This window comes from Sphingoaurantiacus capsulatus, from assembly GCF_042648405.1.
Classification (GTDB): Bacteria; Pseudomonadota; Alphaproteobacteria; order Sphingomonadales; family Sphingomonadaceae; genus Sphingoaurantiacus; species Sphingoaurantiacus capsulatus.
The window spans coordinates 111,419-165,326 of the sequence record NZ_JBHRXV010000004.1 but is presented as its reverse complement, the minus strand read 5'-3'; the positions used below and the strand labels follow the sequence as shown (position 1 = coordinate 165,326).

General features: G+C 67.5%; 58 protein-coding genes (2 of these 58 cut by a window edge). 25 read left to right on the top strand and 33 right to left on the bottom strand.

Going from position 1 to position 53,908, the window contains the following annotated elements; all coding sequences use genetic code 11:
* On the top strand, positions 1 to 950 hold the 3' portion of the coding sequence (locus ACFOMD_RS06005) for a metal-dependent hydrolase family protein (protein ID WP_380858362.1). 355 nt of this gene lie to the left of the window's left edge; the window shows 950 of its 1,305 coding nt (coding positions 356-1,305); its start codon lies beyond the left edge, outside the window; it ends in the stop codon at positions 948 to 950.
* Positions 951 to 1,321: 371 nt separating this feature from the next.
* On the opposite strand, the gene ACFOMD_RS06000 is transcribed toward ACFOMD_RS06005, so the two are convergent.
* From ACFOMD_RS06000 to ACFOMD_RS05970, 7 genes are all read right to left on the bottom strand, one after another.
* Positions 1,322 to 2,266 (bottom strand): hypothetical protein, encoded by a 945-nt coding sequence (locus tag ACFOMD_RS06000; protein WP_380858359.1) that lies wholly within the window; start codon positions 2,264 to 2,266, stop codon positions 1,322 to 1,324.
* Between the two features lie 103 nt (positions 2,267 to 2,369).
* A complete protein-coding gene (locus ACFOMD_RS05995; protein ID WP_380858356.1) occupies positions 2,370 to 2,798 on the bottom strand; it encodes a GFA family protein in 429 nt (142 codons plus the stop codon).
* Complete coding sequence (locus ACFOMD_RS05990) at positions 2,780 to 3,253, bottom strand: nuclear transport factor 2 family protein (RefSeq protein WP_380858353.1); 474 nt, start codon at positions 3,251 to 3,253, stop codon at positions 2,780 to 2,782. The genes ACFOMD_RS05995 and ACFOMD_RS05990 overlap by 19 nt, the downstream gene beginning before the upstream one ends.
* Positions 3,250 to 3,699, bottom strand: a complete 450-nt coding sequence (locus tag ACFOMD_RS05985) for a MaoC family dehydratase (protein WP_380858351.1) — start codon at positions 3,697 to 3,699, stop codon at positions 3,250 to 3,252. Before ACFOMD_RS05985 ends, ACFOMD_RS05990 begins: the two co-directional genes overlap by 4 nt.
* 55 nt (positions 3,700 to 3,754) lie before the next feature.
* Complete coding sequence (gene ychF, locus ACFOMD_RS05980) at positions 3,755 to 4,855, bottom strand: redox-regulated ATPase YchF (protein ID WP_380858349.1); 1,101 nt, start codon at positions 4,853 to 4,855, stop codon at positions 3,755 to 3,757.
* 145 nt (positions 4,856 to 5,000) lie between these two features.
* Complete coding sequence (gene pth, locus ACFOMD_RS05975) at positions 5,001 to 5,576, bottom strand: aminoacyl-tRNA hydrolase (protein ID WP_380858347.1); 576 nt, start codon at positions 5,574 to 5,576, stop codon at positions 5,001 to 5,003.
* A 54-nt stretch (positions 5,577 to 5,630) separates the two neighbouring features.
* Positions 5,631 to 6,260, bottom strand: a complete 630-nt coding sequence (locus ACFOMD_RS05970) for a 50S ribosomal protein L25/general stress protein Ctc (RefSeq protein WP_380858344.1) — start codon at positions 6,258 to 6,260, stop codon at positions 5,631 to 5,633.
* 133 nt (positions 6,261 to 6,393) lie between these two features.
* On the opposite strand from ACFOMD_RS05970, the gene ACFOMD_RS05965 reads away from it, so the two are divergent.
* Complete coding sequence (locus ACFOMD_RS05965; RefSeq protein WP_380858341.1) at positions 6,394 to 7,422, top strand: hypothetical protein; 1,029 nt, start codon at positions 6,394 to 6,396, stop codon at positions 7,420 to 7,422.
* Here ACFOMD_RS05965 and ACFOMD_RS05960 read toward each other — a convergent pair.
* From ACFOMD_RS05960 to ACFOMD_RS05950, 3 genes are all read right to left on the bottom strand, one after another.
* Positions 7,419 to 8,084, bottom strand: coding sequence for a Fe2+-dependent dioxygenase (locus tag ACFOMD_RS05960; protein ID WP_380858338.1), 666 nt, complete (start codon positions 8,082 to 8,084; stop codon positions 7,419 to 7,421). The two genes, ACFOMD_RS05965 and ACFOMD_RS05960, sit on opposite strands and share 4 nt — an antisense overlap.
* Positions 8,085 to 8,092: 8 nt before the next feature.
* Positions 8,093 to 8,956: a TraB/GumN family protein gene (locus ACFOMD_RS05955; protein WP_380858335.1), complete on the bottom strand. Its 864-nt coding sequence runs from the start codon at positions 8,954 to 8,956 to the stop codon at positions 8,093 to 8,095.
* A 62-nt stretch (positions 8,957 to 9,018) separates the two neighbouring features.
* Positions 9,019 to 9,900 carry a LysR substrate-binding domain-containing protein gene (locus ACFOMD_RS05950; protein WP_380858332.1) on the bottom strand — a complete coding sequence of 294 codons (882 nt, stop codon included), beginning with the start codon at positions 9,898 to 9,900 and terminating at the stop codon, positions 9,019 to 9,021.
* A 124-nt stretch (positions 9,901 to 10,024) separates the two neighbouring features.
* Between ACFOMD_RS05950 and ACFOMD_RS05945 the strand changes: the two genes are divergently transcribed.
* Both ACFOMD_RS05945 and ACFOMD_RS05940 read left to right on the top strand, forming a co-directional pair.
* Complete coding sequence (locus ACFOMD_RS05945; protein WP_380858329.1) at positions 10,025 to 10,171, top strand: hypothetical protein; 147 nt, start codon at positions 10,025 to 10,027, stop codon at positions 10,169 to 10,171.
* 67 nt (positions 10,172 to 10,238) lie between these two features.
* Positions 10,239 to 11,912, top strand: a complete 1,674-nt coding sequence (locus ACFOMD_RS05940; RefSeq protein ID WP_380858326.1) for a dipeptidyl-peptidase 3 family protein — start codon at positions 10,239 to 10,241, stop codon at positions 11,910 to 11,912.
* A gap of 137 nt (positions 11,913 to 12,049) precedes the next feature.
* Here the strand turns inward: ACFOMD_RS05940 and ACFOMD_RS05935 are convergent, their stop codons facing one another.
* The 5 genes from ACFOMD_RS05935 to ACFOMD_RS05915 form a co-directional block, all read right to left on the bottom strand.
* Positions 12,050 to 12,415: a lysozyme inhibitor LprI family protein gene (locus tag ACFOMD_RS05935; protein ID WP_380858324.1), complete on the bottom strand. Its 366-nt coding sequence runs from the start codon at positions 12,413 to 12,415 to the stop codon at positions 12,050 to 12,052.
* A gap of 98 nt (positions 12,416 to 12,513) precedes the next feature.
* Entirely contained in the window at positions 12,514 to 13,329 is an 816-nt protein-coding gene (locus ACFOMD_RS05930) for a cytochrome c1 (RefSeq protein ID WP_380858321.1), read from the bottom strand.
* A 9-nt stretch (positions 13,330 to 13,338) separates the two neighbouring features.
* Positions 13,339 to 14,655 (bottom strand): cytochrome b, encoded by a 1,317-nt coding sequence (locus ACFOMD_RS05925; RefSeq protein WP_380858318.1) that lies wholly within the window; start codon positions 14,653 to 14,655, stop codon positions 13,339 to 13,341.
* Positions 14,656 to 14,659: 4 nt separating this feature from the next.
* Positions 14,660 to 15,208, bottom strand: coding sequence for a ubiquinol-cytochrome c reductase iron-sulfur subunit (gene petA, locus ACFOMD_RS05920; RefSeq protein WP_380858316.1), 549 nt, complete (start codon positions 15,206 to 15,208; stop codon positions 14,660 to 14,662).
* A 121-nt stretch (positions 15,209 to 15,329) separates the two neighbouring features.
* Positions 15,330 to 16,814: a flavin-containing monooxygenase gene (locus ACFOMD_RS05915; protein WP_380858313.1), complete on the bottom strand. Its 1,485-nt coding sequence runs from the start codon at positions 16,812 to 16,814 to the stop codon at positions 15,330 to 15,332.
* A 98-nt stretch (positions 16,815 to 16,912) separates the two neighbouring features.
* Between ACFOMD_RS05915 and ACFOMD_RS05910 the strand changes: the two genes are divergently transcribed.
* The 3 genes from ACFOMD_RS05910 (at position 16,913) to ACFOMD_RS05900 (ending at position 19,132) form a co-directional block, all read left to right on the top strand.
* Positions 16,913 to 17,848 (top strand): ABC transporter ATP-binding protein, encoded by a 936-nt coding sequence (locus tag ACFOMD_RS05910; protein ID WP_380858310.1) that lies wholly within the window; start codon positions 16,913 to 16,915, stop codon positions 17,846 to 17,848.
* Complete coding sequence (locus ACFOMD_RS05905) at positions 17,845 to 18,615, top strand: ABC transporter permease (protein WP_380858307.1); 771 nt, start codon at positions 17,845 to 17,847, stop codon at positions 18,613 to 18,615. Before ACFOMD_RS05910 ends, ACFOMD_RS05905 begins: the two co-directional genes overlap by 4 nt.
* A 193-nt stretch (positions 18,616 to 18,808) precedes the next feature.
* Positions 18,809 to 19,132, top strand: coding sequence for a UrcA family protein (locus ACFOMD_RS05900; RefSeq protein WP_380858304.1), 324 nt, complete (start codon positions 18,809 to 18,811; stop codon positions 19,130 to 19,132).
* A gap of 188 nt (positions 19,133 to 19,320) precedes the next feature.
* Here ACFOMD_RS05900 and ACFOMD_RS05895 read toward each other — a convergent pair whose 3' ends face one another.
* Positions 19,321 to 20,064, bottom strand: coding sequence for a LytR/AlgR family response regulator transcription factor (locus ACFOMD_RS05895; RefSeq protein WP_380858301.1), 744 nt, complete (start codon positions 20,062 to 20,064; stop codon positions 19,321 to 19,323).
* On the bottom strand, positions 20,051 to 21,169 hold the full coding sequence (locus ACFOMD_RS05890) for a sensor histidine kinase (protein ID WP_380858298.1): 1,119 nt from the start codon (positions 21,167 to 21,169) through the stop codon (positions 20,051 to 20,053). Before ACFOMD_RS05890 ends, ACFOMD_RS05895 begins: the two co-directional genes overlap by 14 nt.
* Positions 21,170 to 21,319: 150 nt before the next feature.
* On the opposite strand from ACFOMD_RS05890, the gene ACFOMD_RS05885 reads away from it, so the two are divergent.
* Both ACFOMD_RS05885 and purT read left to right on the top strand, forming a co-directional pair.
* Positions 21,320 to 22,528 (top strand): hypothetical protein, encoded by a 1,209-nt coding sequence (locus ACFOMD_RS05885; RefSeq protein ID WP_380858296.1) that lies wholly within the window; start codon positions 21,320 to 21,322, stop codon positions 22,526 to 22,528.
* A gap of 176 nt (positions 22,529 to 22,704) precedes the next feature.
* Entirely contained in the window at positions 22,705 to 23,874 is a 1,170-nt protein-coding gene (purT, locus tag ACFOMD_RS05880) for a formate-dependent phosphoribosylglycinamide formyltransferase (RefSeq protein WP_380858293.1), read from the top strand.
* Here purT and ACFOMD_RS05875 read toward each other — a convergent pair.
* Entirely contained in the window at positions 23,871 to 24,377 is a 507-nt protein-coding gene (locus ACFOMD_RS05875) for a hypothetical protein (RefSeq protein ID WP_380858290.1), read from the bottom strand. The genes purT and ACFOMD_RS05875 overlap by 4 nt on opposite strands.
* Before the next feature lie 107 nt (positions 24,378 to 24,484).
* Between ACFOMD_RS05875 and ACFOMD_RS05870 the strand changes: the two genes are divergently transcribed.
* The 3 genes from ACFOMD_RS05870 to ACFOMD_RS05860 all read left to right on the top strand — a co-directional run bounded on the left by ACFOMD_RS05870 (position 24,485) and on the right by ACFOMD_RS05860 (position 26,537).
* Positions 24,485 to 24,934 carry a tRNA (cytidine(34)-2'-O)-methyltransferase gene (locus ACFOMD_RS05870; RefSeq protein ID WP_380858287.1) on the top strand — a complete coding sequence of 150 codons (450 nt, stop codon included), beginning with the start codon at positions 24,485 to 24,487 and terminating at the stop codon, positions 24,932 to 24,934.
* A complete protein-coding gene (gene hemF, locus ACFOMD_RS05865) occupies positions 24,931 to 25,779 on the top strand; it encodes an oxygen-dependent coproporphyrinogen oxidase (protein WP_380858284.1) in 849 nt (282 codons plus the stop codon). Before ACFOMD_RS05870 ends, hemF begins: the two co-directional genes overlap by 4 nt.
* Before the next feature lie 68 nt (positions 25,780 to 25,847).
* Positions 25,848 to 26,537, top strand: a complete 690-nt coding sequence (locus tag ACFOMD_RS05860; RefSeq protein WP_380858281.1) for a hypothetical protein — start codon at positions 25,848 to 25,850, stop codon at positions 26,535 to 26,537.
* On the opposite strand, the gene purL is transcribed toward ACFOMD_RS05860, so the two are convergent.
* Positions 26,534 to 28,705 carry a phosphoribosylformylglycinamidine synthase subunit PurL gene (gene purL, locus ACFOMD_RS05855; protein WP_380858278.1) on the bottom strand — a complete coding sequence of 724 codons (2,172 nt, stop codon included), beginning with the start codon at positions 28,703 to 28,705 and terminating at the stop codon, positions 26,534 to 26,536. The two genes, ACFOMD_RS05860 and purL, sit on opposite strands and share 4 nt — an antisense overlap.
* A gap of 46 nt (positions 28,706 to 28,751) precedes the next feature.
* Positions 28,752 to 29,525, bottom strand: coding sequence for a helix-turn-helix transcriptional regulator (locus tag ACFOMD_RS05850; RefSeq protein WP_380858275.1), 774 nt, complete (start codon positions 29,523 to 29,525; stop codon positions 28,752 to 28,754).
* Positions 29,526 to 29,659: 134 nt separating this feature from the next.
* On the opposite strand from ACFOMD_RS05850, the gene ACFOMD_RS05845 reads away from it, so the two are divergent.
* A complete protein-coding gene (locus ACFOMD_RS05845; RefSeq protein ID WP_380858272.1) occupies positions 29,660 to 30,397 on the top strand; it encodes a queuosine precursor transporter in 738 nt (245 codons plus the stop codon).
* Here ACFOMD_RS05845 and ACFOMD_RS05840 read toward each other — a convergent pair.
* From ACFOMD_RS05840 to ald, 5 genes are all read right to left on the bottom strand, one after another.
* Positions 30,381 to 30,833, bottom strand: coding sequence for a PIN domain-containing protein (locus ACFOMD_RS05840; protein ID WP_380858269.1), 453 nt, complete (start codon positions 30,831 to 30,833; stop codon positions 30,381 to 30,383). The genes ACFOMD_RS05845 and ACFOMD_RS05840 overlap by 17 nt on opposite strands.
* Complete coding sequence (locus ACFOMD_RS05835; protein ID WP_380858266.1) at positions 30,830 to 31,069, bottom strand: type II toxin-antitoxin system Phd/YefM family antitoxin; 240 nt, start codon at positions 31,067 to 31,069, stop codon at positions 30,830 to 30,832. The genes ACFOMD_RS05840 and ACFOMD_RS05835 overlap by 4 nt, the downstream gene beginning before the upstream one ends.
* Positions 31,070 to 31,147: 78 nt before the next feature.
* Positions 31,148 to 31,810: a phosphoribosylformylglycinamidine synthase subunit PurQ gene (gene purQ / locus ACFOMD_RS05830; RefSeq protein ID WP_380858263.1), complete on the bottom strand. Its 663-nt coding sequence runs from the start codon at positions 31,808 to 31,810 to the stop codon at positions 31,148 to 31,150.
* Positions 31,810 to 32,040, bottom strand: coding sequence for a phosphoribosylformylglycinamidine synthase subunit PurS (gene purS / locus ACFOMD_RS05825; RefSeq protein ID WP_380858260.1), 231 nt, complete (start codon positions 32,038 to 32,040; stop codon positions 31,810 to 31,812). Before purS ends, purQ begins: the two co-directional genes overlap by 1 nt.
* Before the next feature lie 88 nt (positions 32,041 to 32,128).
* Positions 32,129 to 33,226: an alanine dehydrogenase gene (ald, locus tag ACFOMD_RS05820; protein ID WP_380858257.1), complete on the bottom strand. Its 1,098-nt coding sequence runs from the start codon at positions 33,224 to 33,226 to the stop codon at positions 32,129 to 32,131.
* Between the two features lie 135 nt (positions 33,227 to 33,361).
* Between ald and ACFOMD_RS05815 the strand changes: the two genes are divergently transcribed.
* From ACFOMD_RS05815 to ACFOMD_RS05805, 3 genes are all read left to right on the top strand, one after another.
* Positions 33,362 to 33,802 carry an Lrp/AsnC family transcriptional regulator gene (locus tag ACFOMD_RS05815; protein WP_380858254.1) on the top strand — a complete coding sequence of 147 codons (441 nt, stop codon included), beginning with the start codon at positions 33,362 to 33,364 and terminating at the stop codon, positions 33,800 to 33,802.
* Positions 33,803 to 33,936: 134 nt separating this feature from the next.
* Positions 33,937 to 35,865 carry a potassium transporter Kup gene (locus ACFOMD_RS05810; protein WP_380859580.1) on the top strand — a complete coding sequence of 643 codons (1,929 nt, stop codon included), beginning with the start codon at positions 33,937 to 33,939 and terminating at the stop codon, positions 35,863 to 35,865.
* Positions 35,866 to 35,934: 69 nt separating this feature from the next.
* Positions 35,935 to 36,792, top strand: a complete 858-nt coding sequence (locus ACFOMD_RS05805; RefSeq protein ID WP_380858251.1) for a phytanoyl-CoA dioxygenase family protein — start codon at positions 35,935 to 35,937, stop codon at positions 36,790 to 36,792.
* 4 nt (positions 36,793 to 36,796) lie between these two features.
* On the opposite strand, the gene ACFOMD_RS05800 is transcribed toward ACFOMD_RS05805, so the two are convergent.
* Positions 36,797 to 37,555 (bottom strand): TIGR02186 family protein, encoded by a 759-nt coding sequence (locus tag ACFOMD_RS05800; RefSeq protein WP_380858247.1) that lies wholly within the window; start codon positions 37,553 to 37,555, stop codon positions 36,797 to 36,799.
* Positions 37,552 to 38,466 (bottom strand): sulfite exporter TauE/SafE family protein, encoded by a 915-nt coding sequence (locus tag ACFOMD_RS05795; RefSeq protein WP_380858244.1) that lies wholly within the window; start codon positions 38,464 to 38,466, stop codon positions 37,552 to 37,554. The genes ACFOMD_RS05800 and ACFOMD_RS05795 overlap by 4 nt, the downstream gene beginning before the upstream one ends.
* Before the next feature lie 384 nt (positions 38,467 to 38,850).
* Between ACFOMD_RS05795 and ACFOMD_RS05790 the strand changes: the two genes are divergently transcribed.
* The 3 genes from ACFOMD_RS05790 (at position 38,851) to ACFOMD_RS05780 (ending at position 41,648) form a co-directional block, all read left to right on the top strand.
* Positions 38,851 to 39,549, top strand: a complete 699-nt coding sequence (locus ACFOMD_RS05790) for a MerR family transcriptional regulator (RefSeq protein ID WP_380858241.1) — start codon at positions 38,851 to 38,853, stop codon at positions 39,547 to 39,549.
* A 35-nt stretch (positions 39,550 to 39,584) separates the two neighbouring features.
* A complete protein-coding gene (locus ACFOMD_RS05785; protein WP_380858238.1) occupies positions 39,585 to 40,661 on the top strand; it encodes a ferritin-like domain-containing protein in 1,077 nt (358 codons plus the stop codon).
* Between the two features lie 192 nt (positions 40,662 to 40,853).
* Positions 40,854 to 41,648: a thymidylate synthase gene (locus tag ACFOMD_RS05780; protein WP_380858235.1), complete on the top strand. Its 795-nt coding sequence runs from the start codon at positions 40,854 to 40,856 to the stop codon at positions 41,646 to 41,648.
* Between the two features lie 122 nt (positions 41,649 to 41,770).
* Here ACFOMD_RS05780 and ACFOMD_RS05775 read toward each other — a convergent pair whose 3' ends face one another.
* On the bottom strand, positions 41,771 to 42,130 hold the full coding sequence (locus tag ACFOMD_RS05775; protein ID WP_380858232.1) for a DUF3088 family protein: 360 nt from the start codon (positions 42,128 to 42,130) through the stop codon (positions 41,771 to 41,773).
* Positions 42,131 to 42,174: 44 nt separating this feature from the next.
* Here ACFOMD_RS05775 and ACFOMD_RS05770 point away from each other — a divergent pair, with 44 nt between their 5' ends.
* The 6 genes from ACFOMD_RS05770 (at position 42,175) to ACFOMD_RS05745 (ending at position 48,571) form a co-directional block, all read left to right on the top strand.
* Positions 42,175 to 42,678 (top strand): dihydrofolate reductase, encoded by a 504-nt coding sequence (locus tag ACFOMD_RS05770; protein WP_380858229.1) that lies wholly within the window; start codon positions 42,175 to 42,177, stop codon positions 42,676 to 42,678.
* A 199-nt stretch (positions 42,679 to 42,877) separates the two neighbouring features.
* A complete protein-coding gene (locus ACFOMD_RS05765) occupies positions 42,878 to 43,804 on the top strand; it encodes a bifunctional riboflavin kinase/FAD synthetase (RefSeq protein ID WP_380858226.1) in 927 nt (308 codons plus the stop codon).
* Positions 43,801 to 44,367 carry a GNAT family N-acetyltransferase gene (locus ACFOMD_RS05760; RefSeq protein ID WP_380858222.1) on the top strand — a complete coding sequence of 189 codons (567 nt, stop codon included), beginning with the start codon at positions 43,801 to 43,803 and terminating at the stop codon, positions 44,365 to 44,367. The genes ACFOMD_RS05765 and ACFOMD_RS05760 overlap by 4 nt, the downstream gene beginning before the upstream one ends.
* 216 nt (positions 44,368 to 44,583) lie before the next feature.
* Entirely contained in the window at positions 44,584 to 47,481 is a 2,898-nt protein-coding gene (gene ileS / locus ACFOMD_RS05755) for an isoleucine--tRNA ligase (RefSeq protein ID WP_380858219.1), read from the top strand.
* 113 nt (positions 47,482 to 47,594) lie between these two features.
* A complete protein-coding gene (gene lspA / locus ACFOMD_RS05750; protein WP_380858216.1) occupies positions 47,595 to 48,152 on the top strand; it encodes a signal peptidase II in 558 nt (185 codons plus the stop codon).
* Positions 48,152 to 48,571 carry a DUF3035 domain-containing protein gene (locus ACFOMD_RS05745; protein ID WP_380858213.1) on the top strand — a complete coding sequence of 140 codons (420 nt, stop codon included), beginning with the start codon at positions 48,152 to 48,154 and terminating at the stop codon, positions 48,569 to 48,571. The genes lspA and ACFOMD_RS05745 overlap by 1 nt, the downstream gene beginning before the upstream one ends.
* A gap of 17 nt (positions 48,572 to 48,588) precedes the next feature.
* Here the strand turns inward: ACFOMD_RS05745 and ACFOMD_RS05740 are convergent, their stop codons facing one another.
* From ACFOMD_RS05740 to hflK, 5 genes are all read right to left on the bottom strand, one after another.
* Positions 48,589 to 50,091 (bottom strand): helicase HerA-like domain-containing protein, encoded by a 1,503-nt coding sequence (locus tag ACFOMD_RS05740; protein ID WP_380858210.1) that lies wholly within the window; start codon positions 50,089 to 50,091, stop codon positions 48,589 to 48,591.
* Positions 50,092 to 50,183: 92 nt separating this feature from the next.
* Positions 50,184 to 51,773 carry a Do family serine endopeptidase gene (locus ACFOMD_RS05735; RefSeq protein WP_380858207.1) on the bottom strand — a complete coding sequence of 530 codons (1,590 nt, stop codon included), beginning with the start codon at positions 51,771 to 51,773 and terminating at the stop codon, positions 50,184 to 50,186.
* Between the two features lie 70 nt (positions 51,774 to 51,843).
* Entirely contained in the window at positions 51,844 to 52,035 is a 192-nt protein-coding gene (locus tag ACFOMD_RS05730) for a DUF2065 domain-containing protein (RefSeq protein WP_380858204.1), read from the bottom strand.
* 12 nt (positions 52,036 to 52,047) lie between these two features.
* Positions 52,048 to 52,884 carry a protease modulator HflC gene (gene hflC, locus ACFOMD_RS05725; protein ID WP_380858201.1) on the bottom strand — a complete coding sequence of 279 codons (837 nt, stop codon included), beginning with the start codon at positions 52,882 to 52,884 and terminating at the stop codon, positions 52,048 to 52,050.
* 10 nt (positions 52,885 to 52,894) lie between these two features.
* Positions 52,895 to 53,908, bottom strand: the 3' portion of a protein-coding gene (gene hflK / locus ACFOMD_RS05720) for an FtsH protease activity modulator HflK (protein ID WP_380858198.1). It continues 51 nt past the right edge of the window; 1,014 of the gene's 1,065 nt are visible here — the last part of the coding sequence; the start codon falls outside the window, past its right edge; its stop codon occupies positions 52,895 to 52,897.

Here is a 53,908-nt window from a genome sequence, read left to right as displayed (position 1 = left end):
AGGCGGGGTTCACCACGGTGCGCAACCTCGGCGGGTCGCCGGCGATCAAGGCGCTGCGCGATGCGGGGGCGAAGGGCCGGGTGGCGGCGCCGACCATCGTCGATGCGGGCACGATGATCTCGGTCACCGGCGGACATGGCGACGTCCATGGCTACAGCGAGGCGGTGACGGCGGTGCTGCGGCGCGGGGCGACGACCTGCGACGGCGCCGCCGATTGCGCGAAGCTGACGCGCGAGGTGATCCGGCGCGGCGCCGACGTGGTGAAGATTGCGTCCACCGGCGGCGTGCTGAGCAGCGTCGCCGGCGGCCTCGGCCAGCAGATGAGCGATGCCGAGATCAAGGCGGTGGTCGACAGCGCGCATGCCTTCGGCCGCAAGGTCGCGGCACATTCGCACGCCAAGGACGGCATCGACGCGGCGTTGAAGGCCGGGGTCGATTCGATCGAGCATGGCAGCTTCACCGACAAGGACAGCATCGCGCTGTTCAAAAAGTCGGGCGCCTATCTGGTGCCGACCTTGCTGGCGCCGCACGATGTCATCGCCAACATCGACAAGCTCGGGATTTCGCCCGCGTCGGCGGCGAAGGCACGCGAGGCGGCGAGCAACTCGTTCGCGAACACCAAAGCCGCCATCGCCGCCGGCGTGAAGATCGCCTTCGGTACCGACACCGGCGTGTCGCCGCACGGCGGCAACGCGCGCGAATTCAAGTTGCTGGTCGATGCCGGGATGACGCCAGCGCAGGCGATCCGCTCGGCGACGGTCAGCACCGCCGACCTGCTCGGGCGGTCGGCGACGATCGGCACGATCGAGGCGGGGAAGCAGGCGGACATCATCGCCGTCGCCGCCGACCCGCTCGCCGACGTCACCGCGCTGGAGAAGGTCGACTTCGTGATGGCGCGCGGCGTCGTCCACAAGCAGGGCGGCGCGCGGCAGGCGTTCGCGGCGAAGTAAGCCTCAGCGGGGTGGTTGGCAGCCCTGTGGGCTTAGCTTCCCGCGGTTTTTGCGCCACTCGCGATACCGTGCGGCCGGGATTTCGACTGTGACGGTGTCGCCAACGCGACAGCCATGCGCGCTGGCAGATTGACGACGAGCTGCCGGCCAGATTCCGTGCGGATGACCGCGGCAACGTAGGTGCCCCAGAATCTGTCGGTCGTTCTGAACGACATCACCGTGCCTGGGATTCTGTCGGTGGGGACGGCGGGGCGGAGCAAAAAATGGGCGATGAGTATAGCGAGCGCGATTGCCGTTAGCAGCGCGGGTATGTTGCTGAGCCACGTGGTAAGTCGCTCCCGCCAGATCGCGCTCTTGATCCTGTTCACTCGCTACTCCGGCGCACAGGTCGCGAGCTGTGCCAAAGTTTCGTCAATTAGCGGCCTCACCTCCGCCTGCTTCAGCGCGGCGAGCTGATCGGGGCTGCGGGTCTTGCCCGCCTCGGCGGCGATCAGATAGCCGAGATAATAGCCGTAGCGCGCCGGCAGCGCGGTATCCGGCTTCCCGTTGCTGAACAGCACGCGGTAGTCCTTCGGCGCGGTCGATTCGAGGTGCTTGCACATATCGCAGACGGCCAGGGTCCGGTCGCCATCGACGGCTGCGCGCAAGGGGGTGGGCCAGTTGAGCAGCAGCTCGTCGTCGGTGGCCTTGGGGTTCAACTGGACGGCGGCGTAGACGGCGAGGCCTTCGGTCCAGAGGGCGCACCACACCGGCTGGCACTCGGGGAAGGTGCGGCCGTGCATCAGGTGGAACAGCTCGTGGTGGAAGAAGGGCTGCGCCGAGATGTTGGCGTAGTTCTTGGCCATCACGTCGGCGCCGAACAGCAGCCGCACGCCCTCGGGCAGGTCGCGGGTGCCCCCGTCGAACTCGCCGATGCTGTTGACGAGGTAGATCGGCGGATAGCCGGTCATCGGGCCGAAGCGCGCCTCGTAGCTGGCGAGCGCGGGCGCGAACAGCGCGGCGAAATCGCGGCTCATCGCGGCGATGGCGTCGCGCTTCTCGGGGTAGGTCTTCAGCGCCTTGAGGAGGTGTTCGTCGTAGCGCTCAGGACCGGGGAGGCCCATGCGCTGATGGTCGTAGAAGCCGGGGATGAGCTTGGCGAAGGCGGCCTTGAAGGCGGCGACACGCTCGGCGTCGGGCAGCGCGGCGGTGCGGTCCCACTCGCGGGCGAAATCGTCGGTGAGGTCGATGAGTTGGAGCTTGCCGGTGGCGGGCGCGGCGAGCGCCGAACTTCCGACCAGCAGCGCGGCCGCCAGCATCGCAGATCGCAGGATCATCAGGCCCTCCCCCGTTGACGGCGCATCTTAGGCGAAGCGCGCCGGCGCCCCAATGGGAGGGTTCATTTTTTACTGCACACTGGTGGCGAACCGGGCGTCGCCGTCAGCGGGTTTCAGCATCCCAGGGGGCGCCGGTCGTCGGCAACCAGTCATGGCGATGTGCGCCGTAGACCGCCTTGGCCGGCGGCGGGAACAACGGATCGGCGAAGGCGCCGACCGCGACCGCCACCACGCCCGGCTTGCGGTGGGGGTACCAGAAGGGCGTGCCGCCACAGGCCGGGCAGAAATGGAAGCTGAGGTCGTGGCCGCTGTCCGAGCCGCGGACATAGCGTTGCGAGTCGCCGGTGACCTCGATGTTGGCGGTGTCGAAGAAGGCGGCGATGCCGAAAGGCGATCCGGTGCGGCGCTGGCAGGCGGGGCAGTGGCAGAGCGAGACCGAAATCGGCTCGCCGCGGCAGCGGATGCCGAGCTGGCCGCAACCGCAGGTGGCGAGGCGTTCGACCTCGCCCGCCATCAGTCCATCGTCGCGCAAGCGGCGCTGCCTTCGCAGGCGAGCGAGACGAAGCTTTCGTTCTTGAGGCGCCAGCCGTCGGGGGTGGGCAGCCACATCGCCTGATAGACGCCGGAGAGGCGCATGGTGCCGTCGGGCTTGTTCCAGGTGCCGACCCAGGTGCCGGTCTCGGCGGCGCGCTTGCCCGAGGCACCGATGGTCACCTTGGTGGGAGTGCGGACGTAATGGACGAAGGTGGGGTCGGCGAAGGTGGTGCCGATGCGGGTGAGGAAGGCGTCGAGGTCGGACGGCGCACCCGAGGAGCCGGGCATGATGGTGAAATCGGGCAGATAGTGGGGGCGCATCGCGGCGGCGTCGTGCGCGGCGATGGCGGCGTTCGACTCGGCGCGGCGGGCGCGGATCTGGGCTTCGGGGTCGGCGGCGGTCGCGGGCATGGCGGCCATCATCGCCGCGGCGAGGGCGATGGCAAGCTTCACGCCGCCGGACGCCGGCGGACGAGGCCGATGCTGAGCATCGTCATTACCGGCTCGTCATGCTGGTTGAAGACGGTGAGACGGTTGTGCGTCGAGCCCATGTCGGGCTTGCTGCGCGAGGGGCGGACGTCGATGATCTCGGCTTCGACGCGCAGCGTGTCGCCGGGGTAGACGGGCTTCAGCCAGCGCAGCTCGTCGAGGCCGGGCGAGCCGAGGCCGGCGCTCTTTTCCTTCTCGATATTGTCGACGAGCATCCGCATCGTCATCGCGCAGGTGTGCCAGCCCGAGGCGGAGATCCGCCCGAAATAGGTCTGCGCGGCGGCCTCGTCGGAGAGATGGAAGGGCTGCGGGTCGTATTTGGAGGCGAACTCCAGCACTTCCTCGCGCGTCACTTCATAGCGGCCGAACGACGCGCGCGAGCCGATTTCATAATCTTCGAGATATTTCATGCCCGCACTCTAGCCGAAGCGGGGTCCCCTCAAAGTACCACTTTGAGGGGGGCGATCAGACGTTGAAGCGGAAGTGCATGACGTCGCCGTCCTGCACGACATATTCCTTGCCTTCGAGCCGCAGCTTGCCCGCGTCGCGCGCGCCGGCTTCGCCGTTCAGGCGGACGAAGTCCTCGTAGGCGATGGTCTCGGCGCGGATGAAGCCCTTCTCGAAGTCGGTGTGGATGACGCCGGCGCCCTGCGGCGCGGTCGAGCCCTTTTCGAGCGTCCAGGCGCGGGCTTCCTTGGGGCCGACGGTGAAGAAGGTGATGAGGTGGAGCAGGTCGTGGCCGGCGCGGATGACGCGGGCGAGGCCGGTTTCGCTGAGGCCCAGGTCGGAGAGGAACGCCGGGCGGTCGGCGGGGTCCATCTGCGAGATTTCCGCCTCGATCGCGGCCGAGATGACGACGGCGGCGGCGTTCTCGGCGGCGGCCTTGGCGGCAACGCGGGCGGAGAATTCATTGCCGTCGGCAGCCGAGCCTTCCTCGACGTTGCAGACGTAGAGCACGGGCTTGGCGGTGAGGAGCTGCGCCTGATCGAGCACGCGCTTTTCCTCGACGTCCTTCGGGTCAGTGAGGCGGGCGGGCTTGCCTTCGCGCAGCAGGTCGAGCGCCTGGCCGAGCACCGAGGCGGCGATCTTCGCTTCCTTGTCGCCCTGCTGCGCCTTCTTCTGGAAGGCGGGGACGCGCTTTTCGAGGCTTTCGAGGTCGGCGAGCATCAGCTCGGTCTCGACGGTCTCGGCATCGGCGAGCGGATCGACCTTGCCCTCGACATGGGTGATGTCGTCATCCTCGAAGCAGCGCAGCACATGGACGATGGCGTCGACCTCGCGGATGTTGGCGAGGAACTGGTTGCCGAGGCCTTCGCCCTTCGAGGCGCCGCGCACCAGGCCGGCGATGTCGACGAAGCCGAGCTGCGTCTCGATGATCTTGGCGCTGCTGGCGATGCGCGCCAGTTCGGTCAGGCGCGGATCGGGCACGGGCACCTGCCCGACGTTGGGCTCGATGGTGCAGAAGGGATAGTTCGCGGCCGCGGCCGCGGCCGTCTCGGTCAGCGCGTTGAAGAGCGTCGACTTGCCGACGTTGGGAAGCCCGACGATGCCGCAGCGAAAGCCCATGTTTCTCTACCTACCTTCTCAATTCGTCATGCCCGCGCAGGCGGGGATCCATTGGCGCCGACCGTTGGAAGGTCAGCCGTGACGATCGTCGTGCCCATCGCCGCGCGTCGGCGGTAATGGATCCCCGCCTTCGCGGGAATGACGATCAAAGTTCGCCCATGCGCAGGGCGATATCGTTCATGAAGCGGGCGTCGTCGCCCTTCAGCAGCCAGTCGACCTCGGCCGCCACCGCGCCCAAGAGGTCGGGCACCCAGCCGTCGAGCTCGGTGCGCGAGAAATTGCCGAGCACATGGCCGGTGACCCGATCCTTGTGCCCCGGATGGCCGATGCCCAGCCGCACCCGGCGGAAGTCCTCGCCGATATGCGCCGCCATCGAGCGGATGCCATTATGGCCTGCCGCCCCGCCGCCGGTCTTCATCCGCACCTTGCCCGGCGCGAGATCGAGCTCGTCGTAGAACACGGTCACGTCGGCGGGGGTGAGCTTGTAGAAGCGCATCGCCTCGCCGACCGCGCGGCCCGATTCGTTCATCCAGGTGGTGGGCTTGAGCAACAGCAGCTTCGAGTCGCCGACACGGCCTTCGGCCGCCAGACCCTGAAACTTGACCCGCCACGGGTCGAAGTGGTGCACCTCGGCAATGGCGTCAGCCGCCATGAAGCCGATGTTGTGCCGGTGCAGCGCATATTGCGCGCCCGGATTGCCCAGGCCGACGAGGAGCTGCATCGGGGTGGTGGCCGCCGGGCCGGCACGCGGAGGCGCGCCGGCCCGGACAGCGACTTACTCGGCTTCCGCCTGCTCGCCTTCGGCGGCATCGGCAGCAGCGTCTTCCTCCGAACGAAGCGCCGACGGGATCGCGATCGTGGCGACGGTGAAGTCGCGATCGGTGATCGTCGGCTTCACATTGCCCGGCAGCTTGAACGCCGAGATGTGGATCGACTCGCCGACATCGAAGCCGGCCAGCGACGCGACGAGATCGTCGGGGATCGCGTCGGCCGGGCAGGTAACCTCGACCTCGTGACGCGAAATGCTGAGCACGCCGCCCTTCTTCAGGCCCGGGCTCTTCTCCTCGTCGGTGAAGCGCACCGGAATCGACACGGTGACCGTGGCGTTCTTGGCGACGCGGAAGAAGTCGACGTGGATCGGACGGTCGGTGACCGGGTGGAACTGCACGTCGCGCGGCAGGGTGCGCTCGATGCCGTTGCCGGTGTCGATCTCGACGACCGTGTTCATGAAGTGACCGGTCTGCAGCATCTTCACGAGGAGCTTCTCCTCGACGTGGATGCTCACCGGATCCTTCTTGCTGCCGTAAATAACGGCGGGGACGCGGCCTTCACGACGCACGGCACGGGAGGCTCCCTTGCCAGCCCGTTCGCGCGCTTCGGCCGTCAGCTTAAGCGCTTCGCTCATGATAATCTCCAAACAGCATAAGCCCGGCACGCCTCCAGGGATGACCATGCCGGGGAGCGCGCGCAGTAACGGAAGAGGGGCGGAAAGGCAAGGTCGGCTTCCGTGACGCTGCGGCGGCGGCTATAGCCCGGTCATGTCGGACTTCGCCGCGCGGCTGCGCCACGATCCCAGCCTCTATCCGCACAGCCTCGAGCCGGTGAGCGATGCCTTGCTGATGGTCGAGATGTCGCCGGAAAGCTTCGCCGCGGCAAGCTTCCTCGATCAGCGCATTCTGGGGCCGCAGACGCCGGGGCGCTGGGCGGCGGCGCAGGCGATCGACGCGACGATGGCCGAGGTGGCCCACGGGCCGATCGGCTATATCTTCCATATTGGTCATGTCGGATCGACACTGCTGGCGCGGATCATGGGGGCGCATGCCGCCGTCCATTCGCTGCGCGAGCCGGCGACGCTCAGGACGATGGCGCGATTGCTGCCCGATCTTGAGACGGCGGAAAGCCAGATTTCCCCCGCCGCGTTCGAGCGGCGGCTGGCGACGCTCGCCAAGCTTTGGGGGCGAACCTACGCGCCGGGGCAGCGGACGATCGTCAAGGCGACGAGCTTTGCCAGCGAGCTGGCCGAGCGGCTGCTGGCGCTGCCCGCCGCGACGCCGTCGCTGGCGATGCATGTAAAACCCGAGGTCTATATCGCCAGCATCCTCGGCGGCGAGACTTCGCGGCAGGAGCTGCAGACGTTGGTGCAGCCGCGGCTGCGGCGGCTGCACAAGCGGCTCGGCGCCGCGGCGTGGCGGCTCTATGAGCTGGGCATCGGCGAACGCGCGGCGGCGAGCTGGGCGAGCGAGATGGTGACGTTGGAAAGCGTCGATGCCGGGCGCCTGAGCTGGATCGATTTCCAGGCGTTTCTCGCCGACCCGCAGGCCGGGCTGGCGACGGCATTCGCGGCGACCGGCTTTGCGGTCGATGCGGTGGAGGTGGCAGCGATCGCGACGGGTCCGTTGATGACGCGCTATTCGAAGGGGCCCGAGCACGCCTACACGCCCGAGTTGCGCGGGCAGGTGCTCGACCAGGCGCGCGAGGAGCATGGCGCCGACATCGCGCGCGGCATGGCGTGGCTGGAGGCGGCAGGGCGCGATCATCCGCTGATCGCGAAGGCGCTGGACCGTTAGTTCTCGGCCCAGTTCCTGAGCAGGCACATCTGCACCCGCTGCAGCCGGGTGTAATTCTCCCAGCTCATGTTGAGGCCTTCGAGCGCCGCGACCTCGTTCAGCTCGTAGAGCAGGTCGCGCTTCTCGCCGCTGGCGATGCGGCTTTCGATGAAGGTGAGGCCGACCAGCCGTTCGCCGCGGGTGACGGGCATCACCTCGTGGAGGGTGTTCGACGGATAGACGATCGCCGAGCCGGCGGCGCCCTTGATGGTGACTTGGCTGGTGCCGAGGTTCACCACCAGCTCGCCGCCGTCATAGCTCTCGGGCGCGGTCAGGTAGATCGTGCAGCTGAGGTCGGAGCGCAGCGGGCGGCCGCTCGGCTGCTGCATGAAGGCGACATCGGTGTGCGCGCCATAGCCGCCGCCGACGCCATATTTGGTCAGCCAGGGCTGCGCCATCGTCTTCGGGAAGGCCCAGTTGTTGAATTCCTCGCTGCGGCGGAGCGCGTCGAACATGATCTGCGACGAGCGCTTGTAGGCCTCCGGATCGGCGAGGATCAGGTTCTGCTTCACCTTCGAATGCGGGTTGGTGGCGCGGCCGTCGACGAACTTCGCCGTCGCGCCCATGTGCACGAGCTCGGCGATTTCGTCCGCGGTCAGCAGCTCGGGAATTTCGAGGAACATGGCCGTCGTTATTCCACGCGTTCGGCCTTCAGTCCACCACGGGCGAGCACCGCCTGCACGCTGTCCGGGCCGGCGAGGTGGCCGGCGCCGACCGCGACGAACACGGTGCCCGGCTGCGCCATGCGCCCCTTGATCCAGCTGGCCCAGCGCGTGTTGCGGTCGGTCATCAGCACCTTGGCGAGCCGCGGCGTCTCCTTCATCGCGGCGGTCATCTCGGTGCCGATCGCCGCGTCGTCGCCCTTCGCCCAGCTGTCGATCATGCCGCGCATCCGCGCCTTCATGTCGGGCCATTGCTTCAGGGTGGCGGTCAGGAAGGCGCGCTGGTCGGGCTCGGGCAGCTTGTCGAAATAGCCCATCTGCTCGGCGACGGTCTCGAGGCCGACAATGCGCTTGCGCGCGCTCTCCGCGCGGGTGGTCAGCTGCTTTTCGACGCCGTGGCGGCCGTCGAGGCCGAGGCTGCGGAACTGCTGCATCGACAGCATCAAGGTCGCCAGCCAGGTTTCCATCGCGTTCAGGGTCTGCGTGGCGATGCCGGCCTCGCGCGCGGCGGTGGTGAGGCGCGGCCGCTCCGGCGGCGCGACGCGCTGCGCCAGCGGCGGGTGGCCGTCGGAAAAGCCGAGCGCCATCATGACCGGCGCGAGGTCGGCTTCGTTCTTCGGCGCGATCATCTCCAGCACCAGTGTGTCCGACTTTTCGAAGGCGGTGCGAATCTCGCCGTCGTACCAGGGAATGCCCGGCGGCAGGGCATGGACGCTGCCGAACAGGTAGATGGTGGTGTCGGCATCGCTGACCTTCCACAGCGCGGGCGCGGCGTGCGCGGTCGGGACGACGACGGCGGACAGCAGCAACGCGACGAGCGTACGACGGATCATTCTTGTCCTTCGGGGAAAGCGGGGCGGGGCCGGCTTCTTCTATCGCCCTGCGCCGCCAGCGGCTAGCGGGCGATCTCGGCGAGAATCCAGTCGCGAAAGGCGCGGACTTTCGCCGAGCGGTGTTTGGCCTCGGGATAGACCAGCCAGACGCCGCCGGGCGCCTGCCGGCCAAGGATGTCGAAGGGGCCGATGAGCCGCCCGCGGGCGATCTCGTCGGTCCAGAGCCTGGCGTCGAGCAGCGCGACGCCCTGGCCGCTGAGCGCGGCGTTGCCGTCGAGCTGCTGCATGTTGAAGCGCAGCGCCGGGCGCATCGCGATGTCGCCGGCCTCGACCCCGGCGGCGGCGAACCACGCCGCCCACCAGGGGTCGTCAGGGCCGATCAGCGGGGCGTTCAGCAGGTCGGCGGGGGTCTTGAGGTCGAGCCTCGCGAGCAGATCAGGGCTGGCGTAGGGCTTGAAGGTCCAGTCCATCAGCTCATGGGTGGTCAGGCCCGGCCAGACGCCGAGGCCGCCGCGCAGCGCGACATCGACATCCTCGCGGGCGAAGTCGACGAGATGGGTGGATATCTCCAGCTTCACGGCGATTTCGGGGTGCGCCATCTGGAAGCCGCCGAGCCGCTTCGCCAGCCAGTTCGAGGCGAAAGTGTGCAGCGAGTTGATGACGAGCACACCCTCGCGGTCGTCCTTCGCCGCCTCGAACGCGCCGCCGAGCAGGTCGAGCGCCTGCGTGGCTGCGGGCGCAATACGCGCGCCGATCTCGGTCAGTTCGACATTGCGGGGCCCGCGGAGGAACAGCGGCGCGCCGACGCGCTCCTCCAACAATTTCACCTGATAGCTGACCGCCGCCTGCGTCATGCCGAGTTCGGCGGCGGCCCGGGTGAAATTGAGGTGCCGCGCGGCAGCCTCGAAGACGCGGACGGCGGAGAGAGGCGGCAATCTGCGCATCGCATGGCAATAAGCACAGCTTATGGTTTCATGTCGAGAACGAGTTGGTAAGAATAGCCGCCAACCGGCATCTTCTCCCTACCGACGACGGGCTTCCCCCTCGACGATCGACGGGAGACAGACAATGCGCGATAGCATCGACCTTATCGTTCTTGCCGAACATGGCCATCAGTGGGTCGAATGGCTCGGCAGGCTCGGCCATCGCATCCACCTGGCGTTTCGCTGGGCCGGCGCCGCGTTCGCCACCAAGGGAATGAACAGCTTTCTCTGACGCTTGCGCGGTGGGCGGCGGACGCTAGAGTCGCGGGATATCGTCCTAAACGAACGAGCATCCCGCCATGCGCAGCACCCCCTTCATCGCCCTGCTCCTCGCCACCGCCGCCTGCGGCGAGGCCGACAATAGCGGCCAGCAGGCGGCGAGTGGCGAGACGAGCGCGGCCAGTTCGCTGACCGCCTCGCGCGCCAAGATCGCGCGCATCGAGATGGCGCCCGATCTCAGCTTCCTGTCCGCCGAAGACAAACAGGTGGTAAACCTGCTGATCCAGGCCGGCAATTTGATGAGCGAGATTTACCTTCGCCAGGTGAGCGAGGAGAATCCGCAGGTCCGCGCCGCGATCGAGGCGGGCAACGCGCCCAACAAGGCGGCGCTGCTCGACATGTTCGACCTGCATTTCGGGCCGTGGGACAGTCTGGCGGAAGGCGAGCCCTTCTTTGGCGACAAGCCGCAGCCGGCGGGCGCGGGCTTTTACCCCGCCGACCTGACCAAGGCCGATTTCGACGCCTATCTTGCCGCCAACCCGGCGGAGAAAGCGGCGTTGACCTCGCCCTATACGGTGGTGCGGCGCGACGGCGCCAAGCTGGTCGCGGTGCCTTATTCGCAGGCTTACAAACAGTGGCTCGAGCCGGCGGCGAAGCTGCTCGACCAGGCGGCCGACATCACCAGCAACGCCAGCCTGAAGCGCTTCCTCAAGCTGCGCGCCACCGCCTTCCGCACCGATGACTATTTCGAGTCGGAGCTGGCGTGGATGGACCTGGAGGATACGCCGATCGAGGTCGCGATCGGGCCTTGCGAGGTCTACACCGACGGCCTCTACGGCGCGAAGACCGCGTTCGAAGCCTTCGTCACGGTGAAGGACCCCAAGGAGTCGGCGGCGCTCGACAAGTACAAGCGCTATCTGCGCGACATGGAGGCGAATTTGCCGGTCGCCGACGGGCTGAAGAATTTCCAGCGCGGGTTCGAGTCGCCGATCGTGGTGGTCGAGCAGGTGCACGGCGGCGGCGACAATGTGCCGGGCGTGCAGACCGTCGCCTTCAACCTGCCCAACGACGAACGGGTGCGCGAGGCGAAGGGCGCGAAGAAAGTGATCCTCGCCAACGTGCTGGGCGCCAAATATGAGCGCATCCTCAAACCGATGGCGAGCCTCGTGCTGGTCCCCGAGCAGGCCGGTTTCGTCAACGAGAAGTATATGACCCTCGAGACGGTGTTCCACGAACTGTCGCACAGCCTCGGGCCGGGCAGCATCGTGGTGAACGGCCGCAAGACCACGGTCGACAAGGAGCTGAAGGAACTGAACAGCGGCATCGAGGAGGCGAAGGCCGACGCGATGGGCGTGTGGAACATCGCCTTCATGATGTCGAAGGGCGAGATTCCGGCGGCAGAGAAGCCGCAGCTCTACGCCACCTATCTTGCCGGCCTGTTCCGCGCGATGCGCTTCGGCATCGATGAGGCCCACGGGCAGGGCGCGGCGGCGCAGTACAGCTACCTGAAGGCGAAGGGCGCGTTCGCGTGGGATGAAGGCGCCAAGCGCTTCCGCGTCGACGATGCGAAGATGGAGACGGCGGTGCGCGATCTCGTCGGCGAATTCGTCAAGCTGCAGCACGCCGGCGACTATGCCGGGGTGCAGGCCTTCTACGCGAAATACGCCAAGCTCGACGCGCATGCGGAAAGCGTGATCGCGTCGATGGCGGCGATCCCGGTCGATATCCAGCCGGTGTATCCGGAGAAGGTGTAGGCGGGGCAGAGCGGCCACAGCCTCGCTTTTTACTGTCATCCCCGCGAAGGCGGGGATCCACTATCGAGCCTACCCCAGATCAGGAGTGGGTCCACGCCTTCGCGGGGATGACAAATCGGGCGTGGCGAAGTTGCGGCCTATTCCAGCACGCCGAATGCCTCGTCGAAGTTTTCGACACGGGCCCGGTTGAGCGTGGCGGTGCAGGCGAGGACCGCCAGGGTGCCGCCGCTGACGCCGGGTTTGGCGGTGCCTTCGAAGCGGCAGTGCTCCTGCCGGTAGAGCAGCCACGCGCTCTGCGATTTGCGGAGCTGGGTGCGGTGCTCCATCGGCGTCTGCGCGACGAGGCGGCGATAGGCTTTGGCGAGATCGGCCTCGCTGTCGGCGAGGTCGGTCTTGCACGCCGCGACCTTCGCCGAACTGGCGGCGCCGGCGATGTCGCAGGCGGCCATGGCGGGGGCGGCGAAGCAGGTTGCGGCCAGCGCGGCGATGATCCGGACGTTCATGTCGCTGTCGTAGCAACCGCCACGATGGCCCCCAAACGAAAAGGGCCGCCTCCTTTTATCGGAAGCGGCCCTTTTCGTTCGGTTTGCCTGCCCGGCGCCTAGTGCGCGCCGCTCTTCAGGTCCGCCCACACCCGGCGGTAGGCCAGGTAGGAGAGGAAGGTGAGGATGAGCAGGAAGAACACCACCGCGACGCCGGTGCGCTTGCGCACCTCCGCCTTCGGCTCGGCGGCCCAGGCGAGGAACGCCGTGACGTCGCGCGACATCTGGTCGACGGTCGGCTTCGGCTGGCCCTCGGCGTAGGTCACCTGACCTTCGCTGGTCAGCGGCGCCGGCATCGCGATGTTGATGTTCGCGAAATAGGGGTTGTAGTGCAGCCCCTGCGGCACTTCGTGGCCCGCCGGCGGCTTGCCATAGCCCACCAGCAGCGAGTGCAGGTAGTTGGTGCCGTCGTTGCGCGCCTTGGTGATCAGCGAGAGATCGGGCGGCAGCGCGTTGTTGTTCGCGGCGCGCGCCATCACCTCGTTGGCGTAGGGGCTCGGGAAGTAGTCCGACGCCACGCCCTTGCGGGTCGAGGCTTCGCCGGTCTTCTCATCGATCGACGGCACGTCATAGGCCTTGGCGATCGCCTTCACCTCAGGCTCCGAGAAGCCGATGTCGGTGAGGTTGCGGAACGCGATGCGCTCGAGGCCGTGGCAGGCCGCGCAGACCTCCTTGTAGACTTGGAAGCCGCGCTGCAGCTGCGCCCGGTCGAAGGTGCCGAACACGCCGTCCTGCGCCCACGATACCTTCATCGGGTATTTGTGGAGCGCGTGCGTCGGGTCGGGCTGCGACGCTTCGCGCGGGGCGAAGGCGCCGAACATCAGGGCGACGACGAAGATGCCACCGATGGCGTAGGAAATGAGACGTCCAAGCATCGGTGCCCCCTATTCGGCCGGGTTCTGGCCGGCGACCGCGCCGGTCGGCTGGCTGACGGCTGCGCCGGCGCCACCCTTCTTCGCCAATACCGCCTCGGTGATCGAGTTCGGCAGTGGCAGCGGCCGCTCCGTCTTCGATACCCAGGGGATCAGCACCAGGAAGTGCAGGAAGTAGTAAGCCGACGCGAGCTGGCTGATCCGCACATAGGGCTCCTCGGCCGGCGCGCCGCCGACCCAGCCCAGGATCAGCACGTCGACGATGAGGATCCAGAACAGCATCTTCATGCGCGGACGGTAGGTCGCCGAGCGAACCGGCGAGCTGTCGAGCCACGGCAGGAAGAACAGCAGCAGGATGGCGGAGAACATCGCCATCACGCCCCAGAGCTTCGCTGGGATGAACAGGAAGTCCACCGTGAAGGCGCGCAGGATCGCGTAGAACGGCCAGAAATACCATTCAGGCACGATGTGCGACGGCGTCGAGAGCGGGTTCGCCGGGATGTAGTTGTCGGCGTGGCCCAGCGCGTTCGGCAGGAAGAACGCCACGATGGCGAACAGCAGCAGGTAGACGCAGAGCCCGAAGCCGTCCTTCGCGGTGAAGTAGGGGTGGAACGGGATGGTGTCTTCCGGCCCCTTCACCTCGATGCCCGTTGGGTTCGAAGAGCCCGGAATGTGCAGCGACCAGATCTTCAGGATCACCACGCCGGCGATGACGAACGGCAGCAAATAGTGGAGCGAGAAGAAGCGGTTCAAGGCAGCGTTGTCGACCGCGAAGCCGCCGAGCAGCCACGACACGATGGTGTCGCCGACGATCGGGATCGCCGAGAACAGGTTGGTGATGACGGTGGCGCCCCAGAAGCTCATCTGGCCCCACGGCAGCACGTAACCCATGAAGGCGGTGGCCATCATCAGCAGGAAGACGACGAGGCCGAGCATCCAGACGACCTCACGCGGCGGCTTGTACGATCCGTAGTAGAGGCCGCGGAAGATGTGGATGTAGACCACGATGAAGAAGAAGCTGGCGCCGTTGGCGTGGAGATAGCGCATCATCCAGCCGCCGTTGACGTCGCGCATGATGTGTTCGACCGAGTCGAAGGCCACCTGCGTGTTCGCGCCATAATGCATCGCCAGGACGATGCCGGTGATGATCTGCACGACGAGCGCGAAGCCCGACAGCACGCCGAAGTTCCACCAATAGTTGATGTTCTTCGGGACCGGATAACCCGCACCCAGCGAGTTGTAGACGAGCCGCGGCAGCGGAAGCCGCGAGTCGACCCATTTCATGAACGGGTGCGACGGCTCGTAATGCTTTGCCCAGGGAAAGCTCATGGCGTTATCCGATCTGCACGAGCGTGTCTGACTTGAAGGCGTATTCCGGCACCTCGAGGTTGGTCGGGGCCGGGCCTTTACGGATGCGCGCCGCGGTATCGTAGTGCGAACCGTGGCACGGGCAGAAATAGCCGTTGTAGTCGCCGCGAACCTCGCCCTCGGCGGCGCCGAGCGGCACACAGCCCAGGTGGGTGCAGACGCCCAGCGTCACCAGCCAGTTCTGCTTCCCTTCCTTGGTGCGCTCACCCAGCGTCTGCGGGTCGCGCAGTTCCGAGATCGGCGTCGCGTTGGCGGCCTGGATCTCGGCGGGGGTGAGGTTGCGGATGAACACCGGCTTGCCGCGCCAGCTCACCTTGATCGCCTGACCGGTCTGAACCGACGCCAGATCGACCTCGATCGAGGCCAGCGCCAGCACGTCGGCCGACGGGTTCATCTGGTTCACCAGCGACCAGGCGGCGGCGCCACCGCCGACGGCCGCGAAGGCACCCGTTGCTACGTAGATGAAGTCGCGGCGGCGGACGCCGTCCTCGCCGACCGATTCAACTGCTGCCATCTTTTCGTCCCTGACTGTACGCCGCGGCCGCTCGCGCAGCCGCAGTGCCCCCTTTGCGGAAGTCGAGCGCCTGATAGCCGCCCGCAAGCGCAAAGGGCAATGGGCATTTTAGACGCAAGACTTAGGCAAGGACGCGCTTTTCGGCACTCTGTGGCGGATTGGTGAAGCGCATGGTGCCGTCATCGACCTTTCCGTAGCGCAAGGTCATCAGGTCGAGCGCGTAATTCTGGTAGAGTTTCCAGGGCTTGGTCTTGCCCTGCTTGGGCAGCACGTCGAGCGCGCGCTGGACGTAGCCCGACGAGAAATCAAGGAAGGGCTCGACCTCGACGCCGGCGTCGCGGTGCGGGGTGGCGATCTTGGTGCCGCTCGCCTTCAGATGGTTGAGGATACGGCAGACATATTCGCAGGTGAGGTCCGCCTTCAGCGTCCAGGAGGCGTTGGTGTAGCCGAAGGACGAGGCGAGATTGGGCACGTCGCTGTACATCATGCCCTTGTAGCTCAAGGCATCGGACAGGTTGCGGACCTGCCCATCGACGCTGAACTCGACGCCGCTGAGCAGTTGCAGCTTCAGCCCCGTCGCGGTGACGACGATGTCGGCCGGAAGGGTGGCGCCCGAGGTGAGCTTCAGCCCTTCGGGGACGAAGCGGTCGATCTGGTCGGTGACCACGTCGGCGCGGCCGTCGCGGATCGAATCGAACAGGTCGGCGTCGGGGACGAGGCAGAGGCGCTGGTCCCACGGGTTGTAGCGCGGGGTGAAATGCGTCGCGACGTCATAGTCGGGGCCGAGCGCGTCCTTCACCATCGCGACGAGGCGCTGCTTGGTCTGCTCAGGGCGCTTGCGGGCGAGATTGAAGAACAGCATGCCGAGCAGGACATTCTTCCAGCGCACCAGCTGATAGGCGAGCATCGCCGGGAGCTTCGAGCGCAGCCAGTTGGCGAGCCGGTCCTCGGCGGGGCGCGACACCACATAGGTCGGCGAGCGCTGCAGCATCGTCACCTGCGCGGCGTCCTTCGCCATTTCGGGGACGAGCGTGACGGCGGTGGCGCCGCTGCCGATGACGACGACGCGCTTGCCCGCATAGTCCAGCCCCTCGGGCCAGAATTGCGGATGGACGATCCGCCCGGCGAAGTCGGCCTCGCCGTCCCAGGTCGGGCGATGGCCTTCGGCGTAATTATAATAGCCGCTGCACATGAACAGGAAGGCGCAGGTGAAGGTGACCGGCGTCGCGTCCGGCCCGACGGTCGCCTCGACCGTCCAGCGCGCCTCGGCGGTCGACCAGGCGGCGCGGGTGACGTGGTGGTTGAAGCGGATATGGCGATCGATGCCGTAGTGGGCGGCGGTGTCGCGGACATATTTCAGGATCGACGGACCATCGGCGATCGCCTTCGCCTCGCGCCACGGCCGGAAGGCGTAGCCGAGCGTGTACATGTCCGAGTCCGAGCGGATGCCGGGATAGCGGAACAGGTCCCAGGTGCCGCCGATGTCGGGGCGCCCCTCGAGGATCAGGTAGGACCGATCGGGGCAATTGGCCTGGAGATGATAGCCCGCGCCGATGCCGGAGATGCCGGCGCCGACGATCAGCACGTCGAAATGTTCAATCGTCATGACACTGACTGTCTCATACTCGTGGATGCCTCGCGACCTACCCAAAGGGAGGTTAAATGAACGGCGAATCGCCCGGAGCGGCGTGTTTGGGGAGTATTATGGCGTCGGTGATCTCGATTTCGGGGCTGACCAAGACCTATGCGGGCGGATTTCAGGCGCTGAAAGGCGTCGACCTCGACATCCGCCGCGGCGAGATTTTCGCGCTGCTCGGGCCGAACGGGGCGGGCAAGACGACGCTGATCTCGATCGTCTGCGGCATCGTCACGGCGTCGTCGGGGACGGTCACCGCCGATGGGCATGACGTGGTGCGCGACTATCGCGCGGCGCGCACCCGGATCGGGCTGGTTCCGCAGGAGCTGACCACCGACGCCTTCGAGAGCGTCTGGGCGACAGTGAGCTTCAGCCGCGGCCTGTTCGGCAAGCCGCGCGACGACGCCTTCCTCGAAAAGCTGCTGCGCGACCTGTCGCTGTGGGACAAGCGCAAGTCGCGGATCATGGAGCTGTCGGGCGGCATGAAGCGCCGGGTGATGATCGCCAAGGCGCTCAGCCACGAACCCGAGATCCTGTTCCTCGACGAGCCGACCGCCGGTGTCGACGTCGAGCTGCGGCGTGACATGTGGAACCTCGTGCTGGGGCTCAGGGACCGCGGCGTCACCATCATCCTGACCACGCATTATATCGAGGAGGCCGAAGAGATGGCCGACCGGGTCGGCGTCATCTCGAAGGGCGAGCTGATCGTCGTCGAGGAGAAATCCGAGCTGATGAAGAAGCTGGGGCGCAAGGAGCTGACGCTCAATCTTGCCGAGCCGCTGGCGGCGCTGCCGCCGGAGCTGGGCGAGTGGGCGCTGACCTTGGGCGCCGACGGCAACGAGCTGCACTATGAGTTCGACGCCAATGCCGAGCGGACGGGGGTGCCGTCGCTGCTGCGCCGAATGAGCGACCTCGGCATCGGCTTCAAGGACTTGCACACCAAACAAAGCTCGCTCGAGGACATCTTCGTCGGGCTGGTTCGCCAGAAGAAGGACGCGGCGTGATGGGCTTCAACGGACGCGGCGTCTGGGCGATCTACCGGTTCGAGCTGGCGCGCTTCGGGCGCACGGTGTGGACGAGCCTGATTACGCCGGCGATCACCACCTCGCTGTATTTCATCGTGTTCGGCGCGGCGATCGGCTCGCGGATGACCGAGATCGGCGGCGTGCCCTATGGCGCGTTCATCGTGCCGGGGCTGATGCTGCTGTCGATGCTGACCGAGAGCATCTCCAACGCCTCCTTCGGCATCTACATGCCGAAATGGTCGGGGACGATCTACGAGCTGCTGTCGGCGCCGCTGTCGCCGTTCGAGACGGTGATCGCCTATGTCGGGGCGGCGGCGACCAAGTCGGTGATCATCGCGCTGGTGATCCTCGCCACCGCGCATCTGTTCATCGACATCAACATCGTTCACCCGGTGTGGATGATCGCGCTGCTGCTGCTGTTCGCGGTCACCTTCTGCCTGTTCGGCTTCGTGATCGGCATCTGGGCGAAGAGCTTCGAGCAGCTGCAGGTGATCCCGCTGCTGATCGTGACGCCGCTCACCTTCCTCGGCGGCGTCTTCTATTCGATCGACATGCTGCCGGGCATCTGGCGGACGGTGACCCTGTTCAACCCGGTCGTCTATCTGATCAGCGGCTTCCGCTGGAGCTTCTACGGCACCGGCGACGTGGCGATCGAATACAGCCTCGCGATGGTCGGCGGCTTCTTCGCGCTGTGCCTGCTCGCGGTGTGGGTGATCTTCCGCACGGGGTACAAGCTCAAGGCCTGAGCTTACCGGGGCGTCATCGCAGGCGCTTGGTCGCTACATATGTAGCATCTGTCGCGACGAACGACATGCGCCGAGCGTGCGGTCGTTTCGGTCGAGGCATGAGCGTGGGCGGTCTGCGACGGGTGTAGCAGGGTGAGGCGCGGCGGGTCCGATGGTCGGATCAGGCGGCGCGAACCCCTGTCGGAGACCCCCGATGAAAGCCCCCCTCCTGTTCGCTTTCGCCAGCATGGTGCTCGCCACCTCGGCCAATTGCCAGACCCTCCAGCCGCGCACCGCGCGCGTCGCCTATGCCGACCTCGATCTCGCCAGCGCCGCCGGCCAGGCGACGCTCGACCGCCGTCTCGACGCGGCGGCGGACAGCGTCTGCGGCCAGAACGGCTTCGTCGATCTCGCCGGCCTGCGCGCCATCGATGCCTGCCGCGGCAAGGCGGTGGCCGGTGCCCGCGCGCAGATGATGACCGCCGGCGCCGGCACCATTCAGTTCGCTTCCGTCGAGGTCTCCTCCGAAGGGCGTTGATCCCCCTCTGACCCGGCACCCTTCGGTGCCTCGACGAAAGACGGGCGGCTCCCCTTGGCCGCCCGTCTTTTTGCTTCTGCCCGTCATCCCCGCGAAGGCGGGGACCCAGCACGGCAAATGGCGCCCGCTGCGCGGGCATGTTTGTTTGTGGACTGGGTCCCCGCCTTCGCGGGGATGACGATCTTGGCTTAACGCCCGACCATCGTTCTGGCGTTGGCCAGATACGTCCGCCCGATGCGCAGCGAGCGGCCGTCGCCCATTTCGGCGGTCCAGGCGCCGCAGCCGTCGTGCTTCAGCCCGACGATGCGGTCGCGTCGCGCAATGGTCGAGCGGTGGAGGCGGATGAAGGCGGCCGGATCGAGCCGGCGCTCGAGCTCGGTGATCGTCTGGTGGAGCAGGTAGGAACGCGGGCCGACGTGGAGGCGCATGTAATCGCGCTCGGCCTCGATCAGGTCGATATCGGCGGCGGGCACGCGGATGATCTCGGCGCGGTGCGGCACCCAGAATTCGGTCGACCATTTGGAGGCGGGCACCGGCGCGCTGCTGCCGCCGCTGCCGAGCTGGGCGCGGACGCGGGTGACCGCGCGCTCCAGCCGCTCGGGCGACACGGGTTTGAGCAGATAGTCGACCGCGGCCACGTCGAAGGCGGCGACGGCGAACTGGTCGAAGGCGGTGACGAAGATGATCGCCGGGCGCTGCGCCAGCGTTTCGAGCGCGCGGGCGACGCCGATGCCGTCAAGGCCGGGCATGGCGATGTCGAGCAGCAGCAGCTCGGGCTGCAGCGCCTCGACCATGCGCAGCGCGGCCTGCCCGTCGGTGGCGGTGCCGACGAGCTGCAGGCCGGGGACGCGGGCGCAGAGAATCTGCAGGCGCTCGACGGCCAGGGGCTCGTCGTCGACCAGCAAGGTGCGAAGCGGTTTAGTCTCGGTCATGGAATTCCAGCGGCATCGTCAGCACGACGCGCCACCCCCCCTCTTTCCGTGGACCCGATTCGCATTGTGCCGTGCGGCCGAACCGCGTGTCGAGCCGGTCGGAGACGTTGCGCAGGCCGACGCCATGGCCGGGCTCGGTCGGGCCGTCGCCCTTGCCGTCATCCTCGACGATCAGCTGCATGCGGCCGTCGAGCGCGCGGGCGCGGATGCTGAGGTGCACCTTCCCGGTGCTGCGCGACACGCCGTACTTGATGGCGTTTTCGACCAGCGGCTGGAGGATGAGGCCCGGCACGCGCGCCGTCTCCAGCGCGGGCGGCACGTCGATCTCGACGTTGAGGCGGCGCGGGAAGCGCACGCGCTCGATGTCGAGATAGAGCTTCTGCAGGCGGATCTCGTCGGCGAGGCTGACGTCCTGCGCCGGGTCCGAGGTGAGGCTGGTGCGGAAGAAGGTGGAGAGATTCATGATCATCCGCTCCGCCTCCTCCTCGCGCTTGGCCATGACCAGCGAGGACAGCGCATTCAATGTGTTGAACAGGAAGTGCGGATTGACCTGATAGCGGAGCGCGCGAAGCTCGGCGGTCTGCGCCTCGTTGCGATATTGCGCCGCCCGCCGTTCGACGACCTGAACGCGCGTCGCATAGGACAGGGCGACGTAGAGCACCGCCCAAGCGGCGATGAAGAAATACCAGCCACTCGCCGCCCACAGGATCATCGACAAGGTCGAGCCCTCGTCGGGCTTCTTCTCCGCCATCTCCACCAGCATCGTGTCGGGGAGCATGTAGTAGAAGGCGATGTGGTTGATGGTGGCGTAGGCGATGGTGATCGGGATCGAGGCGAGGAACGCCGTGCCGAGCAGGTAGCGCGTCGAGCGCCCGTCGGCGGCGCGCAGCACGAAATAGAGCAGCGCCGAGAGCCCCATGCCGGCGAGCGTCACGACGGCGCGCCGCTCCATCATCCACAGCTGGTCGGGCGCGTGGGCGAACCAGTTCTTCAGCGTGTTGAGGAAGAAATAGAACAGCCAGAAGCCGACGATCGACAGCGCGGTGGCGCGCCACGGCACGCGAACGGGATCGGCAAAAGACTGGTTCAGGGCGTTGTTGGCCATCTCCCGTTCATAACGCGAGGTTTACGCCAAGGCGTCAACGGCCGGCTGCACCGGTCGAAAGTGAACGGTCGTTGGTCGAAGCCGGCGGCCGATGAGGCCGTGCGGCCCGGATTTCCTCCGGTATTTGCCGCCGGGAAAGGGAGTTAACCCTTGGAAACGCCGCCGTCGATCGCGCCCGATCGCGACCCTTTCGCCGTCGATGCCAATGCGCCCGTTCTGGGCGAACGCGCCAACCCTACACAGGCGCGGGAATGGATTCTCGACTGCCTGGCCCGCGCGGGCGGCAGCGAGGCGCTGATCGCGCCGGGCGCGTTGAGCGCGCTGGCCTATGCGGCGGACGGATCGGGTAGTCGGCTGCGGCAGCTGGCGTCGGCGGCGTGGCGGCATGCGCGCGAGGCCGGTGCGAGCCGGATCGAGATGGGGCATGCGCGGCGAGCGATTGCCGCGGGCGAGGCGGAAGCCGCGCCGCTGGTGCTGGGTCCGGCGGTCGGGATGGGGCCGGCGGTTGCGCCGGTTGTGGTGATGCCGGAGGCGGATGAGCCGGTGGTCGCGGCGCCCGCGCCGGAGCCTGAACCTGTCGCGGAGATCGCGGCACCGCCGGTGATCGCCGTGGCCGAGCCGGTCGACGATATCCCTCCGCCGCCCGTCGTGATCAGCGAGCCGGTGCGTGTCGCGCCGGCCGAGCCGCTGTCGCCGCCGCGGCGCTCGCGCTGGGGGGTGCTGATGCTGGCCGGCGCCTCGGCGGCGGCGGGCGCCGTCGCGGTGTTCATGCTGCGGCCAGCCCCGACGAACGAGACGGTGTTCGTCGAGCCCGAGCCCGTGGTCGCGCTGAGCGAGGCGCCGATGCGGGCGCCGACGCCGGCGGCGGAAGCGCTGCCCGAGGACGTGGTGGCGGACGCGCCGGTCGCGGTGGTGTCCGAGCCGATGGTGGAGCCTCTTGCACCGCCGCTGGTCGTTGTTGCCGAGCGGCCGAAGCCGGTAGCGCGCGAGGTGGCGGTGACCCCGAAGCCCAAGCCCGCGGCGCCGCAGATCGTGTTGCGCTACGCCAGCGATCAGCCGGGTGCGGCGGAGGCGGCGTCGCGGGTGGCGGCGCTGCTGCGGGCGCGCGGGCATGATGTGAGCGCGGTGCGTGGCGCGTCCAATCGGGTGCGGCAGGCGAGTGTTCGCTATGCCGACGGCGATCAGGCGGCGGCCGAATCGGTGAACGACGCCTTCGAGACGCTGCTGCGTGCCTATCAGCCGAATGTCGCGAGCCTCGCGATTGCGGGCGACGCGGCGCCGGGGACGATCGAGCTGTGGCTGCCCGATTCGGCGGCCACGGCCGCGCGACCGCTTCGTACGGATGGGCCGCCGGTTTAGGGCGAAGCTCCAGTACCTCATGATCGTCATACGGGCGAAAGCCGGTATCCAGACCGGCCGTCGAGCTGGATACCGGCTTTCGCCGGTATGACGGGAGGGGAGAGAGCGAAGCGGCGGTTGGCGCTGACCGCGCTTGGTCCTAAGGAGCGCGGGTCCACAGCGAAGGGGCGCCCGCGATGCCGTTCACCAAGAAGATTCTGCTGCTCGGCTCGGGTGAGCTCGGCAAGGAGTTCGTCATCTCGGCGAAGCGGCTGGGCGCCTATGTGGTGGCCTGCGACAGCTATGCGGGTGCGCCGGCGATGCAGGTGGCGGACGAATCGGACGTGTTCTCGATGCTCGACGCGGACAAGCTGCGCGCGGCGATCACCAAGCACGCCCCCGACCTGGTGGTGCCCGAGGTCGAGGCGATCCGCACCGAGGTGCTGCGCGATGTCGAGGCGGAAGGCGTCACTGTCGTGCCGTCGGCGCGCGCGACTTACATGACGATGAACCGCGACCGCATCCGCGAGCTGGCGGCTGTCGATCTGGGGTTGCGCACCTCGCGCTACCGCTACGCCGAAAGCCTTGAGGAGGTGCTGGCGGCCGCCGAGCACAGCGGGCTGCCCTGCGTGATCAAGCCGGTGATGTCGTCATCGGGCAAGGGACAGAGCACCGTGCGCGAGGCCGGGGAACTGGCGGCGGCGTGGGAGTACGCGGTCGCCAACATGCGCGGCGACCGGCGGCGGGTGATCGTCGAGGAGTTCATCGCCTTCGATTACGAGATCACCCTGCTGACCGTGCGCACGCGCGAGGGCGTCCTGTTCTGCGAGCCGATCGGGCATCGCCAGGAGCGGGGCGACTATCAGGAATCATGGCAGCCGACCGCGATGTCGCCCTCGGCGCTGGCGGCGGCGCAGGACATGGCGCGGAAAGTCGTCGATGACCTCGGCGGTTACGGCATCTACGGCGTCGAATTCTTCGTGGCGGGCGACGAGGTGATCTTCTCCGAACTGTCGCCGCGCCCGCACGACACCGGGATGGTGACGTTGATCTCGCAGAACCTCAGCGAGTTCGACCTGCACGCGCGGGCGGTGCTTGGGCTGCCGATTCCCAACATCACGCTGCGCGGGTCGTCGGCGTCTGCGGTGATCCTCGCCGATCGCGAGTCGGCGGATTTCGCGTTTGAAGGCGCCGCCGAGGCGCTGGCGACGCCGGGCGGCGAGATCGACCTGCGGCTGTTCGGCAAGCCGACAACGCGGCCCTATCGGCGGATGGGCGTGGCGCTGGCGACCGCCGCCTCCACCGACGAAGCCCGAAGGCTCGCGGCGGAAGCGGCGGCGAAGGTGTCGATCACCTACCGCGATTAGCGGCAGCTGACCTTGTTGCGGTCGAGCGCCCGGCCGCCGACACCGCCGGCAACCGCGCCGATGATCGTGCCGAGCGTCTTCGAGCCGCCCGGCGCGATGATGTTGCCGAGCGCGCCACCGGCGAGGCCGCCGATAATCAGGCCGGTCGTGCCGTCGGCGCGGCGGCAGTAATATTGCCCGTTCTGGCCGCGGTAGACGCGGTCGTTGTAGGCGAGCTGCCGCGGCTGGTAGTAGCTGCCGTCGCGGTAATAGCGGTCGGCGTAATAGTTGCCATAGCGCGGGTCGACGCGGTTGTAGTCATAGCTGCGGTAGCCGCGCCAATCGTCGCGGCGCGCCTCGCGATAGTCCTTGCGGGCGTCGCGCACGTCCTTGCGATATTCCTTCTCCGCCTTGCGGACTTCCTTGCGATATTCCTTGCGATCGCCGGGATCGGCGAAGGCGGCAGCGGACGGAACGGTCGCCAGCATGCTCGCGGCGACAAGGGCGGTGGTCAGTTTACGCATCTCAGGGCCTCCACTTCGGCTTGGACTGTTGCTGACGATACGTCTGAGTCGCTGAACGGTGCCCGAACGCTCGACCAATGTTCGGTTCATCGTTAGACAGCGCCGCCATGCGCCTCGCGCTCTTCCAGCCCGACCAGCCCGGCAATGTCGGCACGCTGCTCCGCCTCGGCGCCTGCCTCGGCGTGGCGGTCGACGTGATCGAGCCGTGCGGCTTTCCGTTCTCGCACCATGCGGTGAAGCGGTCGGCGATGGACTACAGCGAGCTGGTCGACCTGAGCGTTCACGCCGACTGGGACGCGTTCCGCGCGGCCCGCGCCGGACGGCTGGTATTGCTGACGACGAAGGGCAGCGTTGCCCATACCGATGCCGGCTACCGATCCGACGACATCTTGCTCGTCGGGCAGGAGAGCGCCGGCGTACCCGAGTTCATCCACGACGCCGCGGACCTGCGCGTCCGCGTCCCCCTTGCGCCGGGTTTGCGCTCGCTCAATGTCGCGATCGCCGCGGCGATGGTAGTGGGCGAAGCGCTCCGGCAGACCGAAGGCTATCCCGCATGACCTACACGCTCGACGACCAGCAGACCCGCGCGCAGGACTGGTTCCGGTCTTTACGCGACGCGATCTGCGCCGAGTTCGAGGCGATCGAGCGCGAGAATGGCTCCGACGCCGCGTTCGAGCGCAAGAGCTGGGACCGCGAGGATCATGCCGGGGCGCCGGGCGGCGGCGGCGTGATGTCGGTGATGAAGGGCCAGGTGTTCGAGAAGGTCGGGGTCAACATCTCGACCGTCCACGGCGAGTTCGCGCCCGATTTCGCCAAGTCGATCAACGGCGCCGAGGAAGACCCGCGCTTCTTCGCCACCGGCATCAGCCTCGTCGCGCACATGGCGAACCCGCATGTGCCGGCGGTGCATATGAACACGCGCTTCCTCGTGACGACCAAGCGCTGGTTCGGCGGCGGCGCCGACCTCAATCCCGCGATCCCGCGCGATGAGGACACCGCCGACTTTCACGCCGCGTTCAAGGCAGCGTGCGACAAGCATGGGCCGGATTACTGGGAGCGGTTCTCCAAGTGGTGCGAGGAGTATTTCCACATCAAGCACCGCAATGTGAATCGCGGCGTCGGCGGCATTTTCTACGATCATCTCGCGACCGTCGACTGGGAGGCGGACTTCGCCTTCACGCAGGATGTCGGCCGCACCTTCCTCGCCACCTATCCGATGCTGGTGCGCCGCCGGATGGCCGAGCCGTGGACCGAGGCCGACCGCGACCGCCAGCTCCGCTATCGCGGCCTCTACGCCGAGTTCAACCTCGTTTACGACCGCGGCACGCTGTTCGGGCTGAAGACCGGCGGCAATATCGACGCGATCTTGATGAGCCTGCCGCCGCTGGCGAAATGGGACTGACGGCCGACTTGCAACTGTGTGTATAGAATAATACAGTAAGACAGTTGCCGAGCCGAAGGATTACCCCTGTGAGAAGCGCCGCTTTCGTCCTCGCCGCCGCGTTGCTGGCGACGCCCGTGCTCGCCGACGAGGCCGGTGAATCGCCGGTCGCGGTCACGCGCTCGCTGTCGGTGCCGCTCAGCGCGGACGGCAAGCTGGTGATCGATGAGACCTGGGGCGAGCTCGAGGTCGTCGCCTGGGACAAGGCGGAAGTCGCGGTCGAGTTCGACGCGCGGTCGAGCAAGACCTATCCGGCAGAGAAGCTCGCAAAGGCGACCGAGAAGCTGCAGCGCTTCGGCGTCGAGGCGGAGGCCGTGTCGGCAGGCGAGGTGCGCGTCACCGGGCTCAACCCCTCGGCGAGCCTCGGCAGCCCGTTCGGCGGCAAGTCGGGGGTGCAGACGCACTATAAGCTGCGCGTGCCGCGCGGCGCGACATTGGTCGTCCGCCACGGCGTCGGCAGCGTCGACGTGAAGGGATTTACCGGCGACGTCGATGTCGGCGGCGGCACCGGCGAGGTGAACCTCGACCTCGGCCTCGGGCTGGAGAGCGCGGTTGAGGCCTCGACGCGGGTCGGCGACATCCAGCTGCCTGCTGTGCTGCGCGAAGTCGGCGATTCGAAGCGGCGGGTGCTGGTCGGCGAAAGCTACAGCTACCGCCCGACGACGGCGGAGCGCCGCGTCGTGGCGCGCCTCAGCGTCGGCTCGATCGAACTGCGCTAGCGGTTCATCAAGCCGGGCAGGAAGCCCTCGTGCGCTTCGCGGAGCTCGCTGAGGGCCACCTTCGCACCGGCGGCTGACAGCGCGTCGCCACCCGTGGTGCCGATCTTTACCGCCGGAACGCCCGCGGCCTTTGCCGCGGCGATCAGCGCGTCGGCATCGGCGGTGGTGACGACGTAGCGCGCCTGATCCTCGCCGAACGCCCAGCCCGCCGAGCCGTCGCCGTCGATCGCGGCGCCGACTTTGCCGGCCAGCGCCATCTCGGCGACCGCCACTAAGAGCCCACCGTCGCTGATGTCATGCGCGGCGGTGATCGAGCCGTTGAGGATCGCGCCGCGCACGAAATCGCCGTTGCGGCGCTCGACGGCGAGATCGACCGGCGGCGGCGGGCCGTCCTCGCGGGCGTGGATCACGCGCAGCCAGCTCGACTGGCCGAGATGGGAGCCGGCGTCACCGATCAGCACGAGGGCCTGATTGGCGGCGAGCGCCATGCCGACGCGCTGGTCGTAATCGTCGAGCAGGCCGACGCCGCCGATCGCGGGGGTCGGCAGGATGCCGGTGCCGTTGGTCTCGTTGTAGAGGCTGACGTTGCCCGACACGATCGGGAAATCGAGCGCGGTGCAGGCTTCCGCCATGCCCTCGATGCAGCCCACGAACTGCCCCATGATCTCAGGCCGTTGCGGGTTGCCGAAGTTCATGCAGTCGGTGGTGGCGAGCGGCGTCGCGCCGACGGCGGTGAGGTTGCGCCACGTCTCGGCGATCGCCTGGCGGCCGCCTTCGACCGGATCGGCGAAGCAGTAGCGCGGGTTGCAGTCGGTGCTGATTGCCAGCGCCTTCTTGGTGCCGTGGACGCGGACGACCGCCGCATCACCACCGGGCCGGCCGATGGTGTCGGCGCCGACCATGTGGTCGTACTGCTCCCAGATCCAGCGCTTTGAGGCGAGGTCGGGGCTGGCGATGAGCTTCAGCAGTTCGGCGCCGAGGTCGGCGACGGCGGGCGCTTCGATGGCCGCGCGCTTCGGCGTCGGCACATACGGCCGCTCATACGCCGGCGCGTTGTCGGCGAGCGGTGCCAGCGGAATGTCGGCGGCGGTCTCGCCCTTGAACTTCAGCACGAGGTGCCCGGTGTCGGTGACGCGGCCGATGACGGCGAAATCCAGTTCCCACTTGCGGAAGATCGCCTCGGCAAAGGCCTCGCGGCCCGGCTTCAGGATCATCAGCATGCGCTCCTGGCTTTCGGAGAGCATCATCTCATAGGGCGTCATGCCGGTTTCGCGGCAGGGCACGTCGTCGAGGACCAGCTCGAGGCCGACGCCGCCCTTCGACGCCATCTCGACGCTCGAGCTGGTGAGGCCGGCGGCGCCCATGTCCTGGATGGCGACGATGGCGTCCGAGGACATCAGCTCGAGGCAGGCCTCGATCAGCAGCTTCTCGGTGAAAGGGTCGCCGACCTGCACCGTCGGGCGCTTCTCCTCCGAATCCTCGGTGAATTCGGCCGAGGCCATGGTGGCACCGTGGATGCCGTCGCGGCCGGTCTTCGAGCCGACGTAGACGACAGGGTTTCCGAGGCCGGCGGCGGCCGAGTAGAAGATCTTGTCGGTGGCGGCGATGCCGACCGTCATGGCGTTGACGAGGATGTTGCCGTTGTACGCCGGGTGGAAATTGGTCTCGCCGCCGACGGTCGGCACGCCGACGCAATTGCCGTAGCCGCCGATGCCCGCGACGACGCCCGAGATCAGGTGGCGCATCTTCGGGTGCGACGGCTCGCCGAAACGCAGCGCGTTCATGTTGGCGACGGGGCGCGCGCCCATGGTGAACACGTCGCGCAGGATGCCGCCGACGCCGGTCGCCGCGCCCTGATAGGGCTCGATGTAGCTCGGGTGGTTGTGGCTCTCCATCTTGAAGATGGCGGCCTGGCCCCTCCCATTCTCATCAACGCCGATGTCGATGACGCCGGCGTTCTCGCCCGGCCCCTGGATCACCCACGGCGCGCTGGTCGGCAGCTTCTTCAGGTGAACGCGGCTCGACTTGTAGGAGCAATGCTCCGACCACATCACCGAGAAGATGCCCAGCTCGGTCAGATTGGGCTCGCGGCCCATGCTGGCGAGGATCACCTGATATTCATCGGGCGTCAGCCCGTGCTCGGCGACGATCTCAGGCGTGATGGTCATGGGTGCTTCCGGCTAGGGAGTGGTGTGCCGGAGCCTCCTAGCCGGGCTAGTCCGGATGTTCAACGAGCCAGCCGCGCCGCCAGGCGGTGATCGCGGCCTGCGACCGGCTCTGGACGCCGAGCTTCCGGCGCGCGCCGTCGATGTGCATGTTCACCGTCTTGTCGCCGATGCCGAGAATCTGGGCGATTTCCCAGTCGCTCTTGCCGCGCGCCGCCCAGCCGAGGCACTGCGCCTCGCGCTTGGTGAGCGGCGAGACGGCGGGCTCGGTGTGCAGCTTCGCCAAGGTGGCGCCGGTGGTGGCGAACAGCCCGGCGGCGGCGACCAAGGTGGCGCGCGCGCCCGGGGTCAGGCGGATCGGCGCCGGGCTGAGCAGGATCACCGCCCAGATATCGCCGTTGGCGCCATGCGCAGGCACGACCAGCGCGTCGTGGAAGCCGTTGCTGCGGGCGTTTTCGAACAGGCGGCGCTGCACGGGCGGCAGCGGGCGCGCCTCGATCTCGCCCCAGGTGAAGGGAACGGGCGAGGCGAACACCTGCTGAATCACCGCATCGTTGGCGGCGAGCTTCTGTTCGACATAGTTCGCGGACGAGGGAATCGGCGGGCGACCGAACAGCACCGCCGGCTCGACCGGGCGGCCGGGCGAGGCGACGTAGGCGGCGAAGAAATAGCTGAAGCCGTGGCGCGCGGTGAGATCGCCGAACAGCGCCACCAGCGCCTCGATATCGGGCGCGACCGGCGCCTGCCGCAAAAAGGCAAGCGCCAGCGCGTCGTCGCCGAGCCCGGCGGCGGCGTCCGGCTGGTCGGCTGCCCCCCCATTCATGCGCGGGAGTGTAGCGGGGGTCGCGAGGCGAGCCGCAAGGGCCGGCGATCCCTACCGTGTTCATGCGAGGGGGGTGTTTGTGGCTGGCGGAACGGGATGTTAGCGTTGCGGTCGACCAGCGGCGCGGGGGCGGCATGAGCGAGCAGATTGTAAAGGTCGAGGCGCAGGCGCTGCAGGAGCGGCCGCTTCGCTATTTTGATTTCGTGATGGCGGCGTTCGTCGTCGTGCTGCTGCTGTCGAACGTGCTGGGGGCGGGGAAGCGCGCCGAGGTCGAGCTGCCGGTGATCGGGCTGTGGCCGTTCGGCGCCGGCATCCTGTTCTTCCCGCTCGGCTACGTCCTCGGCGATATCCTGACGGAGGTTTACGGCTACGCCCGCGCCCGCCGCTGCATCTGGGCCGGGTTCGCGGCGATGCTGTTCATGGCGTTCATGAGCTGGGTGGTCGTGGCGCTGCCGCCCGCCGCCGACTGGGGCGGCCAGGCGAACTACGAAGCGGTGTTCGGGCAGGTGCCGCGCATCGTCTTCGCCTCGATGGTCGCCTTCGCGTTCGGCGAGTTCGCCAACAGCCTCGTCCTCGCCAAGATGAAAATCTGGACCGAAGGGAAGCATCTGTGGACGCGCACCATCGGCAGCACGATCGTCGGGCAGGGCGTCGACAGCCTGATCTTCTATCCGCTCGCCTTCTACGGCGCGCCCGACTGGCCGGTCGAGGCGATGCTGGCGGTGATGCTCAGCCAGTTCCTGCTGAAGGTGGGCTGGGAGGTACTGCTGACGCCGGTGACCTATGCGGTGGTCGGCTGGTTGAAGCGGCGCGAGGGCATCGACGTGTACGATGAGGGCACGAACTTCACGCCGTTCAGGACGAAGGTTTGAGGAGGGCGTCGAGCGCCTTGGCGTTAGCCGGAGCGAAGGGGTTGATTACGGTCAGCCCGCCATGACTGAAGCCGTTGTGCATATCCTCGGAAAGTAGGATCGCGGCCCGATGGGTGCGGGCCGTCTGCCAGATCACGCAGTCCCAGAATTGCATATCGTGATCGATGGACTGCCGACCCGCGGCGAGCATTGCTTCCGCCGGCGTGGCGACGATCGGCAGCGTTGCGTGCCAACGTTCCGCTTGGGCCAGCGCTACAGGAAGTTCGGTTCGAAACCGGCGTCGAAAAACGGCGAGGAATTCGCCGATCACTTGCGCTGCCAGAAAGTTATCGCCGAGCGGCAACGCGGTGAGGATGGTCGCGGCAATATCGTGCTTTGCAGGCGTGCCGCGGTCGAGCGCATAGATCAGAATATTGGAATCGACGGTGAACCTCATGCGCGGTCGCCGTACTTATCCTCGTGCGCTACCTTGCCAATGCGGAGATCAAGGCCTTCGCGCATTGCGGCGAGCGACCCGTCATAGGCGACCTGCCATTCGGGACTGCGCTCTTCGGATCGCGGGCGAAGTTCGGCAACCACCTTGCCATTCTTCATGATGGCGATGGTTTCACCGGCTTCGACGCGCGCGATGGCCTTCGAGACATTGGCGTTAAACTCGCGGATCGACAGCACACCCATTGCTAGCGCCTATGTTGCAACTGTTACAACATAGTCGCCCATGGCGATGTCTGCAACCAGCCGGGGCGAGCGTTAGCCCAGCGCCTCGACGAGGCCGTCGAACAGCTTGCGGCCGTCGGTGCCGCCCTGCTCGGCCTGAATGAGCCGCTCGGGGTGGGGCATCATGCCGAGGACGTTGCCGGCGGCGTTGACGATGCCGGCGATGTCGCGGCGGCTGCCGTTGCAGGCTTGCGCATAGCGGAACACCACGCGGCCCTCGCCTTCGAGGCGGTCGAGCGTGTCGTCGTCGGTGAAGTAATTGCCGTCGTGGTGCGCGACGGGGATGCGGACGGTCGAGCCCTGGTCGTAGCGGCTGCTGAACATCGTCTGCGCATTTTCGACGACGAGGTCGACGTCGCGGCAGATGAAGCTCAAATTCGCGTTGCGCATCAGCGCGCCGGGCAGCAGGCCGGCCTCGGTCAGGATCTGGAAGCCGTTGCAGACGCCGAGGACGGCGACGCCCTTGCCCGCCTTCTCCACCACGTCGCGCATGATCGGCGAACGGGCGGCCATCGCGCCGGAGCGGAGATAGTCGCCGTAGGAGAAGCCGCCGGGGACGGCGACGAGATCGACGTCCGGCAGGCTGGTCTCGCCGTGCCAGACCATCGCCGGCTCACGCCCCGTCGCCTCGCGCAGCGCCACCGCCATGTCGCGGTCGCAGTTCGAACCGGGGAAGACGATGACGGCGCTCTTCATCACGCCTTCTCGACGCGATAATTTTCGATGACGGTGTTCGCGAGCAGCTTGCGGCACATCTCGTCGATGTCGGCGTCGGAGGCGCCGTCGGCGAGGTCCAGTTCGATGAACTTGCCCTGGCGGACATCGTTGACGCCGGCGAAGCCGAGCGCCTCGAGCGCGTTGTGGATCGCCCTGCCCTGCGGGTCGAGCACGCCGTTCTTCAGCGTGACGTAGACTTTGGCCTTCATGACGGTTCGCGCCTCGTCCTTTGGGGGTTCGCGGGAGACGCGCGCCTTATGGCGTCGCTCCCGCGAACCCGCAAGGTGGCTGTCGCCGTTACGCGGCCTTGAACGGCAGGTTCAGGTCGTCGGCAACCGCCTTGTAGGTGATGAAGCCGCCGGCGACGTTGAGGCCGGCCGCGAGGTGCGGGTCCTGCTTCAGCGCGTCGACGCCGTGCTTTGCCAGCTTCAGCACGAACGGCAGGGTCGCGTTGTTGAGCGCGAAGGCCGAGGTGCGGGCAACGGCGCCCGGCATGTTGGCGACGCAATAGTGGATGACGCCGTCGACTTCGTAGACGGGGTCCTGGTGCGTGGTCGCGTGGCTGGTCTCGAAGCAGCCGCCCTGGTCGATGGCGATGTCGACGAGCACCGAGCCGCGCTTCATCGTCTTCAGCATGTCGCGGGTGACGAGCTTCGGCGCCGCAGCGCCGGGGATCAGCACCGCGCCGATGACGAGGTGGGCGCGCGCGACGGCGGCGGCGATCGCCGCCTTCGACGAGAAGGCGGTCTTCACCCGGCCTTCGAACATCGAATCGATCTCGGCGAGGCGCGTGGTGGAGATGTCGTAGATGGTGACGTCGGCGCGGAGGCCGACCGCCATCTCCGCCGCGTTGACGCCCGAGACGCCGCCGCCGAGGATCGCGACGCGCGCCGGCGCCACGCCGGGGACGCCGCCGAGCAGGATGCCGCGGCCGCCCTGCGCCTTTTCGAGATAGTGCGCGCCGACCTGCACCGACAGGCGGCCGGCGACTTCGGACATCGGGCGCAGCAGCGGCAGGCCGCCGCGCGAGTCGGTGACCGTCTCATAGGCGACGCAGGTGGCGCCCGACTTCATCAGCGCCTCGGCCTGCGGCTTGTCGGCGGCGAGGTGGAGGTAGGTGAACAGCAGATGATCGGGGCGCAGCATCGCGCATTCGTGGAGCTGCGGCTCCTTCACCTTCACGATCATCTCGGCGGCGTCGAACACTTCCTTGGCGGTCGCGACGATGCGCGCGCCGGCGTCGACATAGTCCTGATCGTCGAAGTCGATGCCGCCGCCGGCCTTGGTCTCGACGATCACTTCGTGACCGCGCGCGACGAGCTCGCTGACCGACGCGGGGGTCAGGCCGACACGATACTCGTGAATCTTGATTTCCTTCGGAACACCAACGCGCATGCTCGCCTCCATCCAAATTTCCCTGCGCGGGATTCTAAGCGAAGGGCGGCGGGATTTGTTCGAAAGCTATGGTGCTCTACAGGCTTATGGTGGTAGATTTTCCTGTGATCGGTGGCTTGTGCAGGAAATTCGACGATGGACGCGACGGACACTGCAATCCTGACGCAGCTCAGCCGCAACGCCGGGCTGACCAGCGCGCAGGTTGGCGAGCGGGTCGGCCTGTCGCCCTCGGCGGCGCACCGGCGGATCAAGCTGCTCGAGGAGGCGGGCCATATCCGCGGCTATCGCGCGATGCTGTCGCGCGCCGCGCTCGGTGACCCGTCGACGGTGTTCGTGCAGGTGACGCTCGACGACCAGCGCCGCGACACCTTGCAGAAGTTCGAAGAGACGGTCGCCCGCTGCCCGCCGATCGTCGAATGCCATCTGATGAGCGGCGAGTCGGACTATCTGCTGAAAGTGCTGGTCCGCACCGACGACTCGTACGAGCGGCTGCACCGCGAAGTGCTGGCGACGCTGCCCGGCGTGCGGCGGCTGGTCACTCATTTCAGCATCCGCGCCGTGGTGGAGCCAGCGTAGAACGCGGTCATGTTGCGGTGCGGAAACGGCTGTGATAGGCCGCGCCACCTTTCGAGATAGCGTCAACGGCACCTTTCAGCGCTCATCCACGTTAGAGCCTCGGCTCGACAGCACGAAAAACCGCCATGAACTCATTGACGCCCTCGGCCGCCGGCCAGCCCAACGCGCGCGATCCGGCGCCGGGCCATGCGCCGTCGGGCAACATGGCGAAGCTGGCAGTGGGCGCCATCGGCGTGGTGTTCGGCGACATCGGCACCAGCCCGCTCTACGCTTTCCGCGAGACCTTCGCCGGCCATCACCCGCTCGCGCTCGACCAACTGCATGTCTACGGCGTGCTATCGCTGATCTTCTGGTCGATGATGCTGGTCGTCACGATCAAATATGTCGCGATCATCATGCGCGCCGACAACCGCGGCGAGGGCGGTAGCCTGGCGCTGCTCGCGCTGATCTCGCGGAAGACCTCGGGCGCCCGCTGGGGCCCGGGTATCGTGCTGCTCGGAGTGTTCGCGACCGCGCTGTTCTACGGCGACTCGATGATCACCCCGGCGATGTCGGTGCTGTCGGCGGTGGAGGGCCTGCAGGTGGTCGACACCGGCTTCGCGCCCTTCGTGCTGCCGATCGCGGTGGTCATCCTCGTCGGCCTCTACATGATCCAGTCGGTCGGGACCGCGAAGGTCGGCGCCTTCTTCGGGCCGATCATGCTGCTGTATTTCCTCGTGCTGTCGGTGCTGGGCATCGTCCATATCGCAGCGCACCCGGAAATCCTCGTCGCGCTGAACCCCTGGTACGCGCTGCAGTTCTTCATGACCGACAAGCTGCTGGCTTTCCTCGCGCTCGGCTCGGTGGTGCTGGCGGTGACCGGCGCCGAGGCGCTGTATGCCGACATGGGGCACTTCGGGCGCAAGCCGATCGGCGTGTCGTGGCTGGTGTTCGTTCTGCCCGCGCTGATGCTCAACTACCTCGGCCAAGGCGCGATGATCCTCAGCCTCGACCCCGGCGCGGCGCAGGAAGTCATCCGCAATCCGTTCTTCTTCCTCGCGCCCGAAACGCTGCGGCTGCCGCTGGTCATCCTCGCGACGCTCGCCACGATCATCGCCAGCCAGGCGGTGATCTCCGGCGCCTTCTCGGTGACGCAACAGGCGATCCAGCTCGGCTTCATCCCGCGCCTTGCCATCAAGCACACCAGCGCCGACGCGCACGGGCAGATCTATATCCCGTTCGTGAACTGGACGCTGATGATCTCGGTGATCATCCTCGTCCTCACCTTCAAAAATTCGTCGAACCTTGCCGCCGCCTATGGCATCGCGGTCACCGGCGCGATGTTCATCGACACCTGTCTGCTCGCCGTTGTGCTGTTCAGCCTGTGGAACTGGAACCGCGTGCTGGCGGCGGTGGCGCTCACCGCCTTCTTCATCGTCGACATCGCTTATTTCGCCGCGAACCTGACCAAGGTGCCCGACGGCGGCTGGTTCCCGCTGGCGGTCGGCGTCGTCGCCTTCACCATGCTCACCACCTGGGCGAAGGGCCGCGGGCTGATGCAGCAGCGCCTGCGCGAATCGGCGATGCCGATCGAGGTGTTCATCAAGTCGGCGGCGGGATCGGCGGCGCGGGTGCCCGGCACCGCGGTGTTCATGACCACCTCGCCCGAAGGCGTGCCGCACGCGCTCCTTCACAACATGAAGCACAACAAGGTGCTGCACGACCGGGTGGTGGTGTTGACCGTCGTCATCGACGAGGTGCCCTATGTCGACGAGGAGGACCGCGTCGAGGTCACCGACCTCGGCAACGGTTTCTGGCGGATGATCGTCCGCTACGGCTTCATGCAGGAAACCGACATCCCGCTGGTGCTGAAGGGCATCGAGAATTGCGGGCCGAAGTTCAAGATGATGGACACCAGCTTCTTCCTCGCGAGGCAGACGCTGATCGCCAGCGAGCGGCCGGGCATGGCGCTGTGGCGCGAGAAGCTGTTCGCGTGGATGCTGCGCAACGCGGAAACCGCGATGGAGTTCTTCAAGCTGCCGACCAACCGCGTCGTCGAGCTGGGCAGCCAGGTCGAAATTTAGCGTCCCAAGACATATTTATGTTAAGGCCGGCCGGTATTTTAGGGCTGGACCGCTGGGAAAGGCGTTGCGTTGGGTGTCGTCCGCTTGCAGCCATGGGCCGCCGATGTAGCGGCCGAACTGGTGAGCCAGTATCGCGAACAGGGCTTTGCGGTGGTCCGCACGCTGTTCGATGCGGCCGAGGTCGCCGACATTGGCGCGGCGATCGATGCGGTGCGTGCCGAGGCCGTCGCGCACGGCCGCAGCTTCCGTCATGGCAACCTCGCCTACCGGCTCGTCGACGGCGACGTGCGCATGGCGCAATGGCCGTCGTGGGCGAATGCGACGCTCGACGCGGTACGGCTCGACACCCGCTATGCGCGGCTGCTGGCGCCGCTGATCGGCGGCGACCTGAAGCAGATCATCAACCAGCTGCACTGGAAGCCGCGCGGCAGCGGCACCGGCGGCGACTTCGCCTGGCACCAGGACAGCCGCTTCCGCCGCCCGGCCGAGGCCTATCGCGGGCTCGGCGACAATTATGTGCAGACCGGCCTCGCCATCGACCCGCACGGGCCGGCGTCAGGTGGCTTGCGCGTCGTGCCGGGCAGCCACCGGCGCGGCGCGATGGCGATGCCGACCGACGGCGACGTGATGGCGAACCCGATGTCCGACGCGGCGCTGGAGGCGGCAGGGTTCGACCCGGCGAGCGTCGTCCAGCTCGACCTCGCGCCCGGCGACTTGGCGCTGTGGAGCCCTTATCTGGTGCATGCCTCGGGCGCGAACGGCGCCGACCATCGCCGGCGCTTCTACATAAACGGCTATGTGCGCGCTGACGCCTGCGACCGCGGCGAATGGGCATTCCGGCGCGGGCAGCCGGTGCCGCTGCCGCCCAAGCCGTCGCTGGTCCATTTCGAGCAGCTGCGCGAGCAGCCGGGGCCACACTATTTCTGAGGCATCAGCTCCGGCGGACCAGCGCGCTCGCCGCCCAGCCTGAGATCAGCGCCAGCGCGACCGCGAACAGCCCGTAGGACAGTTCATGGTCCTGCGCGGCCACGAACACCGCGCGCTCGAAACCCGACTTGCCGATCTCGATCTCGCGCGCGGCGCGCGCCTGCACCTCGCCGTCGCGGACGAGGTAGATTTCGGCGGTGTATTTGCCGACCGGCACGTCCGACGGCAGCGCGACGCGGGCGCGGTAGAGGACTTTCTCCACGATATCGACGCCGCCCGCGACCTCCTTGTAGAGGCCGCCGCGCCGGCGCAGGTCGAGCAGCCCTTCCTCGAATTCGCGGATTTCGGCGGGTGGGTTGCCGCTCGCCGGCGAGAGCTGGAGATGGTCGAGGCCGAGCTCGTAGATCGAGGCGGTGCGCTCGTCGGTGAGGCGCGTGGAGGGGGCCGAGGTGGCCACCGCATAGAAGCCCGGCGCGGTCTCGAAGCGCACCGCGTCGACGTTCATCCAGATGCCGAGCACCTTTTCCTTGCGGCGGATGGTGATCGGCTGCGGCGGGCCGCGCACGATGACGACGATGTCGGGCGCGGTCTCGGGCTCGCGGCCGCCGGGATACTGGATTGCGCCGAAGATCAGCAGCTCGGCGCCGGCGAAGCTGTATTCGATGTCGACGCGGCTCTGGCTGACGTCGGCGATCAGGCGCGGGTCCTGCGCCGCCGCCGGGGCGGCCCACAGCAACAACAGGAGAGCGGCGAGGCGCCTCATGGGCCGTACACCGTGAAGATCTCGTCGGGGCGCCAAGTGAGGCCGACCAGCAGCCGGATGGCGACGAGCAGCACGACGATGGAGAGCGCGAAGCGGAGCTGCTCGCCGGGCAGCTTCTGCGCCGCGCGCGCGCCGAACTGCGCGCCGGCGACGCCGCCGATCAGCAGCAGCACGGCGAGCACGATGTCGACCGTCTGCGAGTTGATGGCGTGGAGCAGCGTGGTCGCGGCGGTGACGAAGACGATCTGGAACAGGCTGGTGCCGACGACCACCGCCGCCGACATGCCGAGCAGGTAGATCATCACCGGCACCATGATGAAGCCGCCGCCGATGCCCATGATGACGGTAAGCGTGCCGACCGCCATGCCGAGGAAGAAGGGGGCGAGCGGCGAGATGTAGAGGCCGGACTTGTAGAAGCGGGTGCGCCAGGGCAGCGCCGCGATCAGCGGATTGTGACGGCGCGGCACCGCGGGGCGCCGCCGGCCGCTGCGCTTGTCGAGGAGCGCCGTCCCCGATTCCTTCAGCATCATGCCGCCGATGGTGCCGAGGAAGATGACGTAGACCAGCGAGATGGTGACATCGATCTGGCCGAGATTCTGCAGCAGGCGGAACAGGCCGGAGCCCATCGTCGCGCCGATCAGACCGCCGGCGATCAGCACCAGCCCCATCTTCACGTCGACGCCGCCGCGCTGCCAATGGGCCAGCGCGCCTGAGACGGAAGCGCCAGTGATCTGCGGCGCCGAGGAGGCGACGGCGACGGCGGGCGGGATGCCGTAGAAGATCAGGAACGGCGTCATCAGGAAGCCGCCGCCGACGCCGAACATGCCCGACAGGAAGCCGACGAGCGCCCCCAGCCCGACGATCACCAGCGCGTTCACGCTGATCTCGGCGATGGGCAGGTAGATATCCATTAGGGTCTAAACCCACGAAGGATGTCGTTCGGGACGGCGTCAGGAAGACCGGAGCGAGAAAGCGAGTGCGGCCAGCTACGAAATCGTAGCTGGCAATCGAGCGGAGCGCTGATCCGGCCTTCCTGCCGCCGCGCTCCGCGTGGCACGACAAAGCCCAAGGGTGTCGTCGCGTCCGCTTGCCGGGGGCCAATAGGCCAGCCTGCGCGACCACTCCTCGCCCTTGGGCTTTGTCGTGCCATCTCGAATGACATCCTTCGTGGGTTTAGACCCTTGGTCTAATCAGCCGATATGGCGATGGCGAGGCGGTAGTTGCCGCTATTTCGCGTAGTGCGTCTCCGCACTTTCCATGCTAGCTTCCGAGTCGCGCTCAATAGGAGGCTGGCGATGCGCATGCGCGAACTCGAGCAACGAACCGGCGTCGGCCGCGAGACGATCCGTTTCTATATCCGCGAGGGGCTGCTGCCCGAGCCGGAGCGCGCCAGCCGCAACTCCGCCTCCTATACCGACGATCATGTCGCGCGCGTCCGCGCCATCAAGCGGCTGCAGGAGGAACGCTTCCTGCCGCTGGCGATCATCAAGAATCTGCTCGACGCGTCTGACAGCGACAGCTGGCTGCACGCCGACGCCTTTCCGCATCTCGATGCCACCCTGCGCGCCCGTCTCGACGGCGGCGAGCGGCCGACCTTGGCGCGCGTCATGGAGCAGACCGGCGCCGCGCGGGAAGACATCGACCATGCGGTCGCCTCGCGCGCGATCAGCATCGCCGCCGACGGCACGATGGATGCGCGCGATGCCGGTATCCTGAAGGCGCACATGGAGTTGAAGCACATCGGCTTCACCGAGGAGCGCGGCTTTCACGGCGAGGACGGCACCAGCTTCTATGCCGACTTCGTCGACTGGCTGGTGACGCAGGAGATGCGGCTGTTCTTCGACCACACCGCGGGCGTGGTCGGCGAGGAGGAGGCCGCCAACATGGCCGAGCGCGGCATCTCGGCGGTCAACGAGATGCTGAGCCTGATGCGTACCCGCGAGATTCTGCGGCGGCTGGAAGCCCGGCGCCGCATCGCCAACGACAACGGATAACCGCGTTCAAAAGAACCAGACTTGGGGAGACGATCATGACCTTCACCGACACCTACGGGATCAAGCCGGAAAGCCTGTCCTGGGAAGTGCCGCAGGACTTCGACGCGCGCTTCACCTGGACCTACTCGGACGACCGCAAGGACCTGCTGAACCTCTATGCCAAGGGCAAGCAGAAGCAGTGGGATGCGGAGTATCGCATCGATTGGGACCAGGACATCGACTACGACAACCCGCAGGGCATGCCCGACGAGCTGTTCGCGCTGAACGGTTATCCGGAATATGAAAAGATGTCGCCCAGGGAGAAGGTCGAGATCCGGCGCAACAGCCAGGCCTGGGGCCTGTCGCAGTTCCTGCACGGCGAGCAGGGCGCGCTGATCTGCTCGGCGAAGATCGTGACGCAGGTCCCCGACCTCGAGGCGAAGTTCTACGCCTCGACGCAGACCATCGACGAGGCGCGGCACGTCGAGGCGTACAAGCGGCTGCTCGAGAAGATCGGCCTGTCGCACCCGATGACCGGGCCGCTGAAGTCGCTGCTCGAGCAGGTGCTGCGCGACAACCGCTGGGACATGACCTACCTCGGCATGCAGGTGGTGATCGAGGGGCTGGCGCTCGCCGCCTTCGCCGGCATCCGCGACTATAGCTCGTCGCCGCTCGCCGCCGCCGTCAACGCCTATGTGATGGAGGACGAGGCGCGCCACGTCGCCTTCGGGCGTCTGACCTTGCGCAGCTATTATCCGCAGTTGACCGAGGCCGAGCGCCGCGAGCGCGAGGAGTTCCTCGTCGAGGCCTGCTACCACATGCGCGACCGGTTCGAGCAGCGCGAGCTGTGGGAGCATCTCGACCTCAACGTCGAAGCCGCCGTGCAGCACATGCACGAGACGGCGGGCTCGCGGCAGTTCCGCAACCATCTGTTCAACCGCATCGTGCCGGTGGTGAAGGACATCGGCCTGTGGGGCGAGACGGTGCGCAAAGGTTACACCGACATGGGCGTGATGGACTACGTCAACGTCGATATCGACGCGCTGCAGGCCAACGACGAGCATATCGCCGCGCAGTTCGACGCCCGCCGGCAGAACATCAACGACGTCGCGGCGATGGCCGCGGCGGAATAGGGCTCGCTGGCGCTCGCACACCCTCACCTTTCCTCTCCCGCAGGCGGGAGAGGGACGCCGTTCCAACCCCTCGCCCGCTTGCGGGAGAGGGAGGGGCCCGCCGCGACAGCGGTGGGAGGGTGAGGGTGTCCCTTGCCCGAAACCGCGCCGTCATGTGAGAGTCGCCGGCGATTCTCAACCAGCGGATAACCGGTGCAGCAATATCTCGATCTGATGGCGCGGGTGCGCCGCGACGGCGTCAAGCGCGAGGACCGGACGGGCACCGGCACCTTGTCGGTGTTCGGCCACCAGATGCGCTTCGACCTCGCCGACGGCTTTCCGGTGGTGACCACCAAGAAGCTGCACCTGAAGTCGATCATCCACGAACTGCTGTGGTTCCTCAAGGGCGAGACCAACATCGCCTATCTGAAGGCCAACAACGTCTCGATCTGGGACGAATGGGCCGACGAGGGCGGCGAGCTCGGGCCGGTGTATGGCAAGCAGTGGCGCCGCTGGGAAACCGCCGACGGCCGCGTGGTCGACCAGATGGCCGAGCTGGTGCAGGCGATCCGCACCAATCCCAATTCGCGGCGGCTGATCGTGTCGGCGTGGAACGTCGGCGATGTCGAGGCGATGGCGCTGCCGCCCTGCCACTGCCTGTTCCAGTTCTATGTCGCCGACGGCAGGCTGTCGTGCCAGCTCTACCAGCGCTCGGCGGACATCTTCCTCGGCGTGCCGTTCAACATCGCGTCCTACGCGTTGCTGACGATGATGATGGCGCAGGTGACGGGGTATCGGCCGGGTGAGTTCATCCACACGCTGGGCGACGCGCACCTGTACCTGAACCATCTGGAGCAGACGGATCTGCAGCTGACGCGGCGGCCGATGGCGCTGCCCGAGATGCGGCTCAACCCGGCGGTGAAGGAGCTGTTCGACTTCACCTATGAAGATTTCGAGCTGGTCGGGTATGAGGCGCACCCGACGATCAAGGCGCCGATCGCGGTTTAAGCTAACCGTCATTCCCGCGAAGGCGGGGATCCAGTCCTTCGAAGGACATGCCCGCTACCGCGGGCGCTTCTTGTTTGTGGACTGGGTCCCCGCCTTCGCGGGGATGACGGGAGAGGAAACCCTTAGTGCGGCCGCCCGATGCCGTAGGCGGCGGCGAAATACTCGCCGATCGCTTTCGCGTTATCTAGGAAGCGGTGGCCGTTGGCTTCCTTCACCTCGACATGCGGCGGCAGCTCGCGCGCGGCGTCGGCGATGATGAGGCTCGGGGCGTTCTGGTGCGCCTCCCCCAATAGCTCGACCATCGGCGGGCGCGGGCGGGGGTAGGCGACGGCGCGCACGTCGAGATGGTCGGCGAGCTTCACATGATAATAAGCGAGCAGGCCGCGCACCTCGGCGCATTCGCGGCAGTACCAGCGCGTGCCCTTGTCATCGGCGTTGGCGTCATCGAAGTCGGCGGGGAGGAGGAAGAGAATGTCCTTCATGCGCCTGTGCTAGCGCGGGCGCCGGCGGCGCGCTACGGGGAAGCATGCGCCCCGTCATCAGTTTCGTCGTCGCCCGCGCCGACAATGGCGTCATCGGCCGCGACAATGCGCTGCCGTGGCACCTGCCCGCCGACCTCAAGCATTTCAAGCGGCTGACCGTCGGCAAGCCGGTGGTGATGGGGCGGAAAACCTTCGACTCGATCGGCAAGCCGCTGCCCGGGCGCCACAACATCGTGCTGACGCGCGATGCGGAGTGGCGGGCCGAGGGCGTGACGGTGGTGTCGAACCTCGCCGAGGCCGTGGCCGCCGCCGGGCTCGATCCCAAAAGCCGCGCCGAGGAAGTGATGATCATCGGCGGGGCAGCGGTCTACGCCGAGGCGCTGCCGCTCGCGACGCGGGTGTATCTGACCGAGGTGCATGAGGCGCCCGAGGGGGACACATTGCTGCCGGCGTTCGATGCGGCGAGGTGGCGCGAGGTGGCGCGCGAGGATCATCCGGCCGAGGACGGCAAGCCGGCGCATAGTTTCGTGACCCTGGAGCGGGTTTAAGCCCTCGCCCGCTTGCGGGAGAGGGAGGGGCCAGCCGCAGGCTGGGAGGGTGAGGGTGACCGGCGGCCGATAAGCTCGCTGGCGCTCGCACACCCTCACCTAACCTCTCCCGCAGGCGGGAGAGGGATGGCGTCGGCGCTTGCCGAGAGCCGTCGCCCCCCGCTATGCGATGGGGGCGAGGGGAGTTCGAGCCGACACGATGGAGCGTTTCATCCATGCCGAGAGCCTGCCGGCGCATCTGCGCGGCGGCGTTGCGGCGCTCGGCAATTTCGATGGCTTCCATCGCGGCCACCAGGCGGTGGTCGGGCGGGCGCTGGAGCGCGCGCGCGCCGAGGGGCGGCCGGCGCTGGTCGTGACCTTCGATCCGCATCCGGCGCGGCTGTTCAAGCCCGACCTGCCGCCGTTCGGCCTCACCACCATTCCGCAGCGGCTCGACCTGTTCGAAGGTTTCGGCGTCGATGGGGCGCTGGTGCTGAACTTCGATCACGCGCTGGCGGCGCTTACGGGCGACGAGTTCGTGCTCGAATGGCTGGCGCTGCGGCTCGGGCTGGCGGGCGCCGTGACCGGCGAGGATTTCACCTATGGCAAGGGTCGTTCCGGCAGCGTCGAGGAGCTGGCGCGGCTGGGCGAGGTGCACGGCTTTGCCGCCGAGGCGATCGCGCCGATCGCCGATGGCGATGAGGTGATCTCGTCGAGCCGCATTCGCGAGGCGCTGAAGGCGGGCGATCCGCAAGCGGCGGCAGCGCTGCTGACGCGGCCGTTCACGGTGCGCGGGCGCGTCGAGCATGGCGACAAGCTGGGGCGAACGCTCGATTTCCCGACCGCGAACATCGCGCTCGGCGACTATCTGCGGCCGGCGTACGGCGTCTATGCGGTGCGGGTGCGACTGGTGGACGGGCGGCTCGTCGACGGGGTGGCCAACCTCGGCATCCGGCCGATGTTCGAGCCGCCGAAGGAGCTGCTCGAGGTCTATCTCTTCGACTTTTCGGGCGACCTCTACGGCCAGGAGCTCGACGTCGAGCTGCACCATTTCCTGCGGCCCGAATGGAAGCTCGACGGGCTCGATGCGCTGAAGGCGCAGATCGCGCGCGACTGTGACGAGGCGAGAGCGAGGCTGGCGCGATGATCCCGACATTGACCACCGACCGGCTGATCCTGCGGCCGCACGGGCCCGACGATGTCGAGCCCTACATGGCGTTGATGCAGGAGCCGACGGTCGCCGAGTTCCTGACCCTCGACGGCAAGCCGCAGGCGCGGGCCGACGCGTGGCGGGCGCTGGCCTCGCTGGTCGGCTGCTGGACGCTGCGCGGTTACGGCATGTGGGCGATCGAGGAGCGGGCGACCGGCCGCTACGTCGGCCGCGCCGGGCCGTGGCAGCCGGAGGGCTGGCCGGGGTTCGAGATCGGCTGGGGCGTGTCGCCCTCGGTGCAGGGCAAGGGCTATGCGACCGAGGCGGCGACGGTCGCGGCGCGCTGGTCGTTCGATACGCTCGGTGTGGACCGCATCCTGCACATCATCCGGCCCGACAACGTCGCCAGCCAGCGGGTGGCGGCGAACATCGGCGCGACCATCGTCGACCAATGGGAGGCGCCGTGGGGCGGCACCTACGACCTCTGGGGCACCGACCGGGACGGTTTCGCGGCCTCGCCCGCGTACGCGCGGCATAACGGCGGCTCGACAACGGCCTAGCGCGGCGAAGGCCTGCGTTTATCGGGGGCGGGGGTCGCGACATGGCGGGCTTCGTCGTCCGGCAAGAAGCGAGGAGGGAGCGATGGAAATCCATCGTGACCGACGAGCGACGCCGACCGGGCGGCGAAGGACGCCGTGCCGCGCAGCGGTCGCGCCTTTTTGGCGCGATCCCGACCCTCGACACCGATAAATGCAGGCCGTAGAGCCGTCCGCGACATGGACGACCAGAAAACAGACTATCGCTCGACCGTATTCCTGCCGAAGACCGACTTCCCGATGAAGGCCGGCCTGCCGCAGAAGGAGCCGGCGATCCTCGCGAAGTGGCAGGCGGACGACCTGTACAGGCAGCTGCGCGCGTCGCGCCGCGGCCGGGAGAAGTTCATTCTCCACGACGGCCCGCCCTACGCCAACGGCGACATGCACATCGGCCATGCGCTCAACCATATCCTGAAGGACATGGTGTGCCGGACGCAGAACCTCGCCGGCAAGGACGCGCCCTATGTGCCGGGCTGGGACTGCCACGGCCTCCCCATCGAGTGGAAGGTCGAGGAGAAATACCGCGCCAAGAAGCTCAACAAGGACGAGGTGCCCGCGGTCGAGTTCCGCGCCGAGTGCCGCGCCTATGCGCAGAACTGGGTCGACACGCAGCGCGAGCAGCTGAAGCGGCTCGGCATCAACGGCGACTGGGACAATCCCTATCTGACGATGGACTTCCAGGCGGAAGCGACCATCGTCGCCGAGCTGCTGAAGTTCGCGGATTCGGGCCAGCTGTATCGTGGCGCCAAGCCGGTGATGTGGTCGCCGGTCGAGAAGACCGCGCTCGCCGAAGCCGAGATCGAATATGAGGACATCGTCTCGACGCAGATCGACCTCGGGTTCGAGATCGTCGAGAGCCCGATCCCCGAGCTGGTCGGCGCCTATGCGGTGATCTGGACGACCACGCCGTGGACGATCCCGGTCAACCAAGCGGTCGCGTACGGGCCCGAGGTGAATTATTCGGTGGTGGCGGAGACCGTAGGGGGGGACTTCCTTCGAAGCCCTGTTCTCGGGAGGCACTTCCTCGTAGCTGAGCCGCTGTTCGATCAGTTCAGCGACCGTTTCGCTAAGGCGACGGGTGCCGCCAATCAATTCTGGAATGTGGTTTGGCGCGGCAAAGGCGTCGACCTCGCCGGCACCATCGCTCGCCATCCGATGCACCACCTCGGCGGCTTCTTCGCCAAGCCACGGCCGCTGCTGCCGGGTGAGTTTGTCACCACCGAGAGCGGTACGGGCCTCGTCCATATGTCGCCGGATCATGGCGAGGATGATTTCGATCTGTGCAAGGCGCACGGCATCGATCCCGTTTTTGCGGTCGAGGGCGACGGCAAATATCGCGCCGACTGGGCGTGGATGGGCGGGCAGGGGTCGGTGATCAACCCCAAGCTCAACGCGCCCGACGGTCCGATCTGTTCAGACTTGCGCGAGACCGGCTGCCTGCTGGCGGCGTCCGCCGACTACAAGCACAGCTATCCGCATTCTTGGCGGTCGAAGGCCAAGGTGATCTTCCGCTGCACGCCGCAGTGGTTCATCCCGATGGACAAGGCCACCCCCTCCACCGCCTTCGGCGGGCCCCCTCCCCCTGAGGGGGAGGATGGGGCCGGGTATCCTCCCCCCCGGGGGGAGGGGGACCCTGCGCAGCAGGGTGGAGGGGGAACCCTTCGCGAAAAGGCGCTGGCCGCCATTTCGGCGACGCGCTGGGTACCGGCGAAGGGTGAGAACCGCATCCGCTCGATGGTCGACGGTCGCCCGGACTGGGTGATTTCGCGCCAGCGCGCGTGGGGCGTGCCGATCACCTTGTTCGTCGACCGCAAGACCGGCCAGTATCTGAACGATCCCGAAGTGAACGCCCGCATTGTCGCGGCGGTGCGCGCCGGCGGCGTCGATGCGTGGTCGGACGAGGCGGCGCCGGGGCTGCTTGGCGACAAGTATGACGTCGCCAACTATGAGCGCGTCGCCGACATTCTCGACGTGTGGTTCGACAGCGGCTGCACCCACGCCTTCGTGCTGGAGAGCGGGCGCTGGCCCGACCTGCAGTGGCCGGCGAACCTGTATCTCGAAGGCTCGGACCAGCATCGCGGCTGGTTCCAGTCGTCGCTGATGGAAAGCTGCGGCACGCGCGGCCGGGCGCCCTATGACGCGGTGCTGACCCATGGTTTCACCATGGACCAGGCCGGCAAGAAGATGTCGAAGTCGCTCGGCAACACCGTCGACCCGATCAAGCTGATGTCGGAATATGGCGCCGATATCATCCGGCTGTGGGCGCTGACCGTCGACTTCACCGAGGACCACCGCATCGGCAAGGAAATCCTCGCCGGCACGGCGGACGGCTATCGGAAGATCCGCAACACGTTCCGCTATCTGCTCGGCGCGCTCGACGGGTTCAGTGAGAGCGAGCGCGTGGCGGCGGCCGAGATGCCCGAGCTGGAGCGCTATGTGCTCCACCTGCTCGCCGACATGGACGGCAAGCTGCGGCAGGCGGTCGATGACTTCGACTTCAACAGCTATGTTCGCCTGTTGAGCGATTTCGCCAACAACGACCTCAGCGCCTTTTTCTTCGATATCCGCAAGGACAGCCTCTACTGCGACGCGGCGGGCGATCCGAAGCGGCGGGCATACCGGACAGTGCTCGACACCTTGTTCGAGGCGCTGGTGCGCTACCTCGCGCCGGTGCTGGTGTTCACCGCCGAGGAGGTGTGGGGTACGCGCTATCCGGACGGCGGCAGCGTGCACCTGCTGGAATGGCCCGAGGTTGATGCCGGCTGGCGCGACGAGGCGCTGGGCGCCAAGTGGGCGGCCGTGCGCGAGGCGCGGCAGGCCGTGACCGAGGCGATCGAGCCGCTGCGCCGCGAGAAGGTGATCGGGTCGAGCCTGCAGGCCGACGTGACCACGGCGAGCACCGGCGGGCTGTCGGCGGAAGCGTTCACCGAAATCTGCATCGTCGCGTCGGTGAAGACGGGCGAGGCGATCACGGTCGAGGCGACCGACAAGGAAAAGTGCGGCCGCTGCTGGCGTCACCTCCCCGAGGTGAAGGCCGAGGGCGAGCTGTGCGACCGCTGCGACGAGGTGGTCGGGTAAGGATAACCAAACCGTCCGTCATCCCGGCGAAGGCCGGGATCCATTCGGACGGCGGTCTGGATCCCGGCCTTCGCCGGGATGACGGATCTAGGGATTGTTGGGGAAGGATTGGCGTGAGCGTGGAGATCGACGGGTCGGCGGACAGCCGCAGCGTGCTGCGCCGGGGGGCGGGCGAGGTGTCGGCGTCGTTGCGCGCCTTCGGCTATGGCCTCGCGCTGCTGATCTTCGTCGTCGACCAGATCGTCAAATACTGGATCATCGAGGAGGTCGAGTTGTACGGCCGCTCGATCGACGTGCTGCCCTTCTTCAACCTGACCTGGGTGGAGAACCGCGGCGTATCGATGGGCATGCTGACCGCCGACGGCGACTTCGGGCGCTGGGCGCTGGTCGTGCTCACCGCCGCGATCTCGGTCGGCGTCGCGGTGTGGCTGTGGCGCGAGCGCAGCCGGGTCGACGTGATCGCGCTCGGCCTCGTGCTCGGCGGCGCCATCGGCAACATCATCGACCGCATCCGCTTCGGCTATGTGGTCGACTTCCTCCACTTCTTCTGGGGGGAGTGGCATTTTTACGTATTCAATGTCGCCGACGCGGCGATTACGGTAGGGGTGATCCTCCTGCTGCTGCGCGCCCTGTTGCGCAGCGACAAGCCGGGACAAGCGGAGAGCAAGTGATGAAGGTTCAGCTTCTGGGAGCGGCGGTCATGGCGCTGGCGTTGAGCGCCTGCGGCAGCAGCGGCGTGTTCAACCGCAATGCCCCCGATGAATTCGCCATCGCGCGCCAGGCGCCGCTCGTCGTGCCGCCGGATTACAATCTGACGCCGCCGAAGCCGGGCGCGCCGCGCCCGCTCGCCGCCGACAGCCAGTCGCAGGCGCTGGAAGCGCTGTTCGGCACCGGCGAGCGCGCGCCCGCGCCGTCGCCGTCGGAGAAGAACCTCCTCGACCGCACCGGCGCGACCGGCGCCGACCCGACGGCGCGCTCGACGGTTGGCGACACCGACACCAATGTCGTCAACAAGGGTGCCTTCACCCGCGACATCCTCGCCGCCCCCGCCGGTGGCGAAGGCGCAGCGCAGGTCCGCATCGGCGGCTAAAGCCGCCGGGCGTCGCCTTAACGGCGCCCGCTGCTCTTGAACAAGCCGCCGAGCAGGCCGCGCACCAGTGTGCGGCCGATCTCGTTCGCGATCTGCCGGCCGACCGACGAGGCGGCCGAGCGCGCGGCGGACTGCACCATCTTTTCGGTCAGCGACTGCTCCGGACGGGCGGCCTTGGCGGCTTTCGCCTTGGCGGCGGCGGTCTTCGCCTGCGCTTCGTCGCTCGCCGCCTGCGCGGCGCGGGCAGTGAGGATTTCATAGGCGGATTCGCGGTCGATCGCCGGCTCGTACTTGCCGGCGATGGGCGAGGTGGCGACGATGACGTTGCGCTCCTGCGGAGTCAGCGGCCCGAGGCGCGAGGCGGGCGGGCGGACGAGGGTGCGGTCGACCGGGGTCGGTGCGCCGTCCTCGCCGAGCACCGACACCAAAGCCTCGCCGACCTTCAGCTCGGTGATCGCCGTTTCGACATTGAGGCCGGGGTTGGCGCGGAAGGTTTCCGCCGCCGCCTTGATCGCCTTCTGCTCGCGCGGGGTGAAGGCGCGCAGCGCGTGCTGGACGCGGTTGCCGAGCTGGCCGGCGACATCCTCGGGAATGTCGATCGGGTTCTGCGTGATGAAATAGACGCCGACGCCCTTCGAGCGGATGAGGCGAACGACCTGCTCGATCTTGTCGAGGAGGGCGGGCGGCGCCTCGGTGAACAGCAGATGCGCCTCGTCGAAGAAGAAGACGAGCTTGGGTTTGTCGGGGTCGCCGATCTCGGGAAGCGTTTCGAACAGTTCGGACAGCAGCCAGAGCAGGAAGGTCGCGTAGAGGCGCGGGCTCGCCATCAGCTTGTCGGCGGCGAGGATGTTGATGAGGCCGCGCCCCGCATCGTCGGTGGCGATGAAGTCGGCGATGTCGAGCGCCGGCTCGCCGAAGAAGCTGGCGCCGCCCTGCGATTCGAGCTGGAGGAGCTGGCGCTGGATCGCGCCGACGCTGGCCTTCGAGACATTGCCATATTTGGCGGTGAGCGCGTCAGCGTTTTCGGCGACATGCGCCAGCATCGCCTGCAGATCCTTCAGGTCGAGCAGCACGAGGCCCTGCTCGTCGGCAAAGCGGAAGGCGATGGCGAGCACGCCTTCCTGCACGTCGTTCAAATTCATCAGCCGCGCGAGCAGCAGCGGCCCCATCTCGCTGACAGTGGTGCGCACCGGATGGCCCGACTGGCCGAACAGGTCCCAGAACACCACCGGGTTGTCGGCATAGGCGTAGCTCTCGAGCCCGACCTCGGCGGCGCGCGCGGTGAGCTTGTCGTGCATCGGCGAGGTGGGGGAGCCGGGCATGGCGAGACCGGCGAGGTCGCCCTTCACGTCGGCGACGAAGACGGGCACGCCTTCGCGGCTGAAGCCTTCGGCGATCGACTGAAGGGTGACGGTCTTGCCGGTGCCGGTGGCGCCGGCGATCAGCCCGTGGCGGTTGGCGCGGCGCAGCACCAAGGCCTGCGGCCCGCTCTCGCCCTTGCCGATGAAAATCTCCGCCATGCCCGCCTCCGTTTACTGGTCGCGGCGATTGGACAAAGAAAAAGCCCCGGCCGCAAGGTCGGGGCTTCTCCCTTTTCGTCGAACCGGCGCGGCTAGCGGCGGGGCGTCGTCGCGGGCGGCGTCGGCGCCATCAGCTTGATGCCGATGAAGCGCGCCGGGCCGGTGCCGCGCTGGAACAGCAGCAGCACCGTGTCGCGACCGGCGCGCCGGGCCGCGTCGACCGCGGCGGCGGCGGCGGCGACCGTGGTGGTCGGGCGCTGGTTGATGCTGACGATCAGGTCGCCGCGCTGCAGCCCCTGACGCGCCGCGTCGCTGTTCGGGTTGAGGCTGGCGATCACCACGCCGCGCGCATCCTCGGCGACGCGCAGCTGGCGCCGAACCTCCGGGGTCAGCGCCGAGAGCGTGATGCCGAGGCTCTGGCGCGCCGAGGCTTCGCCGGCCGGCGGCGTTGCGGTGGGCTCGTCGGGCTCCTCGGCGGTCTGCGCGTTGAGCGCGGTCTCGGTCGGCCGCTCGGCGGTGGTGACGTTGATCGTGCGGCGCTGGCCGTCGCGGATCAGCTCGATCGGCACGCTGCGGCCGATCGGAGTGTTGGCGACGATGTAGGACAGTGTGTTGTCGACGGTCACTTCCTGGTTGTTGACCTTCACGATGACGTCGCCCTGGCGGATGCCGGCGCGCGACGCCGGGCCGGTCGGCTCGACGCTGGCGACGATCTCGCCGCGGTCCTTCGGCAGGCCGAGGCCGGCGGCGATGTCGGTGCTGAGCGGCTGGATGTTGACGCCGAGGTAGCCGCGGCGGACGCGGCCCGTCGCGCGCAGCTGCTCGATGACCGGACGGGCAAGCTCCGCCGGGATCGAGAAGCCCAAGCCGACGTTGCCGCCCGTGGGCGAGAAGATCGCGGTGTTGATGCCGACGACATTGCCGTCGAGATCGAACAGCGGGCCGCCGGAATTGCCCTGGTTGATCGAGGCGTCGGTCTGAATGTAGCGCTCGTACTGGCTCGCGCCGATGTTGCGGTGGAGCGCCGAGACGATGCCGGCGGTGACGGTGCCGCCGAGGCCGAACGGGTTGCCGATCGCCACCACCCAGTCGCCGACCCGGACATTCGCCGAGTCACCGAAGTTCACATAGGGCAGGCCGGTCGCGTTGATCTTCAGCAGCGCCATGTCCGACAGTGGATCGCGGCCGATGACCTTGGCCTCGAACTCGCGGCGGTCGGACAGCGTCACGGTGATCTTGTCGACCACCGCCTCGCCCGAGCGGCCGGTGATGACGTGGTTGTTGGTGACGAGATAGCCGTCGGGCGAGATGAAGAAGCCCGAGCCGAGCGAGCTGGCCTCGCGGGTGACGGGCTCGCCGCCTTCGCCGGTGGCGCCACCACCTTGCTGGTCCTGGAAACGGCGGAACAGCTCGTCGAGCGGGGTGCCCGGCGTGAAGCGCGGCAGGCGGCGGCCGACCTCGATCTGCTGCGTCGTCGAGATGTTCACCACCGCCGGCTGCAACCGGGCGGTCAGGTCGGCGAAGCTGCGCGGGGCGCCGCCGGGGCCGACCGAGGGGACGGTGGCGGGCGCATTCTGCGGCGCTTGGGCGACGGCCTGCGCGCCGGCAGGCGACTGAAGCGCCAGCGTCGCGGCGCTGCCAACGGCGAGCGCGGTTCCGGTAAGGGCAAGGGCGATACGCACGTTCAGAAATCTCCCCAAGAGGAAGCCGTGTCGGTTCGACACGGACTATGTCGATGGCAATACGTCGCGATCAAGGCATTCCCTTCGCGAGAATGACGAGAATGAGACCAAATAGCGCAGCCCCCAGACCTACGAAACGGACGAAGGCTTCCCGTTGCGTAACCAGCAGCGCGACAAGTCGTTTCATCTGCCGCGGGAACAACGCATAGGCCGCGCCCTCCAGCACCAGCGCGAGGCCGAGTGCGGCGGTCAGCTCCAGCATGGCGGATTTGCCCTACCGGTCGCGCCGCCCCTTGAACTCGCGAAGGAACTCGTTGTCCGCCGACAGGACGACGTTGGCGTTCCCGTCGTTGAAGGTGCGCTGATACGACTGCATCGCCCGGTAGAAGGCGTAGAACTCCGCGTCCTTGCCGAACGAGTTGGCGTAGATGCGTGCGGCTTCGGCATCGGCGTTGGCGCGCATGATCTGCGCCTGCTTGGCGCCCTGCGCGCGGAAGTTGCGCGCTTCCTGTTCACGCGCGGTGCGCATGCGGGCGAAGGCGGATTCGAGCGGATCGCCGGTCGGCAGGTCGGCGCGCTTGATACGCACGTCGACGATCTCGGCGCCGTAGCGGCTGGCCTCGGCGTTCACCCGGCTCTGGATGGTGTCCATCAACTGGCCGCGCTCGGGCGACAGCATCGCGGCGAACGGCTGCCGGCCGAGCTCGTTCCTCAGCCGCGAGCCGAGGATGCGCGACAGCTGATCGGCGACGCCCTGCTCGGTGCGCACCGTCTGGTACATGCGCAGCGGATCGACGATGCGGAAGCGTGCGAAGGCATCGACGACGAGGCGAAGCTGGTCGGTCGACAGCACGGTCTGCTGCTGCATGTCGAGGTCCATGACGCGCTTGTCGATGAAGATCACGCTCTCGATGAACGGGATCTTCGCGACGAGGCCGGCGCCGGTCTGGCCGAACGGCTCGCGCACATCATAGCTGTTGACGATGCGGTTGGGCTTGCCGAGCCGGACGACAATCGCCTGGCTGGTTTCAGGCACGCGGAAGAAGGTGGTGCTCGCGAGAAACAGCAGCAGGAAGCCGCCGGCGAGCCAGACGAGAGGGTTACGGGTCATCGACTGCGGCTCACTGATTGCTGTTGGCGTCGGCGGCGGCTGTGGTGGCAGCCCGTGCGCGACGCTGAACTTCGGGAAGCGGCAGGTACGGCGTGACGCCGTTCGCCTCGATGACGGTCTTGTCAACCTTCGCCAGCACGTTCTCCATCGTCTCGAGGTACATGCGCTTGCGCGTCACCTCGGGGGCCAGCCGGTACTGCGCGTAGACCGCGTCGAACGCCGCCGCCTCGCCCTGCGCCTGCGCGATGAGCTGCTGCGAATAGGCTCGCGCCTGGTTGAGATAGCCCTGCGCGTTCTGCTGCGCCGCCGACACGTCCTTGAACGCGGCATCGACAGCGGCGGGCGGATCGGCCTGCTTGATGTCGACACCGAGCACGTCGACGCCGGCACGGTAGCTGTCGAGCAGCTCCTGGCTGCGGACGCGCACCTGTTCGGCGATCTGCGCGCGCTGCGGGCCGATGGCGGCGTTGAGCGTCGCGGCGGAGATTTCGGCGCGCATCGCCGATTCGGCGACCTCGCGGATCGTCTCTTCGGGCTCGGCGAACTGGAACAGGAACTGTTCCGGGTCCTTGATCTTCCAGCGCACCGTGTAGGCGATATCGATGATGTTCTGGTCGCCGGTGAGCATCAGATTTTCCGACGAAGCGTCGGCCGACCCGATGTCGATGGTGCTGACCTGCTCGACCTTGGGCTTCACCACCGTGTCGATCGGCGCGGGCAGCTTGAAGTGCATGCCGGGGCCTGTGGTCTCGACATATTTGCCGAAGCGCATCACCACGCCGCGCTCCTGCGCGTCGACGCGGTAGAAGGAGGTGAAAACCACCCAGACACCGAGGACGGCGAGCAGGATGTAGAGCCACGGCGCCTTGCCGCCGCCGCCACCGGGCAAGCCGCGCAGCCGTTCCTGGCTGCGGCGGATGAACTCGTCGAAATCGGGGCCGCCCTTGCCGCCGCCGCCACCGCCCGAAGGGCCGCCGGGTCGCTGCGGGCCATTGCCCCACGGATTGCGCGGCCCGTTGCCGTC

Coding starts and splice junctions, on each gene's coding strand:
- ACFOMD_RS06000 (WP_380858359.1), bottom strand. CDS start 2,266: ATGATCCTGCGATCTGCGATGCTGGCGGCCGCGCTGCTGGTCGGAAGT.
- ACFOMD_RS05985 (WP_380858351.1), bottom strand. CDS start 3,699: ATGAAATATCTCGAAGATTATGAAATCGGCTCGCGCGCGTCGTTCGGC.
- ychF (WP_380858349.1), bottom strand. CDS start 4,855: ATGGGCTTTCGCTGCGGCATCGTCGGGCTTCCCAACGTCGGCAAGTCG.
- pth (WP_380858347.1), bottom strand. CDS start 5,576: ATGCAGCTCCTCGTCGGCCTGGGCAATCCGGGCGCGCAATATGCGCTG.
- ACFOMD_RS05970 (WP_380858344.1), bottom strand. CDS start 6,260: ATGAGCGAAGCGCTTAAGCTGACGGCCGAAGCGCGCGAACGGGCTGGC.
- ACFOMD_RS05965 (WP_380858341.1), top strand. CDS start 6,394: ATGTCGGACTTCGCCGCGCGGCTGCGCCACGATCCCAGCCTCTATCCG.
- ACFOMD_RS05960 (WP_380858338.1), bottom strand. CDS start 8,084: ATGTTCCTCGAAATTCCCGAGCTGCTGACCGCGGACGAAATCGCCGAG.
- ACFOMD_RS05955 (WP_380858335.1), bottom strand. CDS start 8,956: ATGATCCGTCGTACGCTCGTCGCGTTGCTGCTGTCCGCCGTCGTCGTC.
- ACFOMD_RS05950 (WP_380858332.1), bottom strand. CDS start 9,900: ATGCGCAGATTGCCGCCTCTCTCCGCCGTCCGCGTCTTCGAGGCTGCC.
- ACFOMD_RS05945 (WP_380858329.1), top strand. CDS start 10,025: ATGCGCGATAGCATCGACCTTATCGTTCTTGCCGAACATGGCCATCAG.
- ACFOMD_RS05940 (WP_380858326.1), top strand. CDS start 10,239: ATGCGCAGCACCCCCTTCATCGCCCTGCTCCTCGCCACCGCCGCCTGC.
- ACFOMD_RS05935 (WP_380858324.1), bottom strand. CDS start 12,415: ATGAACGTCCGGATCATCGCCGCGCTGGCCGCAACCTGCTTCGCCGCC.
- ACFOMD_RS05930 (WP_380858321.1), bottom strand. CDS start 13,329: ATGCTTGGACGTCTCATTTCCTACGCCATCGGTGGCATCTTCGTCGTC.
- ACFOMD_RS05925 (WP_380858318.1), bottom strand. CDS start 14,655: ATGAGCTTTCCCTGGGCAAAGCATTACGAGCCGTCGCACCCGTTCATG.
- petA (WP_380858316.1), bottom strand. CDS start 15,208: ATGGCAGCAGTTGAATCGGTCGGCGAGGACGGCGTCCGCCGCCGCGAC.
- ACFOMD_RS05915 (WP_380858313.1), bottom strand. CDS start 16,814: ATGACGATTGAACATTTCGACGTGCTGATCGTCGGCGCCGGCATCTCC.
- ACFOMD_RS05910 (WP_380858310.1), top strand. CDS start 16,913: ATGGCGTCGGTGATCTCGATTTCGGGGCTGACCAAGACCTATGCGGGC.
- ACFOMD_RS05900 (WP_380858304.1), top strand. CDS start 18,809: ATGAAAGCCCCCCTCCTGTTCGCTTTCGCCAGCATGGTGCTCGCCACC.
- ACFOMD_RS05895 (WP_380858301.1), bottom strand. CDS start 20,064: ATGACCGAGACTAAACCGCTTCGCACCTTGCTGGTCGACGACGAGCCC.
- ACFOMD_RS05890 (WP_380858298.1), bottom strand. CDS start 21,169: ATGGCCAACAACGCCCTGAACCAGTCTTTTGCCGATCCCGTTCGCGTG.
- purT (WP_380858293.1), top strand. CDS start 22,705: ATGCCGTTCACCAAGAAGATTCTGCTGCTCGGCTCGGGTGAGCTCGGC.
- ACFOMD_RS05875 (WP_380858290.1), bottom strand. CDS start 24,377: ATGCGTAAACTGACCACCGCCCTTGTCGCCGCGAGCATGCTGGCGACC.
- ACFOMD_RS05870 (WP_380858287.1), top strand. CDS start 24,485: ATGCGCCTCGCGCTCTTCCAGCCCGACCAGCCCGGCAATGTCGGCACG.
- hemF (WP_380858284.1), top strand. CDS start 24,931: ATGACCTACACGCTCGACGACCAGCAGACCCGCGCGCAGGACTGGTTC.
- purL (WP_380858278.1), bottom strand. CDS start 28,705: ATGACCATCACGCCTGAGATCGTCGCCGAGCACGGGCTGACGCCCGAT.
- ACFOMD_RS05850 (WP_380858275.1), bottom strand. CDS start 29,525: ATGAATGGGGGGGCAGCCGACCAGCCGGACGCCGCCGCCGGGCTCGGC.
- ACFOMD_RS05845 (WP_380858272.1), top strand. CDS start 29,660: ATGAGCGAGCAGATTGTAAAGGTCGAGGCGCAGGCGCTGCAGGAGCGG.
- ACFOMD_RS05840 (WP_380858269.1), bottom strand. CDS start 30,833: ATGAGGTTCACCGTCGATTCCAATATTCTGATCTATGCGCTCGACCGC.
- purQ (WP_380858263.1), bottom strand. CDS start 31,810: ATGAAGAGCGCCGTCATCGTCTTCCCCGGTTCGAACTGCGACCGCGAC.
- purS (WP_380858260.1), bottom strand. CDS start 32,040: ATGAAGGCCAAAGTCTACGTCACGCTGAAGAACGGCGTGCTCGACCCG.
- ald (WP_380858257.1), bottom strand. CDS start 33,226: ATGCGCGTTGGTGTTCCGAAGGAAATCAAGATTCACGAGTATCGTGTC.
- ACFOMD_RS05815 (WP_380858254.1), top strand. CDS start 33,362: ATGGACGCGACGGACACTGCAATCCTGACGCAGCTCAGCCGCAACGCC.
- ACFOMD_RS05800 (WP_380858247.1), bottom strand. CDS start 37,555: ATGAGGCGCCTCGCCGCTCTCCTGTTGTTGCTGTGGGCCGCCCCGGCG.
- ACFOMD_RS05795 (WP_380858244.1), bottom strand. CDS start 38,466: ATGGATATCTACCTGCCCATCGCCGAGATCAGCGTGAACGCGCTGGTG.
- ACFOMD_RS05790 (WP_380858241.1), top strand. CDS start 38,851: ATGCGCATGCGCGAACTCGAGCAACGAACCGGCGTCGGCCGCGAGACG.
- ACFOMD_RS05785 (WP_380858238.1), top strand. CDS start 39,585: ATGACCTTCACCGACACCTACGGGATCAAGCCGGAAAGCCTGTCCTGG.
- ACFOMD_RS05775 (WP_380858232.1), bottom strand. CDS start 42,130: ATGAAGGACATTCTCTTCCTCCTCCCCGCCGACTTCGATGACGCCAAC.
- ACFOMD_RS05770 (WP_380858229.1), top strand. CDS start 42,175: ATGCGCCCCGTCATCAGTTTCGTCGTCGCCCGCGCCGACAATGGCGTC.
- ACFOMD_RS05765 (WP_380858226.1), top strand. CDS start 42,878: ATGGAGCGTTTCATCCATGCCGAGAGCCTGCCGGCGCATCTGCGCGGC.
- ACFOMD_RS05760 (WP_380858222.1), top strand. CDS start 43,801: ATGATCCCGACATTGACCACCGACCGGCTGATCCTGCGGCCGCACGGG.
- ileS (WP_380858219.1), top strand. CDS start 44,584: ATGGACGACCAGAAAACAGACTATCGCTCGACCGTATTCCTGCCGAAG.
- ACFOMD_RS05745 (WP_380858213.1), top strand. CDS start 48,152: ATGAAGGTTCAGCTTCTGGGAGCGGCGGTCATGGCGCTGGCGTTGAGC.
- ACFOMD_RS05740 (WP_380858210.1), bottom strand. CDS start 50,091: ATGGCGGAGATTTTCATCGGCAAGGGCGAGAGCGGGCCGCAGGCCTTG.
- ACFOMD_RS05730 (WP_380858204.1), bottom strand. CDS start 52,035: ATGCTGGAGCTGACCGCCGCACTCGGCCTCGCGCTGGTGCTGGAGGGC.
- hflC (WP_380858201.1), bottom strand. CDS start 52,884: ATGACCCGTAACCCTCTCGTCTGGCTCGCCGGCGGCTTCCTGCTGCTG.